This is a genomic window from Imperialibacter sp. EC-SDR9 (assembly GCF_902498805.1).
Taxonomy (GTDB): domain Bacteria; phylum Bacteroidota; class Bacteroidia; order Cytophagales; family Cyclobacteriaceae; genus Imperialibacter.
In genome coordinates this window covers 1-57,671 of record NZ_LR701596.1, presented here as the reverse complement: position 1 = coordinate 57,671, position 57,671 = coordinate 1, and the positions used below count along the sequence as shown (strand labels likewise).

General features: G+C 48.6%; 44 protein-coding genes, 4 tRNA genes and 1 pseudogene (1 of these 49 running past the window's edge). 27 read left to right on the top strand and 22 right to left on the bottom strand.

Translation table 11 applies throughout. From position 1 onward, the window contains the following. The 7 genes from GC130_RS19825 to GC130_RS19795 all read left to right on the top strand — a co-directional run. On the top strand, positions 1–575 hold the 3' portion of the coding sequence (locus GC130_RS19825; RefSeq protein ID WP_152000091.1) for a SusD/RagB family nutrient-binding outer membrane lipoprotein. The gene continues 982 nt to the left of window position 1, outside the view; only the last 575 of its 1,557 coding nucleotides appear in the window; its start codon lies beyond the left edge, outside the window; its stop codon occupies positions 573–575. Between the two features lie 84 nt (positions 576–659). Further along, positions 660–1,757, top strand: coding sequence for an alkaline phosphatase family protein (locus GC130_RS19820; RefSeq protein WP_152000090.1), 1,098 nt, complete (start codon positions 660–662; stop codon positions 1,755–1,757). After that, positions 1,757–3,502, top strand: coding sequence for a metallophosphoesterase (locus tag GC130_RS19815; protein ID WP_152000089.1), 1,746 nt, complete (start codon positions 1,757–1,759; stop codon positions 3,500–3,502). The genes GC130_RS19820 and GC130_RS19815 overlap by 1 nt, the downstream gene beginning before the upstream one ends. Next, complete coding sequence (locus GC130_RS19810) at positions 3,499–5,373, top strand: metallophosphoesterase (protein ID WP_152000088.1); 1,875 nt, start codon at positions 3,499–3,501, stop codon at positions 5,371–5,373. The genes GC130_RS19815 and GC130_RS19810 overlap by 4 nt, the downstream gene beginning before the upstream one ends. 345 nt (positions 5,374–5,718) lie before the next feature. Beyond that, positions 5,719–6,462, top strand: coding sequence for a hypothetical protein (locus tag GC130_RS19805; RefSeq protein WP_152000087.1), 744 nt, complete (start codon positions 5,719–5,721; stop codon positions 6,460–6,462). Positions 6,463–6,467: 5 nt separating this feature from the next. After that, positions 6,468–14,690, top strand: coding sequence for a fibronectin type III domain-containing protein (locus GC130_RS19800; protein WP_152000086.1), 8,223 nt, complete (start codon positions 6,468–6,470; stop codon positions 14,688–14,690). Then, positions 14,687–15,862 carry a caspase family protein gene (locus GC130_RS19795; protein ID WP_152000085.1) on the top strand — a complete coding sequence of 392 codons (1,176 nt, stop codon included), beginning with the start codon at positions 14,687–14,689 and terminating at the stop codon, positions 15,860–15,862. Before GC130_RS19800 ends, GC130_RS19795 begins: the two co-directional genes overlap by 4 nt. Before the next feature lie 71 nt (positions 15,863–15,933). Here GC130_RS19795 and GC130_RS19790 read toward each other — a convergent pair whose 3' ends face one another. The 5 genes from GC130_RS19790 to GC130_RS19770 all read right to left on the bottom strand — a co-directional run bounded on the left by GC130_RS19790 (position 15,934) and on the right by GC130_RS19770 (position 20,711). Continuing rightward, entirely contained in the window at positions 15,934–18,642 is a 2,709-nt protein-coding gene (locus tag GC130_RS19790) for an SUMF1/EgtB/PvdO family nonheme iron enzyme (protein ID WP_152000084.1), read from the bottom strand. Positions 18,643–18,716: 74 nt separating this feature from the next. Then, positions 18,717–19,172, bottom strand: a complete 456-nt coding sequence (locus GC130_RS19785; RefSeq protein ID WP_152000083.1) for an RES family NAD+ phosphorylase — start codon at positions 19,170–19,172, stop codon at positions 18,717–18,719. Then, entirely contained in the window at positions 19,172–19,666 is a 495-nt protein-coding gene (locus GC130_RS19780; RefSeq protein WP_152000082.1) for an antitoxin Xre/MbcA/ParS toxin-binding domain-containing protein, read from the bottom strand. The genes GC130_RS19785 and GC130_RS19780 overlap by 1 nt, the downstream gene beginning before the upstream one ends. A 106-nt stretch (positions 19,667–19,772) precedes the next feature. Continuing rightward, complete coding sequence (locus tag GC130_RS19775; protein WP_152000081.1) at positions 19,773–20,243, bottom strand: DUF1456 family protein; 471 nt, start codon at positions 20,241–20,243, stop codon at positions 19,773–19,775. A gap of 54 nt (positions 20,244–20,297) precedes the next feature. Next, positions 20,298–20,711: a DUF6157 family protein gene (locus GC130_RS19770; protein WP_152000080.1), complete on the bottom strand. Its 414-nt coding sequence runs from the start codon at positions 20,709–20,711 to the stop codon at positions 20,298–20,300. Between the two features lie 263 nt (positions 20,712–20,974). Between GC130_RS19770 and GC130_RS19765 the strand changes: the two genes are divergently transcribed. The 7 genes from GC130_RS19765 to GC130_RS19735 all read left to right on the top strand — a co-directional run bounded on the left by GC130_RS19765 (position 20,975) and on the right by GC130_RS19735 (position 27,009). Next, entirely contained in the window at positions 20,975–22,360 is a 1,386-nt protein-coding gene (locus GC130_RS19765) for a sulfatase (RefSeq protein WP_152000079.1), read from the top strand. Positions 22,361–22,863: 503 nt separating this feature from the next. After that, positions 22,864–22,946: transfer RNA gene (locus tag GC130_RS19760), tRNA-Tyr, on the top strand. Between the two features lie 168 nt (positions 22,947–23,114). Further along, positions 23,115–23,186: transfer RNA gene (locus tag GC130_RS19755), tRNA-Phe, on the top strand. 6 nt (positions 23,187–23,192) lie between these two features. Next, positions 23,193–23,264: transfer RNA gene (locus tag GC130_RS19750), tRNA-Lys, on the top strand. A 674-nt stretch (positions 23,265–23,938) separates the two neighbouring features. Next, on the top strand, positions 23,939–25,039 hold the full coding sequence (locus GC130_RS19745) for a slipin family protein (protein ID WP_152000078.1): 1,101 nt from the start codon (positions 23,939–23,941) through the stop codon (positions 25,037–25,039). A 42-nt stretch (positions 25,040–25,081) separates the two neighbouring features. Continuing rightward, positions 25,082–25,606 (top strand): tetratricopeptide repeat protein, encoded by a 525-nt coding sequence (locus tag GC130_RS19740; RefSeq protein WP_152000077.1) that lies wholly within the window; start codon positions 25,082–25,084, stop codon positions 25,604–25,606. Further along, positions 25,588–27,009: an RtcB family protein gene (locus GC130_RS19735; protein WP_152000076.1), complete on the top strand. Its 1,422-nt coding sequence runs from the start codon at positions 25,588–25,590 to the stop codon at positions 27,007–27,009. Before GC130_RS19740 ends, GC130_RS19735 begins: the two co-directional genes overlap by 19 nt. Before the next feature lie 62 nt (positions 27,010–27,071). Here the strand turns inward: GC130_RS19735 and GC130_RS19730 are convergent, their stop codons facing one another. The 6 genes from GC130_RS19730 to GC130_RS19705 all read right to left on the bottom strand — a co-directional run bounded on the left by GC130_RS19730 (position 27,072) and on the right by GC130_RS19705 (position 34,129). After that, entirely contained in the window at positions 27,072–28,349 is a 1,278-nt protein-coding gene (locus GC130_RS19730; protein WP_152000075.1) for a Xaa-Pro peptidase family protein, read from the bottom strand. Between the two features lie 273 nt (positions 28,350–28,622). Next, positions 28,623–28,838, bottom strand: a complete 216-nt coding sequence (locus tag GC130_RS19725; RefSeq protein ID WP_152000074.1) for a hypothetical protein — start codon at positions 28,836–28,838, stop codon at positions 28,623–28,625. 104 nt (positions 28,839–28,942) lie between these two features. Further along, on the bottom strand, positions 28,943–29,200 hold the full coding sequence (locus GC130_RS19720; RefSeq protein WP_152000073.1) for a hypothetical protein: 258 nt from the start codon (positions 29,198–29,200) through the stop codon (positions 28,943–28,945). Between the two features lie 455 nt (positions 29,201–29,655). Further along, positions 29,656–30,396: a DUF1080 domain-containing protein gene (locus tag GC130_RS19715; RefSeq protein ID WP_152000072.1), complete on the bottom strand. Its 741-nt coding sequence runs from the start codon at positions 30,394–30,396 to the stop codon at positions 29,656–29,658. Positions 30,397–30,509: 113 nt separating this feature from the next. Beyond that, entirely contained in the window at positions 30,510–31,277 is a 768-nt protein-coding gene (locus GC130_RS19710; protein WP_152000071.1) for a DUF1080 domain-containing protein, read from the bottom strand. 98 nt (positions 31,278–31,375) lie between these two features. After that, complete coding sequence (locus GC130_RS19705) at positions 31,376–34,129, bottom strand: amylo-alpha-1,6-glucosidase (protein WP_152000070.1); 2,754 nt, start codon at positions 34,127–34,129, stop codon at positions 31,376–31,378. Between the two features lie 57 nt (positions 34,130–34,186). Here GC130_RS19705 and GC130_RS19700 point away from each other — a divergent pair, with 57 nt between their 5' ends. After that, a complete protein-coding gene (locus GC130_RS19700) occupies positions 34,187–35,617 on the top strand; it encodes an ATP-binding protein (RefSeq protein ID WP_226940554.1) in 1,431 nt (476 codons plus the stop codon). 3 nt (positions 35,618–35,620) lie between these two features. After that, positions 35,621–37,285, top strand: a complete 1,665-nt coding sequence (locus GC130_RS19695) for an FAD-dependent oxidoreductase (protein WP_152000069.1) — start codon at positions 35,621–35,623, stop codon at positions 37,283–37,285. A gap of 16 nt (positions 37,286–37,301) precedes the next feature. Here the strand turns inward: GC130_RS19695 and GC130_RS19690 are convergent, their stop codons facing one another. From GC130_RS19690 to egtB, 9 genes are all read right to left on the bottom strand, one after another. Next, the gene (locus GC130_RS19690) at positions 37,302–37,910 is read right to left on the bottom strand and encodes a hypothetical protein (protein WP_152000068.1); all 609 of its coding nucleotides are present in this window, start codon (positions 37,908–37,910) and stop codon (positions 37,302–37,304) included. Between the two features lie 4 nt (positions 37,911–37,914). Then, positions 37,915–38,403 carry an RNA polymerase sigma factor gene (locus tag GC130_RS19685; RefSeq protein WP_152000067.1) on the bottom strand — a complete coding sequence of 163 codons (489 nt, stop codon included), beginning with the start codon at positions 38,401–38,403 and terminating at the stop codon, positions 37,915–37,917. 145 nt (positions 38,404–38,548) lie between these two features. Continuing rightward, positions 38,549–39,427, bottom strand: a complete 879-nt coding sequence (locus GC130_RS19680; RefSeq protein WP_193217920.1) for a kelch repeat-containing protein — start codon at positions 39,425–39,427, stop codon at positions 38,549–38,551. A gap of 191 nt (positions 39,428–39,618) precedes the next feature. Then, the gene (arsN2, locus tag GC130_RS19675) at positions 39,619–40,071 is read right to left on the bottom strand and encodes an arsenic resistance N-acetyltransferase ArsN2 (protein ID WP_193217919.1); all 453 of its coding nucleotides are present in this window, start codon (positions 40,069–40,071) and stop codon (positions 39,619–39,621) included. A gap of 85 nt (positions 40,072–40,156) precedes the next feature. Then, complete coding sequence (locus GC130_RS19670) at positions 40,157–40,762, bottom strand: carboxypeptidase-like regulatory domain-containing protein (RefSeq protein ID WP_152000064.1); 606 nt, start codon at positions 40,760–40,762, stop codon at positions 40,157–40,159. A 2-nt stretch (positions 40,763–40,764) separates the two neighbouring features. Further along, positions 40,765–41,817, bottom strand: a complete 1,053-nt coding sequence (locus GC130_RS19665) for a M42 family metallopeptidase (RefSeq protein ID WP_152000063.1) — start codon at positions 41,815–41,817, stop codon at positions 40,765–40,767. Positions 41,818–41,902: 85 nt separating this feature from the next. Then, a tRNA-Leu gene (locus GC130_RS19660) sits at positions 41,903–41,986 on the bottom strand. A 73-nt stretch (positions 41,987–42,059) separates the two neighbouring features. Then, complete coding sequence (locus tag GC130_RS19655) at positions 42,060–43,040, bottom strand: L-histidine N(alpha)-methyltransferase (protein WP_152000062.1); 981 nt, start codon at positions 43,038–43,040, stop codon at positions 42,060–42,062. Between the two features lie 7 nt (positions 43,041–43,047). Then, positions 43,048–44,313, bottom strand: coding sequence for an ergothioneine biosynthesis protein EgtB (egtB, locus tag GC130_RS19650; RefSeq protein ID WP_152000061.1), 1,266 nt, complete (start codon positions 44,311–44,313; stop codon positions 43,048–43,050). A 181-nt stretch (positions 44,314–44,494) separates the two neighbouring features. Between egtB and GC130_RS19645 the strand changes: the two genes are divergently transcribed. The 4 genes from GC130_RS19645 to GC130_RS19630 are packed head-to-tail and all read left to right on the top strand — an operon-like array spanning position 44,495 to position 49,693. Then, complete coding sequence (locus GC130_RS19645; RefSeq protein WP_193217918.1) at positions 44,495–45,178, top strand: TetR/AcrR family transcriptional regulator; 684 nt, start codon at positions 44,495–44,497, stop codon at positions 45,176–45,178. A 12-nt stretch (positions 45,179–45,190) separates the two neighbouring features. Then, positions 45,191–46,936 carry a peptidase domain-containing ABC transporter gene (locus GC130_RS19640; RefSeq protein WP_152000060.1) on the top strand — a complete coding sequence of 582 codons (1,746 nt, stop codon included), beginning with the start codon at positions 45,191–45,193 and terminating at the stop codon, positions 46,934–46,936. A 4-nt stretch (positions 46,937–46,940) separates the two neighbouring features. Next, positions 46,941–48,296, top strand: a complete 1,356-nt coding sequence (locus GC130_RS19635; RefSeq protein ID WP_152000059.1) for an HlyD family secretion protein — start codon at positions 46,941–46,943, stop codon at positions 48,294–48,296. Further along, positions 48,293–49,693, top strand: a complete 1,401-nt coding sequence (locus GC130_RS19630; protein ID WP_152000058.1) for a TolC family protein — start codon at positions 48,293–48,295, stop codon at positions 49,691–49,693. Before GC130_RS19635 ends, GC130_RS19630 begins: the two co-directional genes overlap by 4 nt. Before the next feature lie 98 nt (positions 49,694–49,791). Here GC130_RS19630 and GC130_RS19625 read toward each other — a convergent pair whose 3' ends face one another. Continuing rightward, positions 49,792–50,331, bottom strand: coding sequence for a dihydrofolate reductase family protein (locus GC130_RS19625; RefSeq protein WP_152000057.1), 540 nt, complete (start codon positions 50,329–50,331; stop codon positions 49,792–49,794). A 646-nt stretch (positions 50,332–50,977) separates the two neighbouring features. Here GC130_RS19625 and lspA point away from each other — a divergent pair. The 7 genes and pseudogenes from lspA (at position 50,978) to GC130_RS19590 (ending at position 54,186) form a co-directional block, all read left to right on the top strand. Next, positions 50,978–51,502: pseudogene (lspA, locus tag GC130_RS19620) on the top strand (signal peptidase II). A gap of 18 nt (positions 51,503–51,520) precedes the next feature. After that, entirely contained in the window at positions 51,521–52,165 is a 645-nt protein-coding gene (locus tag GC130_RS19615) for a hypothetical protein (protein WP_152000056.1), read from the top strand. Between the two features lie 169 nt (positions 52,166–52,334). After that, positions 52,335–52,733 (top strand): hypothetical protein, encoded by a 399-nt coding sequence (locus GC130_RS19610; protein WP_152000055.1) that lies wholly within the window; start codon positions 52,335–52,337, stop codon positions 52,731–52,733. A 179-nt stretch (positions 52,734–52,912) separates the two neighbouring features. Then, complete coding sequence (locus GC130_RS19605; protein ID WP_152000054.1) at positions 52,913–53,263, top strand: type II toxin-antitoxin system RelE/ParE family toxin; 351 nt, start codon at positions 52,913–52,915, stop codon at positions 53,261–53,263. Next, positions 53,260–53,571 (top strand): helix-turn-helix domain-containing protein, encoded by a 312-nt coding sequence (locus GC130_RS19600; RefSeq protein ID WP_152000053.1) that lies wholly within the window; start codon positions 53,260–53,262, stop codon positions 53,569–53,571. Before GC130_RS19605 ends, GC130_RS19600 begins: the two co-directional genes overlap by 4 nt. A gap of 151 nt (positions 53,572–53,722) precedes the next feature. After that, positions 53,723–53,920 (top strand): hypothetical protein, encoded by a 198-nt coding sequence (locus GC130_RS19595; RefSeq protein WP_152000052.1) that lies wholly within the window; start codon positions 53,723–53,725, stop codon positions 53,918–53,920. Next, a complete protein-coding gene (locus GC130_RS19590) occupies positions 53,917–54,186 on the top strand; it encodes a type II toxin-antitoxin system RelE/ParE family toxin (RefSeq protein WP_193217917.1) in 270 nt (89 codons plus the stop codon). The genes GC130_RS19595 and GC130_RS19590 overlap by 4 nt, the downstream gene beginning before the upstream one ends. Before the next feature lie 32 nt (positions 54,187–54,218). Here GC130_RS19590 and rapA read toward each other — a convergent pair whose 3' ends face one another. Next, positions 54,219–57,050 (bottom strand): RNA polymerase-associated protein RapA, encoded by a 2,832-nt coding sequence (gene rapA, locus GC130_RS19585; RefSeq protein ID WP_152000050.1) that lies wholly within the window; start codon positions 57,048–57,050, stop codon positions 54,219–54,221. Positions 57,051–57,671: the final 621 nt, after the last annotated feature.

Below are 57,671 nucleotides of genomic sequence, written 5' to 3'. Positions count from 1 at the left end.
AAAAAGTCGGCTCCAATTTCATTTCAAGAATCGGACTTATGTTCGCATGTCGTGCTTGTAACCCTGACAGAGCCTCTCCAACGGCCGCTGAAGCGATGCTAATGAGCTATGCTGAGCTTCAGTTCATTTTGGCGGAAGCAAGGGAGCGGGGCTTTATCTCAACAGGTACGGCCGAAGCCTACTACCTCAATGGTATCAATGCCTCTTTTGAGTATTACCTGGAGAGGCTTGCGGTAGGTAACTATTCTGAGATTATTGAAGTGGCTTCACCTGATGCAGCTTACTTCGCTCAGGCTGATGTTGCTTACACTGGCACGACAGCTGAGAAATTGCAGAAGATTGGCACACAGAAGTGGGTCGCTCTTTTCTTCAATGGCATGGAGGCCTGGTTCGACTGGAGAAGAACAGGCATCCCAACAATTACACCTGGCCCTGGAGCTGTGCAGCCAACTGTGCCTGTTCGCTTTATGTACCCAGGCGATGCCCAGGCATTGAACGCTGACAACTATAAGGCTGCCGTTGCCCGCCAGGGTACCGATGCAATTACCACCCGTGTTTGGTGGGATGTAAACTAAATAAGAAGTAATTTTTGCCTCAAACCTATCTGGAAGTAAGGGGGACGTTTGTCCCCCTCAACTTTTGGAGCAACCCGATTGACAATGAAAAACAGCTTACTTCTTATTGCAGGTTTAGCGCTTTCCCTGGGCACTTTTGCGCAAAAGAAAGACCTGAAAACAGAGAATGTCTTCATTATTACCTTTGACGGCCTTCGCTGGCAGGAACTTTATGGAGGAGCCGACGCAGCGCTGATTGGCGATAAAGACTATGTGGAGAATGTAGAAAGTCTTAAGAAGGAATTTTGGGCTGAAGATGTGAAGACAAGGCGAGAAAAGTTATTCCCTTTTTTCTGGTCTGAGATTGCCACAAAGGGGCAGATGTATGGCAACCGCAACGAGGGAAGCAAAGTAAACTGCGCTAATGGCATGTGGTTCTCTTATCCCGGCTATAACGAAATTTTATCCGGATTTGCTGATGACAAAAGGATTACCAGCAACGACAAGATTCCAAACCCCAATAAAACTGTGCTTGAGTTCGTCAACAATCAGCCTCAATACAAAGGCAAGGTTGCTGGCTTTGGCTCGTGGGACGTGTTTCCCTACATCATCAACGCTGAAAGAAGCGGCATTCCGGTGAATGCCGGATTCATGAAGGCAACAGGCAGCAATCTGACAAACAGGGAAGTTTTTTTGAATCAGTTGCAGGACGAAATCCCCGGCCCATGGGGAGGAGTGAGGCTTGATGCCTTTACTCATCATTTTATGATGGAATATGTGAAAAAGAACAGCCCAAGACTTGTGTATATCAGCTATGGTGAGACAGACGACTGGGCGCACGACGGTGAATACGACGAGTATTTACATTCAGCTCGCCGTACCGACCAGTTTATAAAAGAGCTTTGGCAGTATATCCAATCCAACCCCAAGTATAAAGATAAGACTACCCTGCTGATCACCACCGATCACGGAAGAGGCACTGTGCCGAAAGACACGTGGAGAAGCCATGGCAGCCAGGTTGAAGGAGGCGGAGAGATTTGGATGATGGCCATTGGCCCGGATACGCCAGCATTAGGAGAGGTGAAGCAGGATGGGCAACTATATCAGAACCAGGTAGCAGCCACCGCAGCTACCTTGCTGGGCCTGACATATGTTAATACTCCGGAGCCGGGAGCGATTGTCGGCTCAATGTTCAACAAGTGATGGATTTCAAAAGGGTAATTGTGCTCCTGTTGCTGGCGGCCTTTGGTTGTCGGCAGCAGGACTCAATTATTTCCCCTACCTATACCATATTACCGCCGCAGGACTCCGCCAGACTTGCGCTGGCCGAAAAGTGGAAAGCGGTCAAGACACCAGCGCCTGCTATTACTCAGTCCATCGATCAAGGTTGGCGATACGTAGCCGGAATAAATGAAAGTCTGACAGACTTTGAATTCCCTGAATGGGAACAGACCGAAGTGCTCGACTTACCTCACCGTGTTACTCTTCCAAACACCGCCATGTGGTACCAACGGCTGGTGGTTGACCCCATCGACTCTTCAGTTTTGGAGGTCAATGCGGACGATGGCGCCCAGGTATTCCTCAATGGTAAAAAGCTGGAAAGGCTAATGGACGACAGATTTTATGCCACGGCCACGGCTGGAGACACGCTTACGATTAGGGTACTTAACAACGCCATGGCTGGTGGCCTGCGCACAGTGAAACTGATTTCCCTCGCCAACTATCTGGACTACAAGAACCAGCTGGCACTCTATCGAAAAGCAGGTGCCGCTGTCGATCAGGTGTTGCGGTTGAGTGAACCGTCGGCAAAGGCCATGGAAGCTGCAAGCCTTCTTGTGGAGCACCCGACCATAGAGAATATTACGAAGGTTGAAGCACTTTTGAGTGCATATCCCATGCTCAGTGCCCCTGTTTTGCTGAATAACAAAGGCCACTTCGAGCTCAATTGGTTGAGTACCGGTAGTGGCCAGGCAGCAATTTTGGCAGGCAACGACCCGAGTCACCTTACCGCTGAGTTTATAGTGACTGCCCAACAACAGCCATTCAGGTTTCCTTTGGATCAGCTAAGCGAGGCCAGCTTTTACAGGATTCGTCAGCTCGATACCTGGACAGAAGTATATGAAGTGCCAAAAATGGAGCAAACTGCCAGCCCTTTTTCATTTACACTCTGGGCCGACAGCCAGGGCGGTTGGAACACCTTCAGCCAACTGATGGCTCAGACCAAGGATGATGATGACAAATTCAGTCTTGGCGCCGGCGACCTGGTGGCCAACGGCTCCGATTCCCTGCAATGGAAAAGCCTGCTGACCAGTCTTGGCCAGGCCAAAGGCCGTTTTCCTTTCTACCTCGTGCCGGGCAACCACGATTATGATGGGTACTACGACGACCTGGTGCCCATAAATTACAACAATTACATTACCACTCCTTCTGGCAAAAACTACTTCTCGTGGCAGTATGGCAATTGCGCTTTTATAGCCATCGATCCTAATGAAGCTTTCCCAATTGGTTTTGATTCCAGCGACCAAAAGCAATGGTTTTTGAGCGAGATAGAAAGTGCGGAATGGAAGGCAGCCACCTGGCATTTTGTCGTTTTGCATCAGCCGCCGCTGTCTCAGGGCTGGCCAGGCTACCATGGCGATGGAGTTGTCAGGCAGCTACTGGACTCGCTTTACGAGTCAGCGGATATCGACTTTGTAGTTGCTGGTCACACACACGACTACGAAAGGCTAACGAGAAATTATGGTGGGCAGCAAGTTAACTTTCTGATCGTAGGAGGAGCTGGTGGAGGTCTGGAGCCTGAGGGTGAAATGTCGGAAGAGCCAGTAATGGACACTGTGATCAGAAAACATCATTTAGCTCGTATGTTTGTGCAGGGCGACTCTATCCATTTGGAAGTGAAAGACCCCGATCAGGATATCATCGACCAATTTGATTTTATAAAACAATGAAATACTGCCTCCTTCTCCTCATGTTTACCTTGCAGACCGCCGTTGGTCTGGCACAGGATGTTAAAAACGGGCTTCTTGGCGACTGGTGGCTGTGGCCCGAGTATGCTTTGCCGGTAAGGGCATACAACACGCCCGGCAATCAGCCCAAAGCACCGGAGTCGGTGTTTGCCAATGTGGATAGCCGCAGCATCCCGCTTGTGCTGAAAGGAGAGGAACCCACCCAGAGGCTGGCTGGTATTTTGTCTCAAAATCAACTGCCGACTGCTGCTTTTACAGTTGAATGCTGGCTGGTGAACCATGTGAACCAACCGGTGGGAATGCTGGCCGCTGTGAAGCCTAAGTACACCGGAGCGGAGCCGCAATGGTTGCTGGGACTGTACGAAAGAGAGATTATATTTTCTCTGAAGCCAGAAAAGGAGCCCTTTGCAGCTGTTGTCAGCCACGAGATAAAGGCAAGAGGCTGGAAAAACCACTGGGGACACCTGGTGGGGGTGTACGACGGAAGTTCTATGAAACTCTACCTGAACGGAGAGCTGCTGGGTGAGCAAAAGGTAGGGGTCATGGCTGGACTGATGCAGGACAAGGAGCTGGAATTGGCTTCCTACATGCACAACGAGCCGTACATGCAGCTGGGCAACCTGCTGAAGAACTTCAGGCTGTACAACCGCTCACTCAACGTCTCCGAAATCAAGCAACGTTATGCTTACCTTCAAAAGCACGTAGAAGAAGGGAAGCTTTGGCCCGATACGTTTCATTTTAATGCCGGGCCTTACCTGAACTATGCCACCACCTCCAGCATCAATGTGTTGTGGGAAACAGACAGGCCGACAAGGGCCGTTGTGGAATATGGTGAGTCGCTGCCTTTGAAACAAAAGAAAGAATTGCCTGTGGCGAGCTTAAAAAAGGAGGGCCCTGCCGCTGAAGGGAGATACATACAGGAGCTGACATTGGACAATTTGAAGCCAGGCACCACCTACTTTTATAATGTGAAAGTGGCAGCCGAAGACGGCCAGGAAATGGAATCTGGTGTGCTAACTTTTGCTACGGCCGTTGAACCTGATGCTCCATTTGCGTTCGGTATCATTGGGGATACGGAAGCCAGGCCTCACGTGAACGACCGGGTGGCCAAAATGCTGTGGGATGAGCGCCCTAACTTTTTGATGATCGTGGGTGACCTGACAGATGGTGGTCAGGAGCATCATAAGTTTGAATGGAACTACGAATACTTCGCAGCCATGACACAGCTTACCAGCCGGGTGCCGGTGTTTCCGGTAGCAGGCAACGGCGAATCGGATCTGTACTGGTACAATCAGTACCATGTGCTGCCCGAGCCTGAAGGATTCTACTCCTTCACTTATGGCAATGCAGAGTTTTTCATGCTCAACAGTAACCAAAGAGACGAATTTGCGCCCTGCAAAAAGCAGTATGTGTGGCTGGAGGAAAGACTTAAGGCGTCTACTGCCAAATGGAAGTTTGTGGCTCACCACCACGCTCCATACTCTGCCGATGAAGACGACTATGGCAACAGCTGGGAAGGCCCTACCGACCTGGGGGACAAAAAGGTGAGAGAGATAGTGCCACTGTATGAAAAATATGGTGTGGACATGGTCTTCTTTGGCCATTTGCACACCTACCAGCGCACGATGCCTATCGAAGCCAATAAAGTAAGCGAGCAAAATGGCGTGGTGTACATCCAAGCCGGCGGCGCCGGTGGCAACCTCGAGGACTTCGCCCCTACCCGGGCCTGGTTCAGCGCCAAGACGTACCGTGGCCATCACTATTGCATCGTTGGGGTGAATGGCGGAAGCCTATCGTTCAAGATGTATGATACTGAGGGGAGACTGAAGGACTTTTTGGAGTTGAGGAAGTGAGAGGCGTGATAGGTCAGAAATATAAGGGTTGAGGTGACTGGGTTAACAACGCAATTGTCAATCTATTCCGGTCATTTGTCCAATCGTTTATTACACCGCAGCCTCTTTCGCACCCACATGAGCCTGGTGGCAGCTTTTAAAAATGCTGCCCACGCCAGGCAGTTCTCTCTATGCTGGGGTCTGTAAATATACCTGCTAATAAGTATTGCTTTTTCAGTTAGTTATGCTCAATTTTCGATAATTCCAGTCAGACCGTTTCGTCAACTGCTCATTTTTTATTTCGTCCATTTTTTTGAGAGCAGAACGGGACAGGAGGATCATTCGACTTTCTTTTCGATAAAATGTATGGCCAGAGTATTTCGCAGGTTTGTGGGATTCGTCATGCTACAGTGCTCTCTTCTCCACTACCTGAGCGCACAGGAGGTAGTAATTACCAAAATTCAGCTAAAAGATAACGAGGCGATCATCAACTACGACCTCAAGGATGATATCCTTGAGAGGAAGTATGCTCTTTTCCTTTATTCATCTCAGGACAACTTTATTCAACCCCTGGAAAAGGTGTCTGGCGATGTTGGAGTCAACCTTTCGGTGGGAGGAAATAAGAAAATCGTCTGGAAACCAAAGGAGGAATTCGGTGAAGACTTTGTTGGGCAGCTGGCGTTTGAGCTGAAGGGCAGTGTCTACGTTCCTTTTATTTTTCTCGACGGATTTGACGATTACAAGGAACTGAAGAGAGGTAAGCCGTATGATCTGGTGTGGTCGGGCGGACGTGGCGACAACGTTCTCAACTTCGAGCTGTATAAAGGGGAAAACAAGGTGGCGGTGCTGGAGGAGCGTCCCAACGTTGGGAATACCAAGCTGATCTTACCAGTCAAGGTGAAGCCCGGCAAAGACTACCGGCTGAAGATAAGTGATAAGCGAAACCGGGATGAGGTGGTTTTTACTGAAGAATTCACCATAAGACGCAAAGTTCCGCTGGCGCTGAAGCTTGGAGTTTTTTTCACGGTTGGCGTGGCTACCGGCCTGCTGATTGACCAGCTTACTCAGGAAGATCCGATTATTCCCGCCCCAGGGGTTCCAACCCGTTAACGGCCATGAAAAAGACATTTCCAATTCTTATCTCCTTGCTTTTGAGTCAGGTAGTGCTGGCTCAAACCCCGCTGTACAAATGGGCCGGAGGAAACGCCGAACCATCAAAGGCTTCAGTCATTCAAACATCAGGCATAGGCGCCAGAGAAAATAGCGCTTCATGGACCGACGAAGAGGGTAACTTCTGGCTATTTGGCGGTGCCGGTTACGACAAAAACGGAATAGAGGGGTATTTCAACGACATGTGGAGGTATTCTCCCAGGGAAAAAGAATGGACCTGGATGCATGGCGCCAACTACAGCGGAGCCGTCGCTGACTACGAGGCCGACCTGTCGCTGCGGTTCGACGGCATCGACGATGTTGTCGAAATGACCGGGTTCAAGGACTATAGCACAGATTTTACCTGGGAGGTGTGGATAAAAACGGAGTCAGAGGAGGGCACTGTACTGGAGTACGCCGAGTCCACTAAAGATGAGTGCTGCTCTGGAGTCGGTAATATTTCTCTTACCATCAATAACGGTTACGCCAGGGCATTTACGGAAAATTTTGGTGACAATTATGCTCAATCTTTCACCAGAATTGACGACGGGCAATGGCACCACCTGGCGCTAACCTTCAAGGCAAACCAGTCTGGTAACCAGGAACTTGTTACGCTGTTCGTCGACGGTACCGAGGAGGCTTCCTTCTTAAAGAATTTTGATCAGCTGGTGCCTAATGGGCCCACCAGCACCTATGTGACCAAGCTTGGCAACGGCTTTAATGGTGCCCTGGATGCGGTCTTTGATAATTTTCGGGTATGGGAAGTGGTGAGGACGGCGTCTGAAATTCAAAGCAATCTGGTGGAAAGGCTAACGGGAAGTGAAGATGATCTCGTGGTTTATTATGCATTTGATCAGGGAATACCCAACGACGACAATCAGACGGAGGTGGAAGTTTATGATGCCACCTCAAATGGCAACGACGGCACACTGTATGAGTTTATCAAATACCCCAACCTGAGCGGTGAAGTCACCTTCTCCAAAATTTGGAGCGTGGCCAAGTCGGCTGCTGATATAGAGGCCGAGATGACCACGGCAGATCCTGGAGATCCCGGACTCCTGGTATACTACGACTTCAGGCAGGGAAGCGCCGGCGGAGACAATACCTTCCACGGTTCCGTTAATGATCATTCGATCAACGCTAACCATGGCACATTAAATAATTTTACTCTGATGGGTGACGCCTCCAACTATCTGGAAGACGCAATTTCTCCCTTCTTTACAAATAACCTTGTCGGCGTCTACTCCGACGATTTTGAGCTCGGTGGGGGAGACTGGTCTGCCTCCGGTCCTTCCGATGGATTCGAATGGGGAGTGCCGACCAATGGCATCCCGCCTGATTTTGACAACTCCTGGGTGACAGACCTCGATGGAGACGCTACCAACCTCGACGGCACCTTCTATCTGACCTCTCAGCTGTTCGACTTTAGCACCACTCCTTACGCTTATATTTCATTTGATCTCTATACCGAGCTGTATGGCCACGACGACGTGTTGTGGCTGGAGGGGAGTCTGGATGGGGTTAACTGGGAGAGGATAGGCAGCTCATCTACGGGTGTCAACTGGTACGATGGCGTGAGCGGGTTGTTTGATGAAGAGGGCTGGCACTACAGTGACGGGTGGCGTACCGTATACCATGACCTGAACAAGTATAACTATGAGCCCGAGGTTTATTTTCGGTTCATTTTCTTAACCGACGGATGTTGTGCTGAAGAGCTCGCAGGGATAGCCATTGACAATATCTCTATTTTCACCAACAGCGAGTATGTATTATCCTTCGATGGCATCGACGACTATGTGTCAGTTCCGAACGTCAATCAGTACCAATCGGATTTTACATGGGAAACGTGGCTCAAAACAGACGAGGATGCCACCATTTTTTCTTACTCGAACCCTACCTATTCAGAACCAGCTGAAACGGGGGCTATCGCCCTGTACGTGCTGGACGGGCAGCTGATTTTCGAACAACATTTAAATGCAGCCGTGGGAGCCTACTCCCTGCGGCTCGATGATGACCTTTGGCATCATGTGGCTGTGACGGTGGCGCACGATGCAGACGGAACCCTCGATCAAATTACCCTGTATGTTGACGGTGAGCAGGCTGGGGGAGACCTGGTTGAGCTACAGCCGATACCTGCCTCTGGGATGGTCACCCAAATCGGACAAAGTAACTTCGACTTCCCGCTGGTTTCCGGCGGGTTGGGGGCTGGCGACTACTCCAACTGGGTCGATGATGCCGTTCTGCCCAAATCGAGTGTTGGCGGTCGTACACAGGCCGCTGCGCTTACCGACTCTAATGGCGACTTCCTGATGTTTGGCGGTTACGGATACGACGCTTTTGCAACGGCAGGCCAGCTCAATGCGCTTCATAAATATGACAGGGAGAACAACAAATGGGTACTGGTAGCAGGCCTTGAAAGCATAGACGAAGCAGGTGCATATGGGGCGCTGGGTGAGGCAGGCGTGGGTTACTATCCGGGTGGCAGGTCTTACCCCAGCGGCTGGATTGACGCTGACGATAACGTCTGGATTTTTGGCGGGTATGGCTACGATGCATATGGTACCCTTGGTCATCTGAATGACCTATGGAAATACAATTCAACAACAGGCGAGTGGGCCTGGATGGGTGGAGAAGACTACAGCGGAGCCGGTGGCAGCTACGGTACCCGGGGGGAGGGTAGCACCGACAATATGCCTGGCTCCAGAGCCAATGCCGTTACCTGGACTGACGACAACGGAGACTTCTGGCTGTTTGGGGGATATTCTGAAGACTATGACCAGTACTTCAATGACCTGTGGAAGTACAATACTGCCTCGGGCGAGTGGACTTGGGTAGCAGGCAGCGACACGGCGGATGAAGATCCGGTTTACGGGACGCTGGGCGAACCGTCCGATGCAAACCTGCCTGGTGGGCGTAGCGGGGCGGCAGGCTGGCATGGTGCTGATGGAAGACTCTGGCTTTTTGGCGGTCATGGAAAAGACAATTACAATTTCCGTTGGTGGATGAACGACCTTTGGAGCTTTGATCCGGGCACTGGCCAGTGGACCTGGATAGCAGGCCCCACCTATGGAGGCAATTCAGGTATTTACGGCTCTCTCGGAGAGGCAAACATTGACAATAACCCCGGCTCAAGAAGGGACGCCTCTGCCTTTACTTCGACCGATGGAAGCTTCTGGCTCTTCGGGGGCTCTGAGCTTGGGTATTACAACGATCTCTTTCAGCTTTCTCCGTCGTCGCTTGAGTGGACCTGGTGGGGAGGTACTGATAAGCCGATCAAGGAAAATGGCGGGGAATATGGTGTGCCGGGTAATGGCAACGTGCCTACGCCCGGCGGTAGAATGGGCGCCGTGCAATGGGTCGACGACGAAGGCAGTCTTTGGCTGCTTGGTGGTACGAACGATGTGAATGAGCGCCTTGGAGGAACCGACGACCCGTTCAAGAAAATAAATGGGTTCTTCAATGACCTTTGGAAATACGATCAATCTACCCAAACCTGGAAATACCTAGGCGGGAGCCTGCTGCTGGATCAAACCGCCGGAAACTTCGGAGCCAAGGGAATAAGCAGCTCGTCCAATATTCCTCCGCCACGACTCAATGCTGCCTCCTGGTATGGGACTGACGGACAGCTGTGGTTTTTTGGGGGCAAATCACCCTCCTCGGCACGGAATGACCTTTGGAAATATGACCCTGACGAAAACACCTATACTTGGATCAACGGAAGCAATCTGGAGGGGCAGCGTGGCGTTTATGGTACCAAAGGCGTGGAAGGCGCCTCTTCCCCCGGAGCCAGGTACGGCGCCGCATCCTGGGTGGATGCCCAGGGGATGCTATGGTTATTTGGTGGTGCCGAACGTGGCAACTGGTGGGACAAAACGTTCAACGACCTTTGGCGGTACAATCCAGCCACCAACAAGTGGACCTGGTTTTCCGGGTTCAAAAGCTCTGAGCTACCCGGCATCTTTGGAGAAAAAGGTGTGCCTGCCAGCTCCAACGCCATAGGCTCCAAAGCCTATGCAAAGGCCTGGACCGACCCCGAGGGGAATATTTGGGTCTTCGGAGGATTTGGCTGGGACATCGCAGGCAATATCGGCGCCATGAATGATTTATGGAAATACGACATTCAAACCGGTGTTTGGACCTGGATGAGCGGCAGCGAAGGGGTGTATGACTACGGATATTACGGTTCCCAGGGAGTGGCCGACCCGCTTCATGTGCCGCCTGCCAGATATAATTTCGATGCCTGGACCGACGATGCCGGTGACTTCTGGCTTTTTGGGGGTACCGATGGGTCCAATCAGTACAGCGATTTGTGGAAATATGACCTGCAAGCGGGCGGCTGGGCCTGGATGGGCGGTGCCGACTTTAACGAGGCGCCTGACGAATACGGAACCAGGGGGGAGGCGAGTGCAAATAATGTGATTGGGGCCAGGCATGGGCACAACGCATTTAAGGGGGTCGATAAAAATTTATGGGTCTATGGCGGCAAGACATTGAATGGGTTCAAGAATGACCTTTGGGAGATAAGCTTTGTGCCCGGCACGCCCAAAGTAAATGAAGCCACTGCTGTTAATCAAACCACATTTGAGCTCGCTTATGAAGAAGCCTGGGCTCTTCTTTTTACCGTCGAAATATCAGAAAGCCCCGACTTTTTGCAGCTGAAAGCATCGTATAGCGAATCGATCAAAACATTTGATGTTTCCGGGCTGGAAGCGGGTACTCGCTATTACTTCAGGGTGAAAGCTTATAACAACAACGGAGAGTCTGACTATTCCGAGGCAAAACAGGTACTGACCTTGCCGGAAACACCTGCCTTTCCGGTATCAGCAGAAGACAGAGTGAGTGGGATATCACAAACCTCTTTCACCATTCACTGGGAAGCGCCGCCGGGAATTTTTGACGGGTACTACCTTGACGTAGCCACCGAAAACACCTTCACCGACACGGAAGCTTTCGTCGCAGGGTATAACGCCAAAGTGATTGATGCCAGCGAAACGGCGCTCGTGATCGATGGGCTGTCGTCTGGCTCCGAGTATTTTGTTCGCCTGCGATCGTACAGTGCATCAGGGCAATCACCTTCGTCGGAAGCGGTTAGAATAGTGACGACGCCCGATACTCCGGTTTTGCCAGGCAATACAGGTATCACCGAACTATTGCAGACGGCAGTCACTATCGAATGGGAAACGATCCCTGGAATTTTTGACGGATTCATTTTCGAAGCTTCTACCGATGAGACTTTTGCCTCAGTTGACGCCTTTCTGGAAGGGTTCAAAGACAGAATAGTCGCTAAGACCACGCTGTCAGAATCGCTCACCGGGCTACAACCTGGCTCTCGGTATTACGTGAGAATTTTCGCCTACAATGAATCCGGATATTCAGACGCCACCGAAACCGTCACAGTGCTCACACTACCAGCCACTCCAATTTTTACCGGGAGCGGTTTTTTAACCGACATTTCACAAACATCGGCCAAACTCAAGTGGTCGGTCGTGCCGGAAATACTCAGCGGTTATCAGCTTGAAGTTTCCACCGACTTCAACTTTACCAACGCCGCCTTTGCACTTTCGGGCTATGGCTCGGGAGGTAATTTGAAAAATATTCATAAGGATACCGTTTTTCATCAGCTGACGATACTTGAAGCCGGTAAGACTTACTTTGCCAGGGTGAGGGCATACAATTCTTCAGGCCATTCGCCGTATTCGAACGTGATCACCATTCGGTCGATACCCAAAGCGCCAGTGCTCAATGCTGCCAACAACATCACGCAGGTATCCGCTATTTTGAGCTGGTCGGTGCCGGAGGAGGCTTCCTCCTACTTGGTTGACCTCAATACCAGTGCTGATTTTGAAAGCCCGACTGCGGTTTTGGTGGATTTCCCTTCAGCAGTGCCCTTTTACTCACTCGACAAGCTGCTTCCGGGGCAAATCTACCACGTGAGGGTACAATCGGTGAATGCAAGTGGTAAAAGTGGGCAGGGGACAACGCCTGACTACGGCGTCACGTCTTTTATTACCATTCCTCATGCACCTGTCCTAAGGTCGCCGGCCAATATCACCCAGGCAGGTGCCACCATGTCGTGGCCAGCGGTGAAAGGAGCGCTGGGGTATGAAGTTGACGTGTCCGGCAATGGCTTCCAAACGCTGGTGTCGGAATTTAACGCACTCCCGGTGACCGACACGGTCGTGGTCGTTTCCGGGCTGGAAGCGGGCAAGGTATTTCAGGTAAGGGTGCGCTCGACCAATGAATCTGGCAAATCGCCGGTTTCGAATATTCAATCCGTGCTTATGGTGCCGCCCACCCCGATCGCCAGAGACGCTTCAACAGTAACGCCGACTTCTTTCCGGGCCAACTGGGATCCCGTGTCGGGTGCCACCGCCTACCTGCTCGAGGTATCAGGCGACGACTTTGCCACCCTTGTTTTTCAGGACACGGTGCTAACCGCCAGCCCCGTCAATATCACAGATCTCGCTGAGGCGGATGTGTTTGGCTACCGGGTGAGGTCTGCCAATGAATCCGGCGTATCTCCCTATTCCAACGTGGTCACGGTATCGCTCAGCCCTCCGCCGCTGCCACTTGCCATCAATAATCTTTCCTTCAGCGCTACCTACAAAAAAGGCCAGCAACATTCGTTGGTGAAAGTAACGGCCACCGGAGGCAGTGGAGAACTGGCCTCCAGGCTGACCTACCGTGGAATTGCCGGAACCGAATGGTCGCAGCCGCAAAGCATGGTGCGTGATATCAATGACGACTTCATATTTACGGTTACGCCCGATTTGCTCGATGCGCTCGGCCTGGAATTTGAAATAGAAGTATCTGAATCTGATGGTGTCACAAGTATTTTCAGGCGGGAGAACTTTATTTTCTGGGAGTTCGACGACGCCCAAAGCGACACCATTCCTCTGACAGCTTTTGGGGGTAAAAAATCAGACTGGCAAATGTTCTCGATCCCCTATGCGCTAAAAGATAATTTAATTGAGACCATCTTTAATGAGGCCGGCGCCCTGAGATACAAAGTAGACTGGCGAATCCTGCATTTTCAGAGTGATGGGGCAGGCGGTGGCAAGTACGTTGATAAGGGAGAAGGCATTAACAGAATAGAAACCGGCAAAGGCTATTGGTTCAATGCTGTAAAACCCATAAAGATAAATATTGGCCCGGGGCAAGTGAATGGGGAGATTCCCTTTCAGATTAGCCTTGTGAAAGGATGGAACCAGATTGGCAACCCATTCAACGTTCCCATTTCCTGGGAGGAGACTATTGAGTCAAACAATTTATCGGGCCTCGTGGAATCGCTGAAAACATTTGACAATGCAAGCCAGGCCTTTGTCAGCGGCGATATCGTTGAGCCTTTTTCGGGAGGGTTTGTGTGGGCTGAAGAAAACACTTCTGCTCAAATTTACCCATTTAACGGTGCCGTCGGCGGCAGGCTGACCGGGACACAACGAAGTGAAATAGCCGAATCGAATATCGATGGCCCCAGCTGGATGGTGGCCTTGAGTGTGAACGATGGTTCGACGGCACGCTCTGTCGGTGGGTTCGGCATGCATCAGGAGGCGCTGCCTGGCAAAGACGTCTTCGACAAAATGCTACTGCCCAGGTTTGTCTTTTATGACGAACTGTACACCCAGCATGGTGATTACTTTTACCCCTGGTTTGCCACCGACATCGTTGCAACTTCCGAATCGCATGTGTGGGAGTTCAGCTTCAGGTCTAACTCCGGGGCCAACCAGGTGGAGCTTTTGTGGGACAACGAAAGTTTCAAACATCAAACTGCCGCCCTCTACCTGCTCGACAAGACTTCCGGGAACCTGCTCGATATGAAGAAGCATAACAAATTCCGGGCTACTTTGACGGAGGGAGCCGCTGGTTTCGAGGTCTATTATCAGGCTGATGGCAGACTTCCGGCTTTTAACCACCTGATCCTGGGCACGGCATACCCCAATCCCGCTACCCGATATACCACCATTCCAGTACTGCTTCCTGCCGGCCCGCAAAGGGATATTCACCTCGATATTTTCGACCTGAACGGCAGCCGGGTAAAGAGGGTGGCAGAAGGCACTTTCTCGCCCGGTTTTTACGAGTTTGAATGGGAATTTGACCAGCAAGACGTTCCAGGAGGGTTGTACATTTATCAGCTTGTGATAGAGAATAGTGATATGGCACCACTTCAAAAGAAATTATTAATCCGATGAAATTATCTCCACGATATATTTTGCTTCCGCTGCTTACGCTCGTAAGCCCTGCGATTTTTGGTCAGGTGGTAGCCACCCGTACCAACCAGGTTCATATAGACGTCACAAAGCCGGCAAACGCCACCACCCTGCCCAGAATTGTGTGGGAGCTGCCACGACTTGAATATACCAACAGCCAGGAAAACAGGGTGGACGTGAAGGCCACCGTGGTAAGTACGGAGCCGTTGAAGTCAGTGAGGCTGGCTCTGAAAACGTCCAACGATGGAGAGCCCTCTGCAGTTAAAAATGTTGAGCTCGAAAGCCCGCTGCTGACCAGTATTCAGCAAAATCTGTACCTGCCCGACGGTCAAAACTACATCGAGATTGTTGCCGAAACAGAGATGGGAGGAATCGTTTCTGATTTCAGATCGGTGGTGGTCGGGATGAATGCTTTGAAAGACGCCGTGGCCATCGACAGAAAGGACTATGGGCTTTTTTTTGCCACCGACCAGTACGACAATTGGGGCGACCTGGTCAACCCTATTTACGATTCGAAAGCCATCGGCAAAGAGCTAGAAGAGCGCTATGGTTTTGAGGTAAGAATTGTGGAGAATATTGATCAAAATGACGTGTTCACGATCCTGAGGGAGTATGCGCTGCGAAACTATAAGCCGCAGGATCAGCTATTCATTTTTTTTGCAGGGCATGGCCAGTATGATGAGACGTTTGGGGAAGGGTATGTGGTCGCCCGCAACTCCATTGCCAACGATCCAGGAAAAAACACCTACATCTCGCACAATCGGCTGCGCAACAATATTGACAATATTAAATGTGACCACATCTTCCTGGTCATGGACGTCTGCTTCGGAGGCACGTTCGACCCTGTACTGGCCAGTTCAAGAAGTGTTTACTCGGAGGTGGATAACGTGGAGTTTATGGTGAAAAAACTGGCAGTAAAAACCAGAAAATATCTTACCAGCGGCGGTAAGGAATATGTTTCTGATGGCATTGCGGGCAAGCACTCGCCCTTTGCTTCCCGCTTTCTGGAAGCGCTCAAAACAAATGGTGGCGAAGACAGACTCCTGACACTCACCGAGCTAAATTCGTTTATGGAACGCCTGCAAACCACCCCTCGTTTTGGTGCTTTTGGTTCCGACCAGGACGCCAGCGATTTCTTGTTTATTGCAAAATAGATTGATGGGCTGTAGGGCAGGAGTCATCTTGAACTTGCTAAGCAACCCTTCCGGAGTAGTTGCAGCTGACTCTATTTCTCCTCCACCACACACCTAAACCCCAAAGTCGCACTTCTCTCAAACCCAGGTGACACCCGAAGCAGCATCTGCCGCCAGGGTAGTGGCTGAGGGCCTCCTTTCACATACCACCAGCTGGAGGTCGGGTTAAAGTAGCTGCCGCCCTTCAGCATCACAAATTCACTCGTGCCATTGAAGTACACATCGTTGGTCAGTTGCCACACATTGCCTACCAGGTCTTCAAGGCCCAGAGGGTTTTTCCCCTCTGGAAATTGTCCTACTGCATAAGGTTTTCCATCTGCTGGACTGGTTTTCGTGCTGTCCATTTCGGCACCCCATGGCCAGGTATTGGCAGCGTCTCCGGCTTGTGCTGCATACTGCCATTCCAACTCGGTCGGCAGGCGGTAGCCTTTCCATTCTGCATAGGCCCTGGCGTCCTCAATATCAATGTAGACTACCGGAAAGTCTTCTTCTCCCTTTTTGGGCTTGCCGCCGGGCCAGTGTTTAAGAAAATTCGTGTCGTCGTTGGGACGGTAGCAGGTGGCTACCAGAAAGTCGTAGTACTGGGCATTGGTTACCGGGTAGCGGTCCATCCAAAAGGCGGGCATGAGCGTGTCCTTCTCAGCTTGTTTGGGATAGGGGATAAATTCTCCCTCTCTGGAATCCACTCTGTAATGATAGTTGCCGCCGGGCACCCGCACCGAGGCAGGGTCGATGTTGTTGCCCGCTGTGTTGGTGGTACTGGAGATCAGCCATGGATCTGATGCCTTTAGTTCAAATACCACCTCATCTGTCAACTCACCTTTGGTAAGGTATTGAATGACCACGCTACCTTCCTGCCAGCCAAATGTTTTTCTAAGCGAAAGGCTGTGCTTTCCACCTTCCAGTTCGTAGGGCTTTTTGTCATAGCCGGGGCCATTGATCGACAAGGTGATTTTTCCCGGCGGGCTTTCAATGATCAGTTCGTCGCCTTGGCGGCTGACATGCAACACTTTGGGAAATACCGCCACTACGCTTACGGTTCCTTCGTTGTTGGTGCCCAAATCTCCCGGGGCAAAACCGTCGATGGAAACAAGCGCTTTTCCATCGTCCACGCTTACCGGTTGGTGCGTCCACAAGTTGACTGCGTGATGGGTGTCGGGTAGTTCCAGGTCAAACAGAGGCCCCATGTAGCCTTCAGGATTGGCGTTGTAAATGGTGTAAATAGTTTTGGTATCGCTTTTCCACTCGTTCACATACACACTGTCCTGGAAAGTGGGAATGAGCGGTGTGTAAGTACTGTAATTGAAAACATCGCTGTTGCTGCGGAGCACCATCAGTATCCTGCCCAGGTGTTTGTACTGCTCGTCTACCCATTCCGGCCTACCCGGTTGGAACTGGTTGATTTCTACGCCGTGGCCATTGAACAGGCTTAGGTTGTATTCCCGCAAAATGGGCTCGTAGGCCAGCTCGGCCACTCGGAAAATGGCGAAGTCGGGCTTGATGAATTTGTTGAGGTTGAGCAGGGGTGGGTACTCCAGCGCATTGTGCACCCTGCCGGAAATAATGCCCAGCATGTCTTTGGGAATGGCTATTCCCTCACTGTACATGATAACGCCTTCCTTTGCCGCATCGCCTGCGGCTTGTATTTCCGCACTGCTGCTACCCCGGGTGTCGAGCACCACGCCGTCGGTGTCTGTGGATTTGAGCATGTCGGTCATGCCTGCCATTTGTTCGGCAAATGTAGTGGCGGTAGTACTTTCATCCCATGGATTGTAGCAGAGGAACATCTTCGTCCCGGCTTTGTGAGCATCGGTGGTGATGCGCTTCAGCTCTTTCAGACCTCCTGGAAGATTGCGGAACATGTCCCACTGGTTGCGCTGATCTAGTCCAAGGGCAGGCCAGGTAGGCCAGAAGCCAATAACATCCCAGCCACCAATCAGTGGCTTTGCCCTTTCGATGGTTTTGGGCAGGTAATAGATGCCATAGCGGGGATTGTAAAAGTCCTTGTCCCAAGCCATCATCAGGTTGATGGCATATGCCTTCCGAATCCACGCAAGGTCAGGGCGGTCGAAGAGGCTGTTGTCAAATTGCTCCAGGTCAAAGAGCATATGCTTTTGAAACATGAGCCGCAGCCCTTCCTGCCAGTTGCCGGCGAACGGCTCATACCAAAGCTCGTAAGTGACCTCACCACCAGGGTACACGACCGTTTCGAATCGTTTGCGCTGTGCCTTCTCCCAGCTTTGGCGGCGAGCCAGCCCGGCGACTGCGTTTCCATCAGGCAGTGGCAGGATGCCAAACCCCAACTCCCAGGCATTATCGGGCAGGATGACACCGATGGGGCCAAAGCCCGGCCGGTAAATCACGCTGCGGGACAGCCGGTGCTCACCCAGTCCGGTGATGTACACGTGGTCAGGGTTTTCACCAAAAGGCACAATGTTTTCGATAGTGAGGGTGTCTGAAGAGGTGATGTTTTTGAACGTGAATGTAATTTTGTAGGGTAGAGTGCTTTTGGCTGCTGGATGGGAGTAAACAGTCTCAAATCTTTTGTCAGCACCTTCCTGCGAAGGGCTGCTAATGACCTCACCATTGACCCGGAAGGAAATAAATGGGGTCAGTTTTACCTGGTATTTGGTGCTGGACGATAAAGACACCCTTTGAATACCATTAGTATTGTATTCGAACAGCTGGCTTTTGGCAGAAAAAGCAGCCAGCAACAAAAAAAGAATGAGCAGTTTTCGCATGCACTAATATCGTGAAGATTTGGAGAAATTGAGAAGCTGTTTACCGATGTGGATTTCGAAACAAACATTGAGGCTTATTTCAATCGTGGATCAAAGTATTCGTCTGTTTCATCCAATCTGGAGACACACCTCCCGAACTCAGGATGTTCGGGAAATAATAGGATATTTTTCTCTCTGGGTGATTGCACCGATGGAACAATCGCACCAACGTAGAGTTGACTGTTCATTATATCTTTCACTATCTCAGCTAGTTGTTTTGGGGAGGGGTAATCGTGCCAGTTTTGAGGCAGGTCGTTAACGGTTATTTCTGCCAGTGGAGTGTCATCGTCTATTTCAAGAGTCAGTACGAACCTGTTCTGAGGTATTCTCGAACCACTATTAGCCAGTGTTTCTAATTTGGCAAGGGCGATGTTCTCTGAGGTATATACCACCCACATATCTTTGGTGCTCCAGCGGCCGTTAGCAAAACGAGAGCCATGAGGAGGGTAAGTGGGCTGGTATTTCTTCTTTTCAATTCTAAATACCAGCATTATCCATACACTCCATACTCTACCCGGTCAATAGCTTCCAAAACAGCTGTTCTACCGCTTTCGGTCATCAGAAGGTCAATCGGATGCTGATCCCCCAGGTTGGCTATCTTCGATTGAAGCCACTCTTCAAACGGCTCCAGCCCTTCAAAGGCTTCCATTCCTCTCTGGTAAATTTTGAACAAACTTGAAAGTCGATCCACCGTGCCCATGTCAAGTTCCGGCTCATCTTTGGCCCTGTAAAAAGTAGTTTTGCTCATGTCAAGCAGCTCTGCCACTCTGGCCACGGGCAGGTTTGTCAAACCGGGAACCTCGCCAAGAAATGAGCCTTGCAACCGAAGAGTGCCTACACCTCCATAGCCCAGGAGTTGATCAATTCCGGCTTGTACGTCATTGCGGCTGGCCCGCCATTTGTTCGGCTGAACATGCTGATACTTTCGCTGAACGGCACGATACCTGGTAATGTTTTTTAATACCGATTGCTCTTTTTGTTTCATTTGGTACTTTCAACTTCCTATTTGAAACTCAATTTAAGAACAATCATTGATTATTTAAGGTTCGGGTGTACAATTTTGTGGTCAGATAGCTGCTTATTCAGCCCTCTCATTCCTCTTCCTTTGCTCTGTACTTTATCTGCATGCCACTCAAAAAGTACCGCAGATACTGATCATTGCATGGCCGGTACTGGCTTTGCTTTGGGTTGCGGAAGAAGGCACTCAGTTCGTGGGGGCCAATAGTTTTGCCTTTCAGTTTGAAAATGGCCTGGATATCTTCTGAGCTTAGGTTAAAGGCGATCTTGAGCTTTCTGAGGATGATATTGTTATTGAGCAGTTGCTCTGGTGCCGGTTGATCGCCCTCTCTTGTGCCACGTTTTTCGTTAATGAGTCCGTTGAGAAAAATCGCAAGTTTAATGTCGGGCATTTCCTGATAAGTTTCCTCATCTTCTCTTTTCATGTAGTCGCTCACTTCAGCCCGTGTTACATGGTGCCCGGCCTGTGCGAATAGATTAATCATTTGCGAGTCATCGGCATCGAGGAGGTAGCGCAATCGGCGGAAGATGTCGTTGTTGGTCATATCGACTACAAATCTAAAAGAAAACCATTGCCAATAGGACTGTCGCTGGAAAACTCAGGCCCTCTTTGACCTCATGGCCTTCACTTTTTTGATAGCATCGTCTGCCAGGAATTTTTTGTACTCTTCGGTTTCAGCTCCGTAAATGGCAATCTTTCCTTCAGCATTGGCGTGCACTCCCCAGCCATACTGTTTGGTAAGCGGAGAGGCCCGAAAGCAGGGCTGCCCTTTCGAAAAATAGTGCTCACGTTGCTCGTCCAGCTCGCTGGGTTCGAACTCATTTCTCAGGGCAAATACGCCAAACAGCACCTCGTCGGAGGTGTACTTGTAGGGATTGTCATACACCATGTCGAATTGCATATTGGCTACCGACTTTTTTTCTCCTTTCAATGATGGCACGGCAGCTTGCTCGCTGGGGCTGTCCTCGGCAATTTCTATAAACGTATTGTAGTAGTTGGTGGTGTGCTTCATCGTTCTCTGTCGCAATTTGTCCTTTTGAATTTAAATGTAGCGAGCGGGAGTGTCAACCCTATGTCATTGGTTTTAAAAAAATGTTTGAGACTCAATCCGAATGAACCGGTCTTCAATTGGTTTGTGGATAGTTTTTATTGAAAATGTAGAAGCCCTATCATAGCCCATGGATTAAACCCGGGGCTATGATAGGCGCTTGATCTGAGGCAGCCGTTGGGGCGGCTATTCCTTCCTAAAGTGAAATAGGATGGATATATTTAGTCATGACTTACCAATTCAGATCTCTCGTTATTCCATTCCTGGGTGCTTCTTTGGTTTTTTCTTGCACACCAAAAGAAGCACCAACCGGCCCCTCCAACGTCCTTTTCATAGTAGTTGACGACTTGCGGCCGGAGCTTGGGTGCTATGGCCATCCCCTTGTTCAGTCACCCAATATGGATCAGCTGGCAGGAGAGGGAGTACTCTTTAAGAATGCTTTTTGTAACATTCCGGTTTGTGGTGCATCAAGGGCCAGCTTTCTCACCGGGCTGAGGCCAATGCAAAACCGCTTTCTCACCTACCTGACCTATGCCCAGGATGATGCGCCGGGAGCGATCTCGTTGCCTCAGTATTTTAAAGACAACGGCTACACCACCGTATCTAACGGCAAAGTGTTTCACAATGAAGACGACCACGCCGCTGCCTGGGACATCAACTGGCGGCCAAACGACCTGCTGGACTATCAGACCGAAGCGAACAGCGGCACAGATTTGGCCAACAGGGGAAGGCCTTACGAGAGGGGTAATGTGCCGGACAGCGTTTATAATGATGCTAAGATTGCAGCTAAGAGCATTATCGATCTGAAGGCATTGGCGGCGGCCGGTAAGCCCTTCTTTATGGCCGTTGGTTTCCTTAAGCCACACCTGCCGTTCAATGCTCCCGAGAAGTATTGGCAGCTATATGACGGTAAAGTAAGTCTGCCAGACAATAACTATGTGCCGACAGGCGCCCCGGCACGCTCCGTTCACAACTCAGGTGAGCTGAGAAACTATGCTGAGGTGCCAAAGGAAGGCCCCGTGAGCGACTCACTGGCGCTAACGTTGATTCAAGGTTATTATGCCAGCGTGAGTTATGTCGATGCCCAGATAGGAAGGGTGCTCGACGAGTTGAAAGCACTGGGTCTTGATGAAAAAACACACATCGTGCTGATCGGTGACCATGGCTACAACCTGCTGGAGCACACCATGTGGTGTAAACACTGCAACTACCGAAATTCACTTCGCTCCACTATGATCTGGAAATCGCCGAAGGTAAAGGCTGGAAGCATCTCCAATGCCATCGTTGAGTACGTCGACATTTTCCCCACCCTGGCTGATCTCTCAGGGCTGCCAAAACCGACACAGCTACAGGGGGAAAGTCTAGCCAATGAACTGGCCGCACCTTCAACGTCACCGGCCGGTTTTGCCATTTCCCGATGGACAAATGGCTACACCATCACCACGCCAGACTATGCTTATACAGAGTGGGTGAACGACAGCCTGCAATGGCAGGACGAAATGCTGTATGATCACCGAAGCGACCTGGAGGAAAATGAAAACATTGCCGCAGGCCAGTCGGCAATCGCTGATAGTCTTAGCCATATGCTTAGGCAGCATTGGGGGTTGCAATGAAGGAGAAGGAGTGCACTCAGCACCAGGGTGTGATTTAGACTCATAATAAATAATGTCGTTTTAAAAATTATTTTAGTGTTGTATTTTGTATAGACAAAATTTATTCAGATCATTGCAAACCAAAATTAAAAGCAAGTGAAGAAACGCACATTACATATCTCAATGCCGAGTCAAAGCGATTGGTTTTGCCTCTATGAGGATGTTATGCTATGGCCTGAAAAAGACAATTGACTGGATAGTTCCCAGCAGTGTTTTGACCCAGGCCGTAAAGTCTGGGTTTTTTGTTGTGAAAAAATGTAAAAGACGCATATGATAAAGCGCTTGAATATACATATGGGGCCGACAGGACAGGAGCGGGATAGCTATCTCAGCTTCGTGGGAAACCTACGTCATCGGCGAAGGATCGGGAGGATATTTTTGTGACTATTCGTTAAGAGTATTTCATGAGAAACCCGGTCCCGCAAGGCCGGGTTTTTTTGTGCCCAAAAAGAAAAACAGGAAAAGGGGATACGCCAGAGTTGGAGATCTGGGCCGGTCTGTAAAACCGGGGCTGACAGCTTTGAAAGTTCGAATCTTTCTATCCCCACAGGGCTGAAGGAGGGGCAAAATGGGTGCCTCCGAACGGAAGAATGGTTAAAGGCCATAAGCAGGATTCCATTTTTCTGTGATGTGCGAAAAAGCTTTCGTTCTGTCAGCAGTGGTCGCCTGGCGTAGGGGTTTTCAGGCCTGATGTCCCGATGCAGGTGGCCAGTTAGGAAGGGTAGCTCCAATGGTAGAGCAGCGGTTTGAAGCACCGCCAGTGTTGGTTCGATTCCAGCCCCTTCCACATATGTGTCTGTAGCTTAACAGGTAAAGCTCCGCACTCTTAATGCGGACAATGGGAGTTCAAGTCTCTTCGGGCAAACAAAGCCAGCAAAGGCTGGTAAAGATCTTCGGGGCTGGGAGTATCCCACCCTGAGGCAGGGAAGGTAGATGAATAAAGGACCTGACGAGAGTTTCTGTATAGCTCCGTAGTGGTGAGCAGGTAGGCCACGCCATGCTGCCTTGTTCATTGAGGGTTCCCTCAAGCTGTGGGTAGGGGGTTCGATTCCCTCATGCGGTTTACCGCTTTAGCTCATTGGTAGAGCAACAGTAAGGATGCGCAGGTTCGAATCCTGCTCCGTCAGTTGGCGGATAACTCAGATGGTAGAGTACTACGCTGTTAACGTAGAGTATGGAATGAAAATCCATGACCTGGAGATGCCAACTCCCAAAAAGGCACTTGTGAAGGCAGTGAGGGGCTGAGCCCCACATATCACCCCTCGGGGAATATGTGGTAGCGCCAGGGCATGGCTTTGAAAGAGAGAGGATACCGCTGAACACGTTCAGCTACTTTGCTAAAAGCACTTGGTCGAAAAAATGGCTGGCAATGAGCTGCCGGCTTCCAGGCAGGCACTTTTGACGAACTGGCCGGGCATTGTTCCGCTCAACATCTCTTCCGCTGTGAGTTGAAGGCGACGCCCTCACCGCCTTCTTTTTAGATGAAATTATTGGGCCAATAGTGATAAATGATGGTTGAACAAACAAATTTTTAAACCAATGCTAACAGTTAGAATTAATACTGGCAAAGTGGGTTTGGCCTTTCGGAGAGGTGACTTCAAGGACGTCATCAGTGAGGGTAACTACTGGTTGATGCCTTACGAGGCGGTGATGCAGTATGACCTGGCCAAGCCATTTTTTCCTCCTGTCGAGCTCAATATTCTCCTGCGAAACGAAAAACTGGCGAATATGCTGAGTGTGGTGGAGGTGAAAGACAATGAGATTGTGTTGCAGCACGAAAATGGTAACCTGAAAAATGTACTAACTCCCGGAAGGTATGTCTACTGGAAGGGTTTAGTGGTGTACAGCTTCGTTACAGTAGACCTCGGTAAGTACGAGGTCACTGAAGCAATTGACAAAACCACCCTCCAAAGGAGAGACGTGCTGCCCTATGTGCGAGTATTTGTCGTGGAATCATACGAGAAGGGCATCCTCTTCGTCGACGGTGAGTTCACCAAAGTGCTCGGCACAGGGGTGTACTACTTCTGGAAGACACCGACGGCTATTTCGGTAGCTAAGGTCGATACGAGGTTGCTGCAGTTGGAAGTATCAGGCCAGGAAATGCTGACCAAAGACAAGGCGGCGCTTCGGGTCAACTTCTATGCGCACTACAGGGTGGTAGACATCATCAAAGCGTTGATTGAAAGCAAAGACTTCGAGAAGCAACTCTATGTATTGCTACAGTTAGCCCTGAGGGAGTACATCGGTACACTGACCCTGGATGAATTGCTCGAGAAAAAGGAATCCATTGCGAACTACGTGATGGCAACTGTTTCAAGCAAGGCAGCTGAGTTGGGTGTGATCATCAAAGACAGCGGTGTGAAGGACGTCATCCTCCCTGGTGAGGTGAAAGAAATCATGAACCAGGTGCTAGTGGCGCAGAAAAAGGCGCAAGCCAATATCATTACCAGGCGGGAAGAAACTGCTTCCACAAGAAGCTTGCTGAATACTGCCAAATTGATGGAAGACAACGAAATGTTGTTTAAGCTGAAGGAGATGGAATATGTCGAAAAAATCGCTGAGAAGATCAACAGCATCACGCTTTCGGGCGGTAGCCTGGTGGTCGATCAGCTAAGGGATATTTTCTCTCCCACGAAGTAAAATGAGGCTGTCGGGAGTGGCAGCCTCTTAAAAATTACAGACATGAAAATGATTGACATTTACCTGGAGAAGGTAATTACGCAAGCCGAAAATATGATATGGGACGGTGACCACTTCGAAGGCAAAGACATGCTGGAAAATGTGCTTACCTACGAGCCTGGTTATGCCAAAGTGCACAACCTATTGGGCTGGTTACACCTTTATTATATCGAAGACGACGAGTTGGCTGAGAAGCACCTGAAGTTGGCGGTCAAGTTTGAACCCAACTGGAAGGTACCTTACATTCACCTGACGACGCTTTATATGCGCAATGAAAATTTCGACAAGCTTGGTGAAGTGATGATGAAAGCCAGAGAGATTGAAGGGATCAGTAAGGCGCTGGTCTTTGAAAGGCTGGCCATGGTGGACGAAGCGAAAGGAAGATACACAGCGGCCATCAGGCTTTACAAGACTGCGATCTTCCACTCAATGGACAATGATGCCATTGAAGAGATGCGCAGTAATATCAAAAGATGCAGATTTAAAAGATTAAGATTTGTAAGACAAAAATGGCAACGACAAAAATAACAGGAAAAGAACTGAGAGCACTGGGATACCCAGAGGGCCGTGCGATTGGTTCGGCCGTGGAGGTGATGGAAACCCACTACAAGGGAAAATCCAAAATGCAAAAGCTTGAGCTGTTGGCCAGGGTGTTGCAAACTCCCGGGCTGTATGCAAAGCACGAGACGCTGGGGCCGGTGGCCACCAGCCTGATCATCAAAACGGAGCACAATCAAACCATTGAGTTGAATGCCAGGCGACTGGAATACAGCATTTATGGTGCGGAAGCTATCGAACAGGGTGCGATCCACCAGATGGAGATAGCCATGAAGCTGCCTGTAACGGTGGCCGGCGCTTTGATGCCGGATGCGCACCAGGGGTATGGTTTGCCCATCGGCGGTGTGTTGGCTACCAACAATGCGGTGATTCCCTATGGAGTAGGCGTAGATATTGGGTGCCGTATGTGTATGACGCTTTATGATATTCCTGCTTCCTATGCCAGTCAGCATACAGATGAGCTGAGGATCTTGTTGATGGAGCACACCAGGTTTGGAAATGCTGGCTTCAAAAGGCCGGAAGACGACGAGGTGTTCAGCCGGAAGGTGTTTAGTGAGATCAATATTCTTAAGGCATTGAAAGACCGGGCTTATCTGCAAATTGGTACTTCTGGGGGAGGCAACCATTTCGTGGAATTTGGTGTGGCAGAGCTGGTTGACGAAAGCAATGAGCTTGGCTTGCCCATTGGCAGGTATCTTGCAGTGCTGTCACATTCTGGCTCCAGGGGGTTGGGGGCCAATATCGCCCGCCACTATACCAAACTGGCGATGGACAAGTGCAAGCTTCCGGGCGAAGCGAAACACCTTGCCTGGTTGGATTTGGACACAGAGGATGGACAGGAGTACTGGCTGGCAATGAATTTGGCGGGTGACTATGCTTCGGCTTGTCATCACCAGATCCACCGAAGACTGGCCAAAGCACTGGGTGAGCAACCGCTGGCTATGATAGAAAACCATCACAACTTCGCCTGGAAGGAGAGGGATGCGGCTGGAAATGATATCATTGTTCATCGAAAAGGGGCCACACCTGCAGGCAAGGGGGTACTTGGAATTATTCCTGGGTCGATGACCTCGCCAGGCTTTATCGTAAGAGGCAAAGGTGAAGCTAATGCTATCAATTCTGCTGCTCACGGAGCTGGCAGGGTGATGTCCCGGACGAAAGCCAAGGAGACGCTTTCAAAGCAGGAAGTGCGAAAGCACCTGAAGAAAGCCGGTATCGAGCTGATCGGCTCCGGCTTAGATGAAGCACCGATGGTGTACAAAGACATTCACCAGGTGATGGCCTTTCAGCAAGAGCTCGTGGAAGTCGTGGGCTCCTTCACTCCTAAAGTAGTGCGTATGTGCGGCGACGAAAGGTTTGCTGAAGTCGATTAAAGCCTCTCAAGTGGGAGGCTTTATTTTAACTCAGGTAAAGTTAGGAGGTTCGTTAGCCTAATTTATACCCCAAACGGTTCCTCAATACTAATACTCTGCGGAGTAAATAGCTGCCCACCATCTTCCGTGACGTAGAAACAGTCTTCCAGGCGCACGCCAATCTCTCCATAAATGTAGATGCCGGGCTCGTCGCTAAAGCACATGCCTGGCTGTAGTGGAAGGTCGTTGCCTTTCACGAGGTAAGGCCATTCGTGGCCATCCATACCAATGCCATGGCCTAATCTATGGAAGAAGTTTTTGTAACCTGGGCCAAAGCCGGCATCCTCAATTACTTTGCGGCCTACGTCGTCGATGGAGCCACAAGTAGCGCCAGGCTTCACAGCTGCCATAGCGGCTGTTTGTGATTCTTTTACTTTGTTCCAGATGTCAGTTTGACGTTGTGTAGGCTTGCCGTAAATAGTAGTCCTGGTAATATCTGAGGCGTAGTCGTGCAGGTTGCAGCCCCCATCCATGAGCACGATGTCGCCTTCTTTCATGCTTTGAGCCGTTTGGCTGCCATGCGGGTAGGCCGCCCACTCTCCAAACATCACGCTGGCACCACCGGACACTCCCAGCTTTTTGAATGCCGCAGAGATGTTTCCACTGAACTCGTATTGCGACATGCCATCTTTCATCACGGCTATGGCAGCCCGATAGGCTTCAATAGTAATTTCATTGGCTCGTTTCATCAACGCCAACTCAGTCGGAGATTTAATCATGCGGCACCCAGCAGCTACGGGAAAGGCATTTACAAACTGTATTTGTGGAAGCTCTTTTCTTAGTCCATCAAAAAGGAAAAAACGGACATTCTCTTCAACCCCGATTTTGCCAGTGCTAATACCATTGTCTTTAAGAATGCTGCCAACAAGTTTGTAAGGGCTTTCGTGCTCCTGCCATACCCTCAGGTCGTTGCCAAACAGAATTCTCTCTTTCAACCTTTCTTCTTCGAACGCCGGACATACATAGGCCAGCTCACCTTTGGCAGGGATGATGGCTGCCATCATGCGCTCGCTGCGGCCCCAGTTGATACCGGTAAAATACACCATGGAAGAGCCCGACTCCAGATATAGAGCGTCGATCTTATTCTCCACCATCAGCCGCTGCGCTTTTTCTATGCGCTGCTTCCTTTCCTCATTGCTGATCGGCTTCATGTCGTCCACCATCGACTTTAGGTGGTCAAACGGTCCTGCTTCTGCTACTATTTCTTTGGGTTTGTCTTCAGCTGCGCAGGCGGTGAGGCCAACGGCAGCTACGGCACCAGTTGCTTTAATGGATTGGTCGAAGAATTTGCGTCTATTCATGGATGGTTGGGTTAGATGAAGCGTTAAGATACTTCGAAATAGAATCCGGAAGGAAAAAATTTATACGGAGGGCTGAAGAAGTGGTTTGCCGTCTTCTTAGAGGTAGATCGAAGAACGTGAAAGGGTTGTTTTCAGTACAATGCAACAGTAAGCTACTCTGTCGTGCGAAAAAGGAATGTCTTAATAGAGAATGGAAGGGTTCGCACGAGCGCTTTTTACCATTGTCAAGCACAACAGATTGACGTGAAGGTTGACATCTGAGTAGTGGATTTACTATGAGCTTCTTGCAGCCATCGTTTCAACATCTGTCTCTGTGGGGAAAAAGTCAGTAACGTACACTTTCGTCTCATTTTCCTGGATGTAATAGATAATCTTGATGTCTGTTCTTTTTGTTCGATTGAAAAGAAGGAATCGATATTCGTGTTTCAAGCCTGCGAGCCACATTTCTTTTGCTCCACGATGTGGATGATAGTTCAAACTCTGGGGCATTCTCTCTAGTTCATCTACTAATTGCTCGGCTCGTTCCAGTGAGTAGTGTTCGTATAAGTATTCCAGAACTTCGTAAAAATGAGACTTTGATGTGAGCGTAAATTCTACTTGGTACTCAGACGTTTCTCTTTTTTCCACTGCTGAAAGTCCGTATTAAATTGTTCGGCACTAATCGTTTTTCCTTCGGTGATTTCTTTCTCAGATTGCTCTGCCCTTCTGATCATTTCCAGCTTCTGTAAATTCTCCGATTGGCTTCTGTTTTTTTTCTCTGCCTGAACCATGCTGTGCACTAAAGCCAAAAACCTTTCGTCTGCATGATCTACATACTCGTGGATTTCCTTGCGTACTGTCGAAGATTTCATAGTGAAGACATTTTCATCAAACAACAAAGTAACGAATTTTGAGCATTGTTCTGTTCATTAAGGCATGATTTAACTTGCTTGAGTATATTGATTCGTCACTTTTCTGTGCTTTGCAGGCCGCCTGGGAAAAATGAAACCGCTGTGCCCAACACCAGGCCGAGGCAGTATAAGAGGGGAAGAACGTTTATGATTATCTGCTCGAAATTGATACGGCCCGCCCAGGAAGGACAAAAGCTTTGAGCGTTCACTGCTATTGTCGAGTTTGCTTGCTTGGACAAGAGGGGAAGGAAAAAAATCATGCAGGGGGCTGAAGAAATGGTTTGAACGACGAACCACCAAAATGAACGTCACCTCGATCCGACGTAGGAGGGATAGTTCTCCCAAATATAGACTGAGTCCAGTTCGGGAGACCTCTCACTTCGCTTACGCTACGTATCGAGGTGACGTTTTAGCCACTACATCTCCCTGATCCAGATATTCCGGAAGCTTACCGGGTTGCCATGATCCTGCAGCATGATTGGGCCTTTGCCATGCGCTTCGTACGTGGGCGAGCCAATGTAAGCTGTGTTGCCCCAGATGCGGGTATGATTTTGTGTCACCACGCCGTTGTGCAGTACCGTTACAGTTGCTTCATGCACCACTTCTCCTTTGTCGTTGAAAACAGGGGCCGTGTAAATGATGTCATACGTTTGCCATTCCCCAGGGCCTCTTGTTGCGTTTACCAGGGGAGGCGATTGCTTATAAATACTGCTCGCCTGACCGTTGGAGTACGTACGGCTTTCGTAGCTGTCGAGCACCTGCACTTCGTAAATGCCCTGCATGAACACGCCACTGTTGCCACGTCCCTGGCCTTCCCCTTTTACTTCGGAGGGAGCACGCCATTCAATATGAAGCTGGTAGTTGTCAAACTTCTGCTTGGTTTGGATCACTCCCTTGCCAGCAGCCACGGTTACAGCGCCATCTGCTACAGTCCATTCTGCTGGGCCTCCTTTCCCCGACTCCCATTTGTCGAGGCTTTTGCCATCGAAAAGCACAATGGCGTCTGACGGAGGAGCACCGTATTGTGCACCTGGAGTTATTTTTTTAACTGCTGGTTCCCAGACTTCCGTCGTTTTAGGGTCTTCACCTTCTTTAACTTGTGCGCAAGCTGCAAAGACTACCAGAAAGGCTAAAGCGCTGAATAGGATGTTTTTCATGGTTGAAATATTTTTTGTGATAGTTAAAATTTAGCAGGATGATGTCTTTCGAAACTTAGTGGTGCCCCCAGCTATGACTGTGGTCAACTTCCAACTTCCGTCTACGGTCTTCTCTACAACTCCCTTATCCAGATGTTTCTGAAACTGATAGGCTTGCTAGGGTCGCCATGCGCCTGAAGTTTGATAGGCGAAGCTCCATGTTTTTCGTAGGAAGGCTGCCCGATGTAAACAGTGCCGCCTTTTAGCTCAAAATTATTTTGAACTAGCACGCCATTGTGAAAAGCTGTCACTCTTGCAGGACTTTTCAGCGAACCATCGCTATTGAAGCGGGGAGCCGTCCATACGATATCATAAATCTGCCATTCTCCAGGCTTCTTACAAGCATTGGCAAGTGGCACGCCTTGTTTGTAAATACTGGCCGTTTGGCCATTTACGTAAGTGGCATTGTTGTAGCAGTCAAGGATTTGTATTTCGTAGCCATCGTCGCCAGGGCCGGTGCTGGCCAGGAAAAGACCACTATTGCCTCTGGCTTGTCCCGTTTCGGTGATGCCGGTGGGTTCATACCACTCCAGATGCAGCTGGTAATCGGTGAAGTTCCTTTTTGTCTGAATATTGCCCTGGCTTTTGTCGACTGTTATCACACCGCCTAAGCTTGTCCAGCCAGCAGGTTTCGAGGGGTCGTTGGTGCTTACCCACTCACTCAGGTCATTGCCGTTATAAAGAACTACGGCGTCAGACGGAGCATCGGATGGAGCATCACCAGGAGTGACTACCGGAGGCACTGGCTCATAGAATTCGGTAAGCTTTGGGTCGCCTTTTTGTTGGGCGTAAGCCGACATGGCAACGAAGGCAGCAAGGGCGCTGAAAAGTATCTTTTTCATGTGTCTATCTTTTAAAATCGATGTTTAAGTAGTTTTTGGGGAATATAAGGAATTCTGAAATAAACCGTTAGCTGAAAGTGATGAACAAAGTTCGCAAGTCAATCACCTTTCCGAGAGTTTTTGGACTCCTGACTGGTTGGTGAATAAACATCCCAGATCATCCTGTTTACAATGCCCGCCCAAATATAGGTGCGATGATAGCCAGCCCAGGGCTCGTCGGGGCTGTAAAATTCCCATAGATTGTGGTTCTCCTTTAACTGATAGATCATACTGGCCGAAACCCGATCCACTAATTCCTTTGCCTCAGCATCGTATCCGTAGTTCTGTAGACCACGCTGAATCAGGTAGTCCCATTCTACCCACACTGGGCCGTTCCAGTAACCTTTGTCGTTGTAAAAAGGGTCATCTGCCGCAAGGCTCGGCACGCCATAAGGCCGCCAGAACTTCTCTGGATTGGTCAGATGTTCGAGGAGTCGGGCAGCCTGTTCTTTTGACGCAATGTCAGCCCACATTGGTAAAAAGCCGATAATTTCCATGCGCTTCAGATCGTCGGTTTTCTCAAAAGTAAAGTCGTTGTCAGCTTTGTCGGCATTGAAGTAAAAACCCGTTTCCTCGTCCCAGAAAGTGTCATTGATCAGCTGGCTTCTTTTTTCGTAGTCTGATTTCCACTTTTCTGCGTCGGCTGTTTTTCCAAGTGCTGTAGCCATTTGTTCGAGGGACTTCGCTTCCATCACCAGCATCGAATTAAGGTCAACACCCTCAAAGTTCGCTGGCCAGCCAACTTCATCCCACACTGCCACATCGGCGTCCCTCACCGACTCCAATACGGCATGCCCGCCCCATTCGCAAAGTCCGTCGCCGTCTTTGTCACGGTTGGAAACATAGAACTCGTAAAACCTTTTGCTCGACTCATACATTTCCGCTAAAAATGCTTTGTCTTGAGTGATTTTATATACTTCCCAGTTGATCCAGGCATACCACGGCGCCGAGGAGGTGAGCTCTCCCTCGTGCTCGATGATTTCGTCCAGATAGCCGCCTGTCCGGTAGTTGATATAGCCGTTTTCGTACTGTCGCTCTTTGAACACTCTTTGGGAATTCATCGCCAGTTCCGGATCCTGTAGCGCCAGTGCCAGCATGGTCAGGCTTTCGTGAAACACCTGCCCGCCATGGCCCCAACCCCACACGGGTTCACGGCTGAAAACATAGAATGGGTAGCTGCTTTTTCCCTCAGCGGGGTAAAACACCTGCTGCATCATGTTCCAGCCCGACAGGTATAGCAACTGTTGGTCGGCTGTAAGACCGGGCAGCGGCGGCATGCTTTCCAGGTAGGCCAGCCTGCCTCCCATGTCCAGGGTGAAGTCTTTATCCAGGAGCTTTTCCGCCTCTTTCCAGGCCGTTTTTTTCTTCAAAGGGACCACCGACCTTGCTACCCGAATGCTGGTCGATTCGCCGGGAGCTAGTGTGATGCTTTTGCTATACGCCGCCATTTTGAAGTATTTCAGGCTGTCATCTTTCCAGTCATTGGCCACAATTGCCTGTTTGAGCGAATGGCCAGACAGGGTATTCCGTTCCCGGGTGTGTATCCCAATTTCTCCACCCGCACCAGCACCCACTGCGATGAAACAGTAGAGGTCATCTGTGGGCAGCTGCACCATCAGGTTGGTGGTGGATAGCGGCCTGGTAAATTGCGTGTAGTAGCTGTCGTTTTCCTTTTTCCTGTAAATGATAACCTGGCTGCCATCCGATGGTTTGGTCCAGCTGAGCGCCGCTCTGTTTTTTTCCTGCATGATCACTTCAAATCTTTGCGGTGTAGCTGGCAATTTAATGTCAGAAGGTCGCAGGCTACCTGAAAACTGGGTGCGTGCCGACGGAATGGAGTCGGTTCGCTGCGCAACGATGCCCAATGTTTCGTCGACTGCGGTAAGTGTGTATTGCGCAGCCCTGCCAGTGCCCGGTAGTTGACTGAGCTCCATGCGAAAATAGCCGTCTGAATTCAGTGTGCCCTGGAGGCTCCCAAAGACAGGGCTGCTTTCGGTCAAAAGATGTTTTGTGTCGTTGTCAACATAGGCCTGGAGTCTCACCTCAGGAAGTTGTGTCATTACCCGTTGGCCACCCTCGTTGTAAAGCCTGCCGTTTACTTCTGTCACTGGGTTTTTCTCCGGTAATACCTTCCAGGGTAAATAGCTGGCTTCTCCTGAAAAAGAGCTGAAAGCACCAGCCTGATCTGGCTCAACCGACATTTTGAAAAGGTTTTGCAGCGAATCGGTAAATGGCACTTTATGTCCGACCGTCCAGGTGTCTGGGAATTCCTCGTGGTTAAAGTGTAGTGCTCCGTCCCCGAGCCTATAGCCATTGAAAAGTCTGCTATTTCCCTGAACAAAAGGGATGTAGTCAAAAGAAACGGTAGAATCGGTATTGTTGGTAAATGTGCTTTCCAGTAGAGAAGACACAGAGCTGTACACTAGAAACTTACTCTTTACTTCAATGCCAGCAATTGGCGAAAATGAAAAGTTTACTTCATCAGGAAACGACGATTGGATGACTGGTTTTTGTGCGTAGTCACCCGTTTTATAAATCCAACTGTCCTTTGTTGCGAAAGAAAACCCAATTTCTCCACCTGTGTCTGAAGTAAAAACAGGGGATGTTTCGTCATCATTAAAAACGAACTCATAGCCTTCATCGAGGACAAAGGCTGAGCGATCTCTGGCAGCAGCGTAGGTGGTATAGATCGGTGACGAGGCATCTGCATTAATGCCGGGTATGTTTTCGCTGACTTGCTGTGGCGTTTCGCAGCTATGGAGGAAACAGACGGAAAATATAAGAAATGGAACTAAAGAATCTCTTTTTAGCATTTTGGTGATATCTTTTGTGAAAGATACCAAATTGAAAGAAGCCTCAAACCTTCTTCAATGCCAAAGGTGTCTTTCGAACCATCATTTATCAATATGGATTTATTAAAAGCACTACAGGAGAACCCTAGCCTCCAGGGGGTTTCGGATGACCAGCTACAGTGGCTGATCGACAATTCCGAATGCCGGGACTTCAAGGAGGGGGAGTTCTTATTTAAAAAAGGAGATGCTACAGATCATATGATGATTGTCCTTTCAGGAAAGGCAAGGGCATATTCTACACAAAATAACCAGAAGCGTGAGCTTTTTGAGCTTGAACCGCCCGACATAAGTGGGCTTTTGCCTTTTTCCAGATTAAAAACGGCGGTAGGTTCGGCAGAGGTGGTGCAGCCAACCACTGTGTTGCTTACTTCCCGGGAAAAACTGAAAGAGCTTGTGTGCACCCACTATGATTTGACCGAGAAGCTCGTGCAGCAAATGACGTCCAGGGTGCGGGAGTTTACTTCTATGCAGCGGCAAAATGAAAAGATGATGGCCCTGGGCAAGCTCTCTGCGGGCCTTGCCCACGAGCTTAACAACCCTGCCGCAGCAATTGTCAGAAGTTCCGATGAACTGAAAAAGCACCTGGCCTACACCCCTGAAAGGTTCAAGCAGGTGATATCGATGAAGCTTGAAGAGGAGCAAGTAGATGCTGTGAATGCTATTCTTTATGAAAAAGCCAAAGCGGGGCGTCAAAACCTGGGGTTGAGAGAGAGAAATAAACATGAAGAAGAAATTCTGGACTGGTTCGACGACAATGACCTGGAAGGGGGAGACGACCTTGCGGAAAACTTTATCGAATATGGAATAGGGCCCAAGGAACTGGATATGGTTCGGGAATATATTCCAGAAAAAGAGCTTCTGCCAGTGCTGTTCTGGCTCGACAATGTATTGACCACCGAACGCATGGTTGGCGATATCAACGAGGCCTCCACCCGCATTTCCAAGCTGGTACAGTCGGTGAAATCGTACTCTCACATGGATAGGGGGCACGACAAAGCCCCGACCAATATCCACATTGGCATCAAGGATACGCTGACGATGCTTGACCACAAAATCCGGAAGGCCAGTATTTCGTTGGCCATCGACGTGGCTTCGGGTATTCCTCCTATTAATCTGCTGGCTGGGGAAATGAACCAGGTGTGGACAAATATTATCGACAACGCCATTGATGCGCTGGAAGGAGTGCCTTCACCGATGCTAACAGTGAAGTCGGTAAAAGATGGCGAGTTTGTGAAGGTGCATATCATCGATAACGGCCCTGGCATTCCTCCAGACCTGCTAAGCAAGATTTTCGACCCCTTTTTCACGACCAAAGAGGTGGGAAAGGGCTCTGGGCTCGGGCTTGAAATTGCCAAGAATATTGTAGAACAACACAATGGCACGCTAAAGGCCACCTCTCGTCCGGGTGAAACTATTTTTACCGTATGTATCCCATTGAAAGACAACTAACCTATGAAGAAGCCGGTTATTTTTTCGGTTGATGACGACCCCCAGGTACTAAAAGCGATACGCAGAGATTTGCGTAATGAGTTTCGTGACGACTACAGGATTATGAATACCGAGTCGGCCAATGAAGGGCTGGAGGTACTGCTGGATATCAAAAAGGCGGGAGAGGAGGTGGCCCTGTTTATTTCCGACCAACGCATGCCCGAAATGGAGGGGGTGGCTTTTCTGGAAAAGGCCAGGGTAATCTTTCCTGAAGCAAAGCGGGTGTTGTTAACCGCCTATTCCGACACTGACGCAGCCATCAAGGCCATCAATGATGTGCAGCTCGACTACTACCTGATGAAGCCCTGGGATCCGCCTGAGGAAAAGCTTTTTCCGATCCTCAACGACCTTCTGGACGAGTGGCAGGCTGGCTACATACCTGATTTTGACGGATTGAGGATCCTTGGGTACCAATTCAGCCCTAAAACCCACTCACTGAAGGATTTTCTTTCCGGCAACCTGTTTCCTTTCCAATGGCTGGATGTGGAAACCAATGAGAAAGCCAAAGAGCTTATTGCGCTGCATGCTTTGATGGCGCAGGATTTCCCCGCTGTGGTTTTGGACAATGGCACGGTGCTGAAGGGAGTGACAGCCGAAACTTTGGCTGAAAGTATAGGCCTGAATCCCCGGGCTAAGGAAGAGCTGTACGATGTGGTGATCATAGGTGCCGGACCGGCTGGCCTGGCCGCCGGGGTTTATGGTGGCTCGGAGGGCTTGAAAACCCTGCTGGTTGAGCGACGTGCTCCCGGTGGGCAGGCGGGTACCAGCTCAAGAATTGAGAACTATCTCGGCTTCCCAAGCGGGTTGAGCGGAGCTGACCTGTCAAGGAGAGCAATCACGCAGGCCACCAGGTTTGGTGTTGAATTTTTATCTCCACAAGCAGTAAATAAAGTGGAGGTAAAGGATCCTTACAAAATTATCACACTGGCCAATGGAAGTGTTATCCATACGAAGAGTGTGGTGATTACCACCGGTGTGGACTATCGCAAGCTGGACACCAAAGGGTTGGAGCAATTCACCGGAGCGGGGGTGTACTACGGAGCCGCCACCACCGAAGCTGCCGCCTGCAAAGACGGCGATGTGTTTGTGGTAGGGGGCGGCAACTCTGCCGGGCAGGGCGCCATGTATCTTTCAAGATTCGCCAGAAAAGTATTCATTGTTGTTCGCAAGGAAGACCTTACTTCCACCATGTCATCTTACCTCATCGATCAGATCAACGCAACACCAAACATTGAACTCGTTCCTTGCACCGAGGTTACAGAAGCTTTTGGTGAGAATGAGCGGCTTACTCACCTTGAGCTATCCAATATTTCGAACGGCCAGAAAAGAAAAGTAGAAGCAAGGGCGATCTTTATTTTCATTGGTGCCAAGCCCTACACAGAATGGTTGGGAGATCTTATCATTAAAAATGAAAAGGGATTTATTGCCACAGGTCGTGATTTGGTGCAGTTTCCTGATTTTAAAAAGAAGTGGAAACAATCAAGAGAGCCGTTTGCGCTGGAGACTTGCCAACCGGGCGTTTTTGCTGCCGGCGATGTGAGGATGAATGCGATGAACAGGGTGGCGTCAGCTGTGGGAGAGGGCGCTATGGCCATCAGCTTTGTGCACAGGTACCTGGAGGAGATCTAGTGTGCGATGGGGAGTGCTATTCTTTTTCGAGCTCGGCAATATGTGACTCCAGCTCATTCAGGTATTTGCCAAAGGACACCTTGTTCATCCACCGGGCCAGCAGGTGGCTGAGTGGGGTGAGCACGATCCAGCAAGCGATAAGCAGAATAATAGCGGTGCGACTTTCGAAAAACTCATCAAGGGTTGCCTGAGTCGTAAAGCCCAGAAGAAAGCCCGCCGTAAGAGCCACAGGATAGATGAAGAGTGCGATCCTTTCTTCCTGTCGCAACACCTTACTTACAAACGCATGATAGTTTTTCAGGTTGGTCAGCAGGCCCTCGTCCATGGGAATGCCCGCCTTGATTCGTTTGTTCTGGCTTAAGAACAGGAAGAAGGCAGTGAAGTAAACGCCCGCCATAAAAAACTGCAAGCCGCTCACCAGAGGCTCTTTTATTTTGATGCCGATGTAAAGGAAAATAAATGTAAATACGACAATAAAGGCCAGTTTGATCGTAAATCCCGTTTGTATTTTCTGGACAGGGCCGTGCGATTTTTTGTGCATGGCTTCCAGAATATCCTTGTCGTCCAGTATCCCCATGGAGAACTGATCCATTTGCATTTTATCCCATGTTTTTTTCAAGTCCATACCCTTAGCCGTTTAATTTTTTGGTCAATTGCTGCTTGATCCTGTGGAGTTTGACCGCCACATGATTCTTAGTCAAACCGGTGATCTCGGCTATTTCCTCATTTTCGTAACCATCCAAATGGAGAGAAACGATTGCCCTGTCCGTTTCTCCAAGCGATTTGATGGCCATCATGAGCATTTCTGTATCATCATTTTTGTCACCAGGCAATGCGTAGCCTGATGCCTTTTCTAAATCATCAGTAGGTATTCTGCTGTTTTTTCTCCTGAACGTGAGCACAGTATTCAGGCTCACCTTGTACAGCCAGGTAGAAAATTTAGAACGCCCGTCGAACCTTGTAAAGGAATGCCATGCCTGAAGAACGATCTCCTGGTACAGGTCCTTTTGGTCTTCAGTATTATCGATATAAAGCCGTATGACCTTATAGATAATGCCGGCATTCTCTTTTACCAGCGACATATATTGCGCCTGAAGATCCGACTGAAGGTGGGGCATTAGGTTGATTTGGTTTGGGTAATAGGTATTGGCTCTTGAGCTATAATTACAGGCTTTTGCAATTTTTACGCAGAAGGTAAGCTTATTTATTCAGTTGGAGAATAAAGGACAAAATTGTTTTCATAGCCAGGAGATGTGCTGACAATCACTCCTCCATCATCAGTTCGGTCAATGGTATTTTGAAAGTTTTGTTGCTGGCTGTTCTCCCTTCGTCCCAGGTGCCCCCGAAAATATACAAATAATCGCCTATGATAGCGGAGCCTGGGGATACGATTGTCATCCAGGTTTCAAACTCCTTGAACGAGCCGTCTCTGATGTCTATCCGGCCGATAACATTGTTTTCCTGCCCTACATTGGAAAGGAATATGTAAGGATACCTGGCAGCAACGGAGAAATGGCTGGCGGCGTAAGGCAAGTATCCCACGGTTTCCCAAAAATCTCCTTCAAAATCGTAGCGCCATATGTCTGCGTAGGTGTGTTCGTTGTCAAACCCACCAAAAGTATACAGGCTATTGCCAACCACTGCTCCGTAAGTACCACGGGCGGAAGGCATCGGCGCCAGGTCTTCCCATTCACCGGATGCAGGGTTGTAGCTAACCATACGATTGGAGAAGTGTGATGATCCGTCTTCCTCGAAGGCTATCCCCCCAAAAACATAGGCTTTACTATTCCAGTGAACTACCTGGCTTCCCTGAGCCCAGTGAGGATTGCTTCGCAGGTAGTCGATATGGTAGTCTCTAAGGTCAAGGATTTCAAGAGGGAAAGTGTAAAAGTCACCTTTCTGAATGTCGGCGAAGCCAGTGGATACTATTATGTTGAAATTTGGTAGATATACGCTATTGGTGTGCCCCTTTACAAGTGGTTTGTCATTGAAATGGGCCTTTTCCCATCCTCCGGCAAAAGGCGAAAACAAATAGACTTCTCCAACAGATTGCCTTGCTCGGCCTAGAAACGTGGTTCCCCCAATAGAAAAGATAATTTTTCCATCGGTAGCGTAGCCCATCTCAAATATGCCGGTTGGCATGCTCGGGCCTCTAAGGATTTTAACCGAAGATGGTAAGCGAAGGCTTTTGCAACCGCTGCTAAATATGAGAAGAAAGATAAGTAGGCTTTTGGACAATTGACTCAACATAGCAAGACTGGGAAATCAATATGCTTATTTAGCCAATTTAGGTGGATTCCCCATGAGAAATGCGATTAGTTATTGCCTTTGGCCTACAAATCAAGCGCTTTGTGCATAAAAACAGCAGAGGAGGGGCATAAGTCGGAAAATTCGGAAGTATTTTTTATCACATCAGGTGCGGTATTCCTGTCGGCTGTTTGGTACCCTGCTCTTTCAAAAAATATAGCGGCTGTGGTGGTAAGCAGATAAAAATCTGTAATGCCATTGGCCATTGCATCATTTTCAATGGATCGAACGAGATGGCTGCCATATCCTTTTCCTTTTTTCTGAGGGGGCACGCAAACCGAGCGAAGCAGGGCCTTGTCCTGATACGCCTCCAGGCCTCCCAGGGCCAGTAGAGTTTGGCCGTCGAACAGGCCGAACAACGTCACCTTTTCCGAAATATCGGAAACCACCAGTGACGCTTCACCCAATAATGCTGTCGCCACTGCTAATTCACTTGTTGTGATTGAACGGAACTGGGTTGAAGATAACGTAGTATTCATAGTAAAGCCATTTAGTACACAATGTAATGGCATTTGGTGTATGAATCCAGCCTTAGGTGAGGCTTTTAACCGACTGAGAGGTCAGTCATTTTTGGTTTTTCTTCTTTAGCTCTTCTATGAAGTCCAGCCACCTCACGGGGTCGAGGAAATGATTAGGGGGAATTTGGCCTGTCAGCAGATAGATTTGCCGGTTCTTTAGCTGTTCATCGTAGTATTTTTCCGATTCATAGGAGTTTCTCATCGTGGCCTCGAGCTCTTTCTGCATCTTATTGGTTTTGTCCTGCTCGGTTGGTGGGAGGGTAACACCAAGGAAGGCAGAATGAAATTGTGAGGCAGAGGGCCAGGGATAAACCTTGAGCTCTTTGAGCACTACAGTCGACTTTTCCATTAACTCCAGCATGGCATAGCGGCTTTCGGTCATGCCTGCAGGAATAATAAGCTCCGATGTCTTATAACCCACCATCGAAAACTGCACTGTGTCGGTGGGGTGGACGAGCAAGGTAAAGAGCCCCTGAGAGCTGGTGATAGTGCCGTGGAAAGAGCCTTTCACCAGCACGGTGGCAAATGGAAGCGGCTCCAGGCTTTCTTTATCGAGCAGGCTACCGGTAATTTGCACGGTGGCGGGCTGCTGGGCAAAGCCGCCAGACATAGCACTGCTTACTAAAAACAGCAAGAGAAATAGTCTTTTCATAGTTAGTGGCTCCAGTTGTACTGGTCTAACTCTGATAACGCAGAAGAGAGCAAATTAATGCACGATTGTACGTCTTCTTTGTGGGCCATTTCAATTACCTGATGCAAATGGCGGGTAGGGATGGAAATAGCACCTGAAATAGCGCCGTTTTTACCCATTCTCTGCACATAGGCCGTATCGGTGCCGCCTGCGGTAAGAATTTCAGGTTGCCATTTTATTTTATTTTTATCAGCCGTTTTTTTCAAGTAGTCTACCATTCGGTAGTCGCAGATAGCTGATGAATCCATGATTTTGATGGCGGCACCTTTCGAAAGTTCCGTCACCTTTTCATGGGCTTGCGCTCCTGGCACATCGAAGGCAATGGTGGTGTCGAGCGCCAGGCCAAAATCGGGATTGATGGAGTGCGCCGCTATCTGGGCACCTCTGAGGCCAACTTCCTCCTGAACCGTAAACACCCCATAAATGTCGTGAGGAAAATTTTTGATGTTTCGGAGCGTCTCAATCAAAATAAAGACGGAAATTCTATTGTCAATCGACTTGCAGTTAACACAGTTTCCCATTTCAATCAATTCCCTCTCCCGGGTAACGGAGTCGCCAATGCTGATATATTTTACCACTTCGTCCTTATCCATTCCCATGTCGATGAAGAAATCGGTGGTCTCCGGGAGCTTCTTTTTTTCTTCAGCGCTCATTACGTGCACCGGCTTGGTGCCCATTACGCCAATCAGGTCTTTCTTGCCGTGAACGATAACTCTTTGGGCAGTCAGTGTCTTTGGATCGAAGCCGCCGAGCGTATGAAAACGAAGGAAGCCGGCATCGTCAATATGCTTCACAATGAAGCCTATTTCGTCCATGTGTGCGGCAACCATTACCTTTTTATTATCCTTGTTATTTTTAGCCTTTTTTACGCAGACGATGTTGCCGATGTTGTCAACCTCCACCGTGTCCACCAAAGGAGTGACCTCTTTGATAACCAAGTCTCTGATCCTTTTTTCGTATCCTGGAGCACCGGGAGTTTCACATATTTTTTTTAGAAGGGGAATATCTAGGCTCATTTCACTAGGAATAAGTGTGTTATTTATCGCACAAATATGCGTGAAAATAGTGAAAAATAAAAGTTTTGGGAAGATAGAAAAGAAGTGCGCAAAGGGGGATTCGAACCCCCACGGGCTAACGCCCACTACCCCCTCAAAGTAGCGTGTATACCAATTTCACCACTTGCGCATTAAAACTTCAATTGGGAGTGCAAAGATAGACGAGCGTTAATTAATCACAAAGGATTTTCTCCGGTAAACTATCAGGTAGCCACCCACAGGGAATCAGTAAAATATTCATCCGTGTCCTGGAGGTTTTTTACAACACCAAAACCACTGCTGGCAGCCAATTCGTTAATTGTTTCGAAATCAAACTTCCTGGAGATCTCCACATGAATGGGCTCCCATTTTTTGAAGTAGTAAGTGGCCTCTGTTGCCTGTACGGTCACTTCTTGTTCGGCAAGGCTAATTAAATAACTCTTGCACTCACCTGACTGCGGGTCGTACGACTGATAGTGCTTGAATTTTGTCAAATCAAAATTGGCACCGAGCTCTATGTTGAGCCTTTTGAGCAGATTCATATTGAAATCTCTCGTAACTCCGCTGGCATCGTCGTAAGCGTTTCGGATCACGTGCGGATCCTTCTTCATATCAAAGCCGATAAGTACCATGTCGCCTTCGTTCAGACTTGCCCTGAGCGAGGAAAGGAAACTGATGGCTTGCTTCTGCCTGAAGTTGCCAATATTTGACCCCAGAAACAGCACCACCTTTCGCTGCCCGTCGGTCTTTTGCATTTGGTTCAGGACTTCGAAATATTCGCCTTCCATGCCTTGTACCTGCAAAGATGGGAGCTCTGTTTGGAGAGAGCTTTCCAATTCCTGAAGCACATTGCCTGATATGTCGATGGGCCGGTAGTCGAGTTTTGCGTGTTGCTCTGTGAAGTAACGCAGCAGCACCTTGGTTTTCCAACCATCCCCAGCACCAAATTCCATTAAATGAAAGGCAGTTCCCTGGTCGGCAAAATATTGAAGAAGCAGCTCCTTGTGTTCTTCAAATATGGCATACTCAGCCCTGGAGAGATAATACTCATCCAGTTGCATGATTTTTTGAAACAGCCTGTCTCCTTCTGCATCGTAGAAGTACCTGGAAGAAATGGCCTTGGGGCTTGCAGAAAGGCCCGAATCTATTTCGGACGCAAAGGTGTCGGTTGGAAGCAATACTTCCTCATTGAGTTCTTTTTCCATAGATGGTTTAGATGTGTTTGGCGAGCCTGATGCCAGTGAACTGCCAGCGCAAATTGGGCTGAAAGAAATTACGATAAGTGGCCCTGATGTGGTTGGCAGGTGTGGCGCATGACCCACCCCGCAGCACCATTTGGTTGACCATAAATTTCCCGTTGTATTCCCCCACAGCGCCTTCTTCAGTTTTGAAATACGGGTAGGGCAGGTAGGCACTTTGAGTCCACTCCCAGGCATCCCCAAAGAGTTGTAAGTTGCCCGGCTTTTGCGCTACCGGGTGGTAGCGTTCGCTTTCCACAAAATTGGAAGTGGAGGGGGCCGAAGGACTTAGCTGGCGAGATGCGGCCTCCCACTCAAACTCAGTAGGCAGCCTTAGTCCAGCCCAGCGGGCAAAAGCTTCTGCTTCATAATAATTTATGTGTGTGACAGGAAGTGAGGGGTCGATTGGCTGAAGGCCGCCGAGTGTGTATTGGTGCCAAACGCCATCCATTTTGTGCCAGTACATCGGTGCCTCTGCCTTTTCAGTATTCAGCCAGGCCCATCCGTCCGACAGCCAGAGCCGGAAGTCCTGATAGCCGCCTGCTCTGATGAACTCCAGATATTCGCCGCAGGTAACAAGGCTGTTGCGAATCGCAAAGGGATGAAGGAAAACCTTGTGTACGCCTTTTTCATTGTCGAAGTGGAAGCCCTGTCCCTGGAAACCAATGGTGTGCATGCCCTCCTTTATCTCAGAAAAAGACACGTCATTGGCAGCAGTCGAATTTTTAGCTACCGATGGCCTGTACAGTGGTTGCAGAGGGTTGTTACCCAGAATATATTTAATGTCCGTTAAGAGCAGCTCCTGGTGCTGCTGCTCATGATTGAGGCCAAGCGCCAGAAGGGTGGCAGCTCGCTCCGGTATGCTTTCACTATCTCCGAGCCAGGCCAGCAAGTGTGCATCCACATGTTTTCTGTAGGCGAATACGTCGGACACCGTTGGCCTCGATAGATTCCCTCTGTCGGTTCGTACCACCCGCTTCCCTACAGACTCATAGTAGCTATTGAAAACAAAATTATAGCTGTCGTTGAAGAGCTGGTAGTCTTTTACATAGGGTTGCAAGATAAAGGTTTCGAAAAACCAGGTAGTGTGGCCCAGGTGCCACTTTGGTGGACTCACGTCCACAACCGGCTGAACGACAAAGTCTTCTGTTTGAAGTGGCTCACAAAGTTTTTCTGACTGTGATCTTACCTGCTGGAATGAATCTATTAGTTGAAGGGTTGGGCTTTCTATCAGTTCCATAGATGAATTTAGGTAATGCTTTAAAGTAAAACCATTTTAATCAGCTATGGTTCCTGCGAAATAGAAGCGTCACGACATTTTACCGAAAAAGTGACAAAGATTTTTTTCGCAAACAGTTAAACAATTTGGAGCCTGGTTCGTAATAGTAATACTATTGTTGTAGATATTCTTACTTTTGTGCATGTCAGTGATTACTATCCAAATTGGAGAAAACTACTATAGTAAAGATCCGCAGTCTACTGAGCTCGGGAAAAAAATTATTTCAGCGAGCATCGAATTGCTTGACCAGCTAGGATTTGAAGAGTTTACATTCAAAAAACTGGCAGAAAGCATTGGGTCGACCGAAGCATCGATTTACCGGTATTTTGAAAACAAATTGAAGCTATTGGTATACCTCACTTCCTGGTATTGGGCTTGGCTGGAATATATGATCGACTACAAAACCCATCATATTCAGGACAAAGCACTCAAGCTCAAAGAAATCATCAAAATTCTTTGTCATGCCGACCAGAGTAATCTGAGCATGGATTTGCCAGGCGTAAACACAGTTTGTCTGCGGCATGTGGTGGTGAGCGAGGCAGACAAAACCTACCTCACTAAAAAAGTGGATGAGATCAACAACCAGGGGCTCTTCATGGGATTCAAATCGCTCTGCCACAAAATTGCCTTGACTATTTCGGCCATTAGCCCGTCATTCGAGTACCCCCATGCTGTTGCCACCACAATTCTCGAAGCGTCACATCAGCAAGCTTTTTTTGCGATGCATTTGCCTTCTCTCACCGAGATAAGGAGAGACGGCGAAGAAAGTGTGGAAGATCAGGTGTACCGCTTTATTGATGTATTGATTTCTAAATTGCTGAAGTAAAAAATTTCCAAAATGAAAGGTGACGGCCTCAACATAGAAAATAAGAGTGTAGGTGATGAATCAAAATTATCACCCGTCAAGCGTTTGTTCAGAATGCTGTCGCTCGACAAGCGAGAGATCTTTGTTATTTACGCCTATGCGATTTTCTATGGACTAATCAATCTGTCGCTGCCACTGGGCGTGCAGGCGATCATCGGCTTTGTCACCAGTGCCGAATTTTCCTCTTCCTGGGGGCTGCTGATATTTATCGTTGTGCTGGGTGTGGCTACCGCCGGCATCATACAAATCCTTCAACTGTCGCTAACTGAATTGCTTCAGCGCCGCATTTTCACACGGGCGTCTTTCGAGTTTGCTTACCGGATTCCCAGGTTTAAAATGGAAGCCATCTCCGGCTTTTACCCACCGGAACTGATGAACCGTTTTTTTGATACACTGAACGTTCAGAAGGGACTTCCCAAGATCCTGATAGACGCATCCACGTCGGTACTACAGATTTTCTTCGGGTTGATTCTCTTGTCTTTTTACCACCCTTTCTTCGTTTTCTTTGGTATCGTACTCATTGGCCTGATGTCCCTCATTTTTCTTGTCACAGGATCCAGAGGGCTAAAGACCAGCATTATGGAATCGAAATACAAGTACCAGGTGGCCCATTGGCTTGAAGAGCTGGCCAGGGTGATGGGCACTTTCAAGCTGGCCGGAAAGACCAGCCTGCCCATCGATAAAATGAACTACTATGTAAGCAACTACCTCAAGTTCAGAAAGCAGCATTTCAACATCCTCATCTTGCAGTTTTCGAATATTGTGGCCTTCAAAACTATTGTTACTTGTGGTATTTTAATTCTGGGCAGCATTCTGGTCATCAATCAGGAAATCAACCTGGGGCAATTTGTAGCTTCGGAGATCATCATTCTTTTGGTGCTTAACTCTTCAGAGAAACTGATTCTCAGTATGGAAACGGTGTATGACGTACTTACGGGGCTGGAAAAGCTGGGACAGGTAACTGACATAGAATTGGAGAGTGATGAGGGCATCGATTTAAATGAAATCGCAAAAGGAAAAGGAATTTCTCTGGAAGTAACGGGACTTACGTACCAATTTCCCGGTACTGACAAGCCTGCTGTGAATGGAGTAGACCTCAAGGTGGCCGTGGGCGAAAAAGTGTGTATCACTGGCGTCAATCAATCGGGCAAGTCAACGTTACTGGCGTTGCTCTCAGGTTTGTATAATGACTATAGCGGTTCGATCCACTTCAATGGCATACCACTGGGCGACATCAATATTATGAGTTTTCGCTCTTTTATTGGTGACAACCTGGGCATGCAGGATCTTTTCTACGGCACATTGGAGGAGAATATCACAGTTGGAAAGGAGGGCATCAACATTGAAGACATGCTTTGGGCGATAGAGGAGGTCGGCTTAGGTGAATATTTCAGGTCACTTCCCAAGGGGCTCAATACCATGATTCAACCTGAAGGCCAGGGCCTATCCACGAGTACCAGGCAGAAAATCATTTTGGCTCGAACAATCTCAGAGAGGCCTAAGCTGATTGTGATGGATCACACAATGCATGGGCTGGACTTTGAAGACAGAAAACATATCAGCTCCATACTGACGGATTCCAACGCCAAGTGGACATTACTGGCAGTTACCAACGACCCGCTCATGCTCTCAAAATGTGATAAAGTAATTACCATGGAATACGGGAAAATAGTGGACATAGAAACAAGGGCTCACATGAAGCAGCCCAAAAAGAAGTAGACCAATGTTAAACATTTCAAATAATTCGATCAACCGTGATGAGGTGCTTAAGGACCAATCGGCCTATCAGGATGTGATGGAAACATCTGCTTCCCGGAGGTTGGTCTACCTGTTGTCGGCGCTTCTATTTGTTTTTCTGGTGATATTGTTTTTCCCCTGGACGCAAAATATCAGGGCCCGGGGTAAACTCACTACGCTCCGCCCCGAAAATAGGGAACAAAACATTCATTCGATGATTACAGGGCGAATTGAGAATTGGTTTGTTCGTGAGGGCGAGTTGGTTAGAAAAGGCGACACCATCGTATTTATTTCGGAAGTCAAATCAGAATACCTGGATCCCCAGCTCATTGAGCGATCAACTAATCAGACGGATGCTAAAAAAGCGTCGATAGACACATATGTGGACAAAGCCCGGGCCCTGGCTGATCAGATTGTGGCCTTGCAGAAAAATCAAATATTGAAAGCAGAGCAGGCAGAAAACTACTTCAATCAGTCGAGGTTGAAGGTGCTATCGGACAGTATCGATTTTGAAACGGCACTGGTTAATTATGAAATAGCGCAAAAGCAGTTCGACCGCCAGCAGACGTTGTACGACCAGGGCTTGAAGTCGCTGACTGAACTGGAACAGAGAAAGCAGAAGCTTCAGGAGGCTTTGTACAAGAAGATTTCTATTGAAAATAAATGGCTGGCCAGCAAGAATGAGTTCATCAATGCAAAGCTTAATTTAAGTGTCATACAAAACGAGTTTTCGGAGAAAATAGCGAAAGCAAAATCCGACCGCATGTCGGCGATTTCCGATGCCTTGCAAGCGGAGGGCGACTTCAACAAACTTTCGATACAGCAATCAAGTTACACCAAAAGGTCGGGGTTTTATTACATTACCGCTCCGCAGGATGGTTATGTAACGAAAGCAAGGATCACCGGAATTGGGGAGACGGTGAAAGAAGGGGAAGCGGTTTTTAGTTTAATCCCAACCAACTTTGACCTCGCTGTGGAAATGTATGTGCGGCCGATTGACCTTCCGCTGATAGAAGAGGGTCGCAAAGTACAGCTACAGTTCGACGGATGGCCAGCCCTGGTTTTCAACGGGTGGCCGGGCATGTCGTTTGGCACCTACTCCGGCCGGATTGTGGCTTACGACAAAGCGGCCAGTGCGAACGGCCAGTTTAGGGTGCTTGTTGCCCCCGACCCCAACACGGCCGAGTGGCCGCAATTGTTAAGGCTGGGCTCCGGCACGTATGGCATAGCACTGCTCAAAAAAGTACCTGTTTGGTACGAGTTGTGGAGAAATTTGAACGGCTTTCCTCCCGATTTCTACAAAGAGGAAACAGCCTACAATCCCGACAAAAAATCAAAATGAGACAACTGAGGTTATTGATCATTTTAGCTTTTCTGGGAGCCGGTCATCTGGCCTGGCCGCAGCAAGCCGCAACCGGTTGGCTGAGCTTGGGCGAGTTTTATGAGCTGGTGAACGAGCACCATCCCATTGCCAGGCAGGCCACTCTGCTCAATACAAGGGGAGGCCTTGCGGTCAACCTGGCGAGGGGAGCTTTTGATCCAAAGCTCGTGTCCGATTTCAACAGAAAAAACTTTGACGGGAAAAACTACTATGATATTTGGAACACTTATGTGCAGGTGCCCACGTTGCTCAATGTGGACCTGAAGGCGGGGTATGAGCGAAACAAGGGCCTGTACCTCAGCCCGGAAAACACGGTGCCGGTGGATGGGCTTTACTATGCGGGCGTTTCGGTGCCCGTGGGGCAGGGTTTGATCCGAAACGAGCGAACCATTGGGCTTCAAAAAGGCAAATATGAGGCGCTGGCGTTTGAGAACGAAGCGAACAATGTGCTCAACAACCTTTTTCTGGATGCCAACTATGCTTACTGGTGGTGGTATGAAAATCATATGAAGAGGGAGGCCATGCAAACCAACCTAAGGCTTATCAGGCAGAGGTTTGAAGGAGTAAGGCAGGGAGCTATTAGCGGAGAAAATGCTACGATTGACAGTGTGGAGATGCTGATTCAGGTGCAGCAATGGTCCAATGAGCTGAGGGAGGCTGAGCTCAACCTGCAAAATAGTACGCTGCTTATGCAAAACTTTGTTTGGGTTGATAGCCTCGATGTGGTAGCGTTGCGTCCTTATCCTGAGGACAGCACTGTTGCTCCTGACCTCGACAGCTACCTCGACTGGGCGTTGGCCAATCACCCCGACCTGAAGAAGCTGAACATTGAAAGCAATGTGCTTGAGCTGGACAGGAAATTGAGCAGCGATCAGCTAAAGCCTGTGATTGACGTGAATTACAATATGCTGTTCGCCGGTCAGAACGATTTGGAGATAGCCAATTATGACAACAACTATAAGCTCGGCGTAGATTTTGTATTTCCGCTGCTTTTAAGAAAGGAGAGGGCAAAGCTCAAGATCGTCAAGATCAAGCAGCAGGAATATGACTTGAAGATCACTCAGAAGAATAGGGAAGTGATCAATAAAATTCAGCAGAGCTATAACAAAGTATATACCCTGGAAGAAATGATCGACCAGCAGCGAGAAATGCAAGTCAATTATGAACGCATGCTGCAGGCCGAGCTTACCAAATTCGAAAATGGAGAGAGTTCCATTTTTCTGATCAACAGCCGGGAAAACAAAAAGCTACAGGGGCAGATCAAGCTGATTGAGCTTGAGGCGAAATACAACCGCTCCCTGGGCGAGCTCAAGTGGGCGACGGGTAAGCTTTATGAAGAGATTGGGGGAGTGGAGTAGAAGGTGCTGCACCTTGCATTCACAAAAAAGAAGCACCACGGCAGGTGCTAAACAAAAGTGCTGCCATGGTACTGGCTTCGGTAGTGTTGAACAAATCGTTACAGGTAATCTATCTCATAGTTCAAAAGAAAAACACCGCCCTTATAAGCAATTGAATTCAGCTCACGCAGACGATATGTTTCCTCGGAACCCTCGAAAAGCTTGATGCCGGCCCCAAAAAGTACCGGGTTCAGCTTGATTTTGAGTTCATCAATGAGCTTATGGGCCAGCAAAAAGCTCGCAAACTTTCCCCCTCCACACATATAAATCGGCGATCCTACAGTTTCCTTGAGTGCGTGCAAGGCGTCTATCTGATTATCGCCTATGACTTTTACCTGCTCGTGCGCATTTTCAAAATGCAGCGAACGGGAGAAGATATAGTTCATCATGTGTGGGTAGGCGGGTTGCCCTGGCCGCAGACCGTAGTTGTAACCATATTCATACGTGTGCATGCCCATGATGACCGTGTCGTACTCCTTCAGACTTTCCAGGTAGTCGGAAACATGTTCTCCCTCTTCAAGGAAACCCTTGGTGGTGCCGTCTTTGTGGGCAATGTAGCCGTCGAGCGTTGAGGCTACGTGGTATATTATTTTTCGCATGGTGTATCAGTTTGAATGAAAAAATAGTTGAATGCCAATATTGAAACTGGCGTATCAGGCTGCAATGATTCCGGGGTAATGCTGTGCTCCGCAAAGGATAAGGTCAAACACCAAAGCAAAATGGAATGCATGTTATCATTAACAATGAACAACCCGGATCGGAAACCTGATGTAACGGGAGTGGCGGGATTATACTTGCCTGATCAATTCAGGAAGCCATTTGTGCCACGGGAAGATGTGAAAAAATTATCTGATCATGTTTGAAAGTCCCTCAGTTTGCACCGAAGCCGTGGCAAATATAAGGCTTTGGTTGAAAAACAGAAAAGGAGCCAGGGAAGACCCTTTCCGGTTATGCCCTTTATCGTCTCGTGTATAGCGCTTATTCGTTTTCGGTTATGCCCTTAACCGACCCCTTGTTATGCGCTTAACACCCACCCTGTTATGCCCTTAACTGCCACCTAGTTAAAGGCTTAACAGGTACCCTGTTAAGCGCTTAACTGAAGATGGTCTTTTTATGGGGTGAAAAAGAGAAGTTTGGATGGGTGAAAATTGTTAGATTAGGGGGAACTTCGGTTAGTTGGGGTTATTTAGTTGTTTGGCAGCAAGGCCATGGGACAAAGTATTTACGATAAGACTAGACAGACATATGAAGCCAAAAGGAATTTTAAGGACTCTTATAATCCTGACTATTTTGAGTTCAAATATTGCGTGCGACCAGATTTCAAAAAACATTGCCCGACAAACAATTGACGACAACGAACAAATAGGCTTGATTAATAGCTATTTGACGTTGACAAAGGTTGAAAACACGGGGGCATTTTTAAGTGTTGGGCACAATTTACCTTCACCGATAAAATCTTTATTGCTGACTGTTTTACCTTTAGTAGTACTCGGATTAGCTCTTGTCTAGTTACTGACCAAAAAAGGCCTATCTAACTTGACAGTGTTAGGAATCTGCTTTATGGTTGGTGGTGGGGTTGGGAATATTTACGACAGACTTATTTATGGTTCAGTGACAGATTTTCTGCACATTGACTTTGTCCTATTTCAAACTGGAATTTTCAACATGGCTGACGTTTCAATTATGACAGGAATGTTTGTGATTTTATTTGATTCATATCTCAAACGAGCAAAATTGATTCATACTGGCGTTAGCAGCGACAAATTGTAGAGGGATCCAGCTACATTTATGAAAAGCATTTACGAATTCAAAAAAAAAACTGACGACTTGCCTTCCACAGATTTGCTAAAGCAAGTGGAATATTACAGGAAGAATTCCAGTGAAATTTTCATGATTGATGAGTCAGTTGACCAGGAACATTATCGAGCTAAAATGAAGCTCACAGGCGACTATGGAATGGCTTTATCGGCTAATAGCAATTATTCCGAAGCGTATCCAATTTTAACGAAGGCGATTGCTCTATGGAGAACTGACCCATACCAGGGCGAAACACAACTGGAAGATATTTCTTATTTCCAACACCTCCTTTTCCACCAGGGGATGGCTGCATTTTACAAAAAGAACATCAACGAGGCTAAGGAAACGTTTAAACGGCTCGTGGAAAAAGACCCCACGAACTATAGATATCAAAACTGGCAAGTTACTGTTTCACTTTATCGGCTCAACGCCATTTCTAGAATCTTCGGCTATGTGTTTTTGGCGATAATTGTACTGAGAATTCTCCTCAAGTCTATCCTGCCGGACTGGGTTGATAGTTTCTACAATCCAGTTTTCGCTGCCTTTCTTTTGGGCTACTTGTCAATTGAGATAATTAAATGGCGTAACAAGTCAAAGTTAAAAAAGGGGCGTGCGATAGCGGCAAAGGAAGGCTAATGCTGCTAGCACGAACTATAGCGAATATGGCCCTCGTCGGTAAACTGACGGCTGCTGGCTTGGAATCTCCGCCACATATTATATTTGTTAAAGTGGCTAAGTGCAAGCAGAGCTACATAGAACTCCGACACTTACTTAAGCAAGGTGTTAGTTTTTATCAGTTTCACTCATGAGAATTGCATTTTTAGTATCAATAACTCTCAACATGCTAACAGGGTGTTTTCCTTTTGCAGATGGTGATACTGAATTCATAAATGAGACCAATTACTATGTCTATGGTGAACCTAACCTTGATAAAGGTGTTCACATTGGATATGAAGATAAAGAATGGGGCGGAATTGGATTAATAGAGGCACCAGTAACAGCTATTGGGTATTCTGAGGACTATATCTTTGCCAAAAGAGAATTTGAGAAACCTGAGTATTTTATTTTTAAAGTAATTGATTCTGGCATCCACTCCGATGCGGAGAGTAATATCATCGGACCACTTGACTCATTAAATTTTACTAGTGAACTAGAAGCCCTGGGTGTTGACGATTTTTATTGGAAATCTACGTTTGCGAAATAGCGCAGATGCTGACCCCCCCCATCCCGCAAGTGGCCGCCGGGCCGCGCAGGCTTGTTGGGTCATCTATTTCGGCGTCTCGCCGCTACCAATAAATGCTAACTCGTCTCAACTGCAGGCCCTTCTCTTTTCCGGTAATTGTTTCTTAATAAGGAAACAATTATCTTTGTGTTAAAAGCGCAATGGCTGAGCGGTTTAGGGTTGAGTTCATGGAAGAAGCGGCTGACTTTCTGGCAAGTTTGCCAGTTAAATCCAGGGAAAAGGTTCTCTTTAATATCTGGAAGGCAAGAAATGCTAACGACAAGGAGCTCTTCAAAAAGCTGACGGGTGATGTTTGGGAATTCCGAACGCTCTATCAAAAAACCTACATCCGCTTTTTCGCATTCTGGGATAAACATGATGGTTTAGATACAGTGGTGATCTCGACCCACGGAATAATCAAGAAAACAGGAAAGCTACCCAAATCGGAAATAGAAAGAGCCGAAAAATTGAGACAGAGGTATTTTAATGACAAAACGGGAATGAAGCCATGAAGACATATACACTTGAAGAACTGACGGATAAGCATGTTGGCAAGAAGGGTACTCCAAATCGGGAAGCCTTTGAATATGAATTGAGAATGGACTTATTGGGGCAAGCCATTAAGGATGCTCGCAAAGAACGTCATCTCACTCAGGAGCAGCTTGGTGCATTGGTAGGGGTTAAAAAAGCTCAAATCTCTAAACTGGAGAATAGCCTAACCGATGCTCGATTTGAGACAATCATAAAAGTGTTTAAGGCCCTCAATGCCAAGATAAACTTTAACGTGGAGCTTCTTGATCACAAAATGGATATTGCTTGAAACCGTTGGTGGTTTATGGTGATGGGATGTAAAATTCCACTACTGCATTAAATTTTATCCTGAACTGATAATGCGTGGGCCAGCTCAGTTTCTTCTGACCAGATATTCTCGTTTTTAGTATGAAGTCATATCTTTATTGAAATTTAGTAATATGGGAGCTATCATTATTAAGGCTGACAAAAAAAGTAACAAACTGTTGTCGGATCTTGCTAAAAAGCTAGGCGGAGACGTAATAAACGTTGCAGACGATCAGTTCGAGGACTTTGCTATTGGTTCAGCCATGGACGCTATCAAGACTGGTGAGACAGTTGATCGTGATTCCATAATGACCAAATTGAGGGCAAAGTGATTATTGAATTTGACAAGTCATTTGCGAAATCACTTGACAAAACCAAGAACAGATCGCTCTACCACAAAATAGAAAAATTGATCTCCGAATTGGAGAAGTCAGACTCCGTCTTGGATTTGCCAAACATAAAGAAGCTAACCGGTTTCAAAAACTATTATCGAGCCAGAATAGGGGAGTACCGGATAGGGTTTGAGAAAATCAACGAAACCACTTTCCGCTTTATCATTGTTGCTCACAGAAAAGACATCTACAAGCTCTTTCCATAGCAATTGGGCATGAGAGTGTTGCGATAACAAACTCACTCCCCCTCCCTCACCAGCTGCACGGCATCCATTCTGATGCGGGCGTTTTTGATGAGAGAGGCAAGTTTGGCCCGCTCTTCGAGTGCCAGCTGAATTTCTTCCGGCCTGACGTTCTCGTTTTTATCGTGAAGCGCCTTCAGTCGCCCGATTTCATGGTTCATCGTAACGCTCATTTCTTGCATTCCTTTCAAAACTTCGTCCGCTTTTAGCCCTTCGGCCACCGCCGTTGCCGCTTTGAGCATGCTAGGAAGAATTTCATCTACGAGCGTATCATTCTCCAGCATATCTTCGACCCGTCCGGGTCTCAGGTGTTGATCGAACAGTTCAATAGGATAATCATCCGTTACATCCTCGCCGCCATGATCAACCACCACCCTGAGCGGCGTGGCAGGCAGAAAGCGATCCACATGCGTGCTTTGCCCGCCTGAAGTTTCCAGCACAAAGAGCACTTCCAAAAGGATGGCAGAGTTCCTGGTTCCCCGGAGGACGCCATAGCTGGCCCCTCCCGTGCCCAAGCTCAACACCATGTCCATGGCGCCTGTGGTCATGGGATGATCCCAGCTAACGAAACTCATATCTTCCCTGGCCAGGGCACGTTTCCGGTCGAAAGTAACCGCCATGCCTTCGTCAGGTAGGGAAGGGAATTTGTATGTATTGGCCTGCGTAGGGTGCAGCAAATACGTTCGGGGTGCCAGGTCTTCCATATCAATAGAAAAATGGTGAAAAACCTGAATCATGTACTTCTCCAGCCCCATGTCAAGATCGGCCTCTCCGATCTGCTCCATCAGTTTTTTAGCCACTTCGGGTCGAAAGGAATTCATTTCAAGCAATCGATCACGGCCATTGGCAAGCATCTGCTTTAGGTCTTGCTGAAAGGTAGCGGTGTCAGCAATGAGTGATTTCAATTGGTTGTCTGCCTTGGGTGACCCAACCGACTGTGTGGCTTCCTTCAACCGCTCGCCAAACAATTGCGCCAGTTGATTGCCGCCTTCCAGGTTTTCTTCAAAGGCATTGAGCCCCTCATGAAACCACCTCACCAGCACTTCCTGCGGGCTGCCAATAAGGTAAGGCACATGGATCTGGATATCTTCCGACTGCCCTATCCGATCCAATCGCCCAATCCTTTGCTCCAGCAACTCCGGATGAGCTGGTAAATCGAACAAAATAAGGTGGTGGGCAAATTGAAAATTCCTGCCCTCACTGCCAATTTCGGAGCAGAGAAGCAGTCGGGCACCATCAGGCTCAGCAAACCAGGCCGCATTCCTATCTCGCTGCACAATGGTAAGGTCTTCGTGGAAAACGGCCACTTTGATGCCGCTGAGCTGACCTAAAGCACTTTCCAATGCCAGCACTTTTTCTTTGCTCCGGCAAATGAGCACTGCCTTTGCAGGCTTTAGCTTCTTCATCAGCTTCACCAGCCAGCTCACCCTTGGGTCTTCTTCGAACCAAAACTTCTGTGAAGGGGCATCAGCTAATGATGGCTCTGAGTCGAGGGCATATTCCTGCGACAACCGATCTATCCACAAGTTGTGCTGCTCATCTGCTTTGATAGGAACAAGATGCGCCTTCCGCTTGGGGAACCCACTCATAGCCGATCGGGTGTTTCGGAACACCACCCGGCCCGGCCCGTGCTGGTCGAGCAAATCTTCAATAAGGTTGTTATTTGCTGTTTCACCTTCTTTTGCCAGGGTGGTTAGTCTCTCCTTGCCAAACATCGATTCCAGCAACTGGGTGTCGGCTGCCTGCAAGGGCTTTCCTGACGAGAGCGCTTCTACAATATTGGCGATGGCTTTGTAGTCGTGCGGCTCATTTTTGAATGCTTCGTAGTTGGCGTACCTGTCCGGATCCAACAGCCTAAGCCGGGCGAAATGACTTTCCACACCCAACTGCTCAGGCGTGGCGGTCAACAGCAGCAGCCCTTTGGCGGCTTTACTCAGAAGCTCCACAATACCATACTCTGGGCTGACCTTGTCGACGGACCATTCCAAATGATGGGCTTCGTCTACCACCAGCATGTCCCAACCGGCCGACAGCGCCTGCCGTGCCCGCACTTGTGAGCCCGCTAAAAAAGACGTGCTGCAAATGATCAACTGATCATCCAGAAATGGATTGGCATCGGGTGCGCCACCATCCAGCGAGGCGCATCGTACTTCATCGTAAATATGAAACCACAAATTGAATCGCCTCAGCATTTCCACAAACCACTGGTGAACCAGTGAGTCGGGCACGAGGATCAGCACCCTTGAAATACGCCCTGTCAGCAGCAGGCGGTGGAGGATCAAACAGGCTTCAATGGTTTTGCCAAGCCCGACCTGGTCCGACAGCAGCACCCGGGGTGCATGTCGGCTGCTCACCTCATGGGCGATATATAGCTGGTGGGGTATCAGGTCAATCCGGCCCCCCACAAACCCATTGATGGGCGAAATTCTGCGGTTGTGGTCGTAGTAAAGCGTCTTCCTGCGCAAGGCAAATAGTTCGGGTGTATCGACATCCCCCATAAAAAGGCGGTCGTCTACACCGTGCTTAACAGACACATCACCAAGGTCAGCCTCCGACAGCTGCCTGCCCTGACCGATATAGATAAATAAGTGCCCGTCCGCTTCCACACGCTCCACCATCAATGGACGTTTGTCCTTGTCGGCAATGGAATCGCCTGGTTTGAAAACCACTCTGCGCAGGGGTGCATTCTCCACGGTGTACTGCCTTACTTCGTCAGCTATGGGAAAGTGTAGCTTTACACGGCCTTTACTGGTCTCAGTCACAATGCCCACGCCCAATTCGGGCTCGCCTGCACTTGTCCATCGTTGATCGGGGAAGAAGTTTTCCAAAGGTTGCTAATTGTTCGGTGAATAGAGCGCTGCCCCCGGGTGAGGGCGCCTCATGGTATTAAGACTGCAAAGGTCTTCAATTTTTGGTTATGATGGTATATGTATATTGAGTACCCAGGAATACTGGTCTTTTTGCCATTGTTTTTGTGCGATTAATTAACGCAGGCCGCTTCGGCCGTTCAAATGCCCTTTTTTCCAGCAGCCCAGCGCCAACTCGTTTGCTTCGTAGCAACCACCCCATTTGCTGTGTAGCAGACCTTAGAAACACAGCTATCTTTCCGGTCAAACATAGCGATGTTTTGATATTGTGCCGCTTTCAATGGGAGGTGAGCTTTCAAATACCAGGCGGAGCAGGAAGGGTCAGTGGTATATTAGATTCATAGTATGCGGTTGGAAAACGGACATGCTGGCTTTGCTTGGGTTGTTTAGCTATTTTGATCTTTGAAGCGGAAAAATTGTTATAATTGGTATATGGCGATTGGGCATACAGAGTTGTTGAACGAAACCTCCTTACGGAGGTAGCTTTTCGAAATCCGTATCTTGAAGTGAATCATCAAACTTCAAATGTTATGAAAAAAAAGAAAAGCTAAGCCAGCGGTTCGTTCGTGAGTTGACCTTCCG

What these genes read in the sequence shown, in the direction of transcription:
- GC130_RS19820 (WP_152000090.1), top strand. Translation starts at nt 660, where the DNA reads ATGAAAAACAGCTTACTTCTTATTGCAGGTTTAGCGCTTTCCCTGGGC.
- GC130_RS19815 (WP_152000089.1), top strand. Translation starts at nt 1,757, where the DNA reads ATGGATTTCAAAAGGGTAATTGTGCTCCTGTTGCTGGCGGCCTTTGGT.
- GC130_RS19810 (WP_152000088.1), top strand. Translation starts at nt 3,499, where the DNA reads ATGAAATACTGCCTCCTTCTCCTCATGTTTACCTTGCAGACCGCCGTT.
- GC130_RS19805 (WP_152000087.1), top strand. Translation starts at nt 5,719, where the DNA reads ATGGCCAGAGTATTTCGCAGGTTTGTGGGATTCGTCATGCTACAGTGC.
- GC130_RS19800 (WP_152000086.1), top strand. Translation starts at nt 6,468, where the DNA reads ATGAAAAAGACATTTCCAATTCTTATCTCCTTGCTTTTGAGTCAGGTA.
- GC130_RS19795 (WP_152000085.1), top strand. Translation starts at nt 14,687, where the DNA reads ATGAAATTATCTCCACGATATATTTTGCTTCCGCTGCTTACGCTCGTA.
- GC130_RS19790 (WP_152000084.1), bottom strand. Translation starts at nt 18,642, where the DNA reads ATGCGAAAACTGCTCATTCTTTTTTTGTTGCTGGCTGCTTTTTCTGCC.
- GC130_RS19785 (WP_152000083.1), bottom strand. Translation starts at nt 19,172, where the DNA reads ATGCTGGTATTTAGAATTGAAAAGAAGAAATACCAGCCCACTTACCCT.
- GC130_RS19780 (WP_152000082.1), bottom strand. Translation starts at nt 19,666, where the DNA reads ATGAAACAAAAAGAGCAATCGGTATTAAAAAACATTACCAGGTATCGT.
- GC130_RS19775 (WP_152000081.1), bottom strand. Translation starts at nt 20,243, where the DNA reads ATGACCAACAACGACATCTTCCGCCGATTGCGCTACCTCCTCGATGCC.
- GC130_RS19770 (WP_152000080.1), bottom strand. Translation starts at nt 20,711, where the DNA reads ATGAAGCACACCACCAACTACTACAATACGTTTATAGAAATTGCCGAG.
- GC130_RS19765 (WP_152000079.1), top strand. Translation starts at nt 20,975, where the DNA reads ATGACTTACCAATTCAGATCTCTCGTTATTCCATTCCTGGGTGCTTCT.
- GC130_RS19745 (WP_152000078.1), top strand. Translation starts at nt 23,939, where the DNA reads ATGCTAACAGTTAGAATTAATACTGGCAAAGTGGGTTTGGCCTTTCGG.
- GC130_RS19740 (WP_152000077.1), top strand. Translation starts at nt 25,082, where the DNA reads ATGAAAATGATTGACATTTACCTGGAGAAGGTAATTACGCAAGCCGAA.
- GC130_RS19735 (WP_152000076.1), top strand. Translation starts at nt 25,588, where the DNA reads ATGGCAACGACAAAAATAACAGGAAAAGAACTGAGAGCACTGGGATAC.
- GC130_RS19730 (WP_152000075.1), bottom strand. Translation starts at nt 28,349, where the DNA reads ATGAATAGACGCAAATTCTTCGACCAATCCATTAAAGCAACTGGTGCC.
- GC130_RS19725 (WP_152000074.1), bottom strand. Translation starts at nt 28,838, where the DNA reads ATGCCCCAGAGTTTGAACTATCATCCACATCGTGGAGCAAAAGAAATG.
- GC130_RS19720 (WP_152000073.1), bottom strand. Translation starts at nt 29,200, where the DNA reads ATGAAATCTTCGACAGTACGCAAGGAAATCCACGAGTATGTAGATCAT.
- GC130_RS19715 (WP_152000072.1), bottom strand. Translation starts at nt 30,396, where the DNA reads ATGAAAAACATCCTATTCAGCGCTTTAGCCTTTCTGGTAGTCTTTGCA.
- GC130_RS19710 (WP_152000071.1), bottom strand. Translation starts at nt 31,277, where the DNA reads ATGAAAAAGATACTTTTCAGCGCCCTTGCTGCCTTCGTTGCCATGTCG.
- GC130_RS19705 (WP_152000070.1), bottom strand. Translation starts at nt 34,129, where the DNA reads ATGCTAAAAAGAGATTCTTTAGTTCCATTTCTTATATTTTCCGTCTGT.
- GC130_RS19700 (WP_226940554.1), top strand. Translation starts at nt 34,187, where the DNA reads ATGCCAAAGGTGTCTTTCGAACCATCATTTATCAATATGGATTTATTA.
- GC130_RS19695 (WP_152000069.1), top strand. Translation starts at nt 35,621, where the DNA reads ATGAAGAAGCCGGTTATTTTTTCGGTTGATGACGACCCCCAGGTACTA.
- GC130_RS19690 (WP_152000068.1), bottom strand. Translation starts at nt 37,910, where the DNA reads ATGGACTTGAAAAAAACATGGGATAAAATGCAAATGGATCAGTTCTCC.
- GC130_RS19685 (WP_152000067.1), bottom strand. Translation starts at nt 38,403, where the DNA reads ATGCCCCACCTTCAGTCGGATCTTCAGGCGCAATATATGTCGCTGGTA.
- GC130_RS19680 (WP_193217920.1), bottom strand. Translation starts at nt 39,427, where the DNA reads ATGCCAACCGGCATATTTGAGATGGGCTACGCTACCGATGGAAAAATT.
- arsN2 (WP_193217919.1), bottom strand. Translation starts at nt 40,071, where the DNA reads ATGAATACTACGTTATCTTCAACCCAGTTCCGTTCAATCACAACAAGT.
- GC130_RS19670 (WP_152000064.1), bottom strand. Translation starts at nt 40,762, where the DNA reads ATGAAAAGACTATTTCTCTTGCTGTTTTTAGTAAGCAGTGCTATGTCT.
- GC130_RS19665 (WP_152000063.1), bottom strand. Translation starts at nt 41,817, where the DNA reads ATGAGCCTAGATATTCCCCTTCTAAAAAAAATATGTGAAACTCCCGGT.
- GC130_RS19655 (WP_152000062.1), bottom strand. Translation starts at nt 43,040, where the DNA reads ATGGAAAAAGAACTCAATGAGGAAGTATTGCTTCCAACCGACACCTTT.
- egtB (WP_152000061.1), bottom strand. Translation starts at nt 44,313, where the DNA reads ATGGAACTGATAGAAAGCCCAACCCTTCAACTAATAGATTCATTCCAG.
- GC130_RS19645 (WP_193217918.1), top strand. Translation starts at nt 44,495, where the DNA reads ATGTCAGTGATTACTATCCAAATTGGAGAAAACTACTATAGTAAAGAT.
- GC130_RS19640 (WP_152000060.1), top strand. Translation starts at nt 45,191, where the DNA reads ATGAAAGGTGACGGCCTCAACATAGAAAATAAGAGTGTAGGTGATGAA.
- GC130_RS19635 (WP_152000059.1), top strand. Translation starts at nt 46,941, where the DNA reads ATGTTAAACATTTCAAATAATTCGATCAACCGTGATGAGGTGCTTAAG.
- GC130_RS19630 (WP_152000058.1), top strand. Translation starts at nt 48,293, where the DNA reads ATGAGACAACTGAGGTTATTGATCATTTTAGCTTTTCTGGGAGCCGGT.
- GC130_RS19625 (WP_152000057.1), bottom strand. Translation starts at nt 50,331, where the DNA reads ATGCGAAAAATAATATACCACGTAGCCTCAACGCTCGACGGCTACATT.
- GC130_RS19615 (WP_152000056.1), top strand. Translation starts at nt 51,521, where the DNA reads ATGAAAAGCATTTACGAATTCAAAAAAAAAACTGACGACTTGCCTTCC.
- GC130_RS19610 (WP_152000055.1), top strand. Translation starts at nt 52,335, where the DNA reads ATGAGAATTGCATTTTTAGTATCAATAACTCTCAACATGCTAACAGGG.
- GC130_RS19605 (WP_152000054.1), top strand. Translation starts at nt 52,913, where the DNA reads ATGGCTGAGCGGTTTAGGGTTGAGTTCATGGAAGAAGCGGCTGACTTT.
- GC130_RS19600 (WP_152000053.1), top strand. Translation starts at nt 53,260, where the DNA reads ATGAAGACATATACACTTGAAGAACTGACGGATAAGCATGTTGGCAAG.
- GC130_RS19595 (WP_152000052.1), top strand. Translation starts at nt 53,723, where the DNA reads ATGGGAGCTATCATTATTAAGGCTGACAAAAAAAGTAACAAACTGTTG.